Raw genomic sequence first — 57,671 nt, forward strand, 5'->3', positions numbered from 1 at the left:
TAGCCCAATCACTGCGTCTTTCGGGCTGTACCCAGCGGCGAACGCATTAATGCTGGGCTCTTGGTCCAGTAAGTAAACTGGCGGCACGGGCATATTGGCTGCGATAGCCATTTCCTCTACCACGTTTAAAACTTTACGCTCTAGTGGCTCGTTACTGTCTGCGGACAGTAAGCGCCCACCTAAACTTTCAGCAACTACACGGCCGCCGGGGCGAAGTACAGCCCACTTATACAAAACAGCAAGGCTTATACTGGAAAGTACAACGCCGCAAGCGGCTACAATGATGTCCCAGTGCCATACAAAGTCGGTGGTTGCCTGACTGTTATACGGTGAAGAAGTGCTTGCGCCAATCCCCCCCATAAAACCCGCAACCACCAGCCCCGTAAGACCGACCAAGGTAACTACCGCTAACCCAAATAGTACGATGAGCAGGCGGGTATTGCGTCTTGCTATGTCTTGGTGTTCAAAAAAGTTCATAGCTTAAAACTTTACTTGGGGAGCCTGCTGAATTTGCTCACGATCTTCGAATTCTAGCAATGAAGCGTTTGTGCCATGACCAAACATTCCGGCGAATACCACAGTAGGGAACGACTGGCGATACGTATTATATTGCATCACAGAGTCGTTAAATGACTGCCGCGCAAATGCAACTTTGTTCTCTGTACTGGTTAACTCTTCGCTCAGTTGCATCATGTTCTGGTTAGCTTTCAAGTCTGGGTAGGCTTCCATAACCACATTCAAGCGCCCAAGTGCACTGCCAAGTGCACCTTCAGCTCCGGCTAATTGTGCCATAGCACCGGAGTTGCCCGGATTGTCGTTTGCGTTCTTCAGTGCTGAAGCGGCTTGATTACGCGCATTGGTAACCGCCTCTAGGGTTTCGCGCTCATGGCTTAAATACGCTTTAGCGGTTTCTACAAGATTGGGTATAAGGTCGTAGCGACGCTTCAGTTGCACGTCGATTTGCGCAAACGCATTTTGGAACCTGTTTTTTAAGGTTACCAGCTGGTTGTATATGCGAATGACAACAAAAATAAGTACAACAATGATGACAGCAACGATAATAGCGGTAATGTTCATAGCAAGTCCTTGTGAAGTGTTTTACTTAAGGTAACTTTTTATTTGTAGCAATGGGGTTAGCTTAGCGTACAAAAACCGTTCAACCTAGTGATTCTGCGTGTTTAAATTGGTGTTTATTGCTTATTTCTTGTAATTTATGGGGCACCTTTTAGTTAGCCTTCGGTAACAACATGTCGACAGTGAGCGGAAATCTTTTTGTGGTAGCGGCCCCAAGTGGAGCAGGCAAGTCGAGTTTAATCAATGCCTTGCTTAAACGCCATAACGACGGGTCGATGCAAGTGTCTGTGAGTACTACAACTCGAAAACCTCGGCCGGGCGAGGAAAACGGGGTGCATTACCATTTTGTAAGTGAAGAAACCTTTCTCGAACAAGTGGCCGCTGGCGAGTTTTATGAATGGGCGAAGGTGTTTGATCATTACTATGGAACCTCCAAAATAGTCATTGAAAAAACCTTAAAGAGCGGCGTAGACGTTTTTCTCGACATCGACTGGCAAGGTACTCGGCAAGTAAAAGCGGCTTACCCTGGGGTGCATACTATTTTCATTTTACCGCCGTCGAATGCTGAATTGGAGCGCCGCTTAAGAGCTCGTGGGCAAGACAGTGACGAGGTTATTGCTAAGCGAATGGCGAAAGCGCAAGCGGAAATGTCGCATTATGCTGAATTTAGCTACTTAATTGTAAATGAGAATTTTGACGACTCCGTGCAAAATTTTGAGCATATTGTATTGAGCCAGCGTATGCGTCGTTCAAAGCAGCAAATAAGATATCGCGAAATATTACAAGATCTCTTGGCGGAATAGGCAGTTTCCAGTACAATAATTACCCTTTTCTAGTACCAAATTACCGAAGCGGAGTTCATACATGGCACGGGTAACAGTTGAAGATGCAGTAAACAAAATTGGAAACCGGTTCGATCTGGTATTGGTTGCTGCTCGCCGCGCACGTCAAATCGCCAATTACGGCAAAGCGCCATTGGTAGACACCACAAACGAAAAAGCCACGGTTATTGCTTTACGTGAAATTGAAGCCGGATTGATAGACGCAGCGCGCTTAGACCAAGAAGACCAAGCTGCTCGTTATGCGCAAGACGAAGCCGAAGTAGCAGCAATGACAGCTATTCAGCAAAGCGACGGCCCAGAAGTAACGCAGTAATAGTTACTGGCGGTAGATAGTTTAAAAGAACGCGAGCTTTGAGCTCGCGTTCTTGTTTGTGATCCTTGCGCTCAAGGAGCATGCTGTAAACTATTGGCAAAATAACGTCTAGGCCTTATGCTGTAAGTAGTAGCGAGAATAAAGGTAGAGTAGTACGTGTATTTATATGAAGGGTTAAGAAAGCAAGTTGAAGCCTATTTGCCAGCAGAGCAAGCGAGCAGGGTTGAGCGAGCATTCCACGTGGCTTTCGACGCTCATGCGCCACAGAAGCGAGCGAGTGGAGAACCTTATATAACCCACCCTGTGGCAGTTACTACTATGCTTGCGGAAATGCGGCTTGATCACGAAACGCTCATGGCAGCGCTGTTACACGACGTAATTGAAGACACGCCACTCACCCGCGAAGATCTTGCCGAAGAATTCGGTGCTACGGTGGCGGAGCTGGTTGAAGGGGTTTCGAAGCTCGACAAGCTTCAGTTCAATAGTAAAGAAGAAGCCCAGATCGAGAATTATCGCAAAATGATTATGGCGATGGTGCAAGATATTCGCGTTATTCTCATTAAGCTCGCCGACCGTACGCATAACATGCGTACGATTGAACATCTGCGCCCCGATAAGCGCCGCAGAATTGCCCGCGAAACCTTAGAAATTTACGCACCGCTCGCCCATCGCTTGGGTATTCACGATATTAAAGTAGAGCTCGAAACACTTGGTTTTTGGGGATTGTACCCTTGGCGTGCGCGCTTGCTTGAAAGTGAAGTGAAAAAAGCGCGGGGTAATCGTAAAGCGGTACTGGAGCGCACTCACCACGAGATCATGAGTCGGTTAGGTGAACTTGGCATTGAAGCTAGAGTGCAAGGGCGAGAAAAACATCTTTATAGTATTTATAAAAAAATGCTTAACAAAGAGCTTCGCTTTAGCCAAGTGATGGATATTTTTGCCTTTCGTATTGTGGTGGACTCGGTTGACACCTGCTACCGGGTGTTAGGCGCGGTGCATAACCTTTACAAGCCAATCGAAACGCGTTTTAAAGACTATGTGGCGATTCCTAAAACGAATGGGTATCAGTCGCTCCACACCTCGCTAAAAGGCCCGCATGGCATTCCGGTAGAAATACAAATACGCACCGAAGAAATGGATGTAATGGCCGATCGTGGTGTAGCGGCGCACTGGCTGTATAAAGATGCTGATGATGTAGGTACCACTACCGCACAAGCAAGAGCGCACAAGTGGATGCAAAGTTTGCTGGAGCTGCAACAAAGTGCGGGCAGCTCGTTTGAATTTATTGAGAATGTAAAATCTGAGCTGTTCCCTGATGAAATATACCTATTCACGCCAGACGGGCGCATTATAGAGTTGCCGCAAGGTGCAACGGCTGTTGATTTTGCCTACGCGGTACATACCGACATCGGCAACACCTGCATCGGTGCTCGGGTGAATCATAAGGCGTATTCGCTGAGTAAACCTTTGGAAACGGGGCAAACCGTAGAAATTCGCACGGCGCCTGGGTCGCGACCGAATATTGCATGGCTGAACTTTGTCGTGACGGGTAAGGCACGGCTAAAAATACGTCAGTTTTTGAAAAATCAGCAGTCGAACGAAGCCTTGTTGTTAGGGGAACGCTTGCTGCGGGCTGCACTGGGGTCGTTCCGCTACGACGACATTGCCGAACACGAGTTTGAGCGTGTGGCCAAAGAAATGAAACAAGCCGGACGCGACGATTTATTGAAAGATATTGGCTTAGGCAATTTAATGAGTGTTGCGGTAGCACGACGCTTAGTGGGCGACCATCAACGTTTGCGGTCAGCCTCAGACGAGGACGATGAGCGCGGCCGAAGCCTCGCGATTAAAGGTGCAGATGGCTTACTGCTGAGCTTCGCCAAATGCTGTAGGCCTATTCCAGGCGACGATATTATTGCGCATGTGAGCCCTGGCAAAGGCTTGGTGATTCATCGTCGGGAATGCAAAAACGTGCGCGGGCATGAAGAGGAACCGGGCCGTTATTTTCCTGTTCAGTGGGACAACAAACCAGAAGCACAGTTTGTGTCGGAAGTTCGAGTGGAAATTGTTAATCATCAAGGGGCACTGGCGCGATTAACCTCGGTGATTGCAGAAACCGGCTGCAACATTCAAGGCTTGAAAACCGAAGAAATCGACTCCTCGATTTATTATATCGATGTGGCGATTACCATTAACAATCGTAAGCACTTGGCCGATGTGATGCGCCGTATTCGTAAAATGCAGCATGTACAACGTGTGTCACGGCTGCGAAAATAAAAAGGAAAATCATTCATGTCGAAAGTAATTATTGCCACGGAGCGCGCGCCTGCGGCTATTGGAACCTATTCGCAAGCAGTGAAAGTAGGCACTACAGTTTATTTGTCGGGCCAAATTCCGTTAGTACCCAGTACCATGGAAATGGTGAGTGAAAACTTTCGTGAGCAAGCGGAGCAAGTATTTGAGAATTTAACCGCTGTATGCGAGGCGGCTGGTGGCGAATTGCAAGACATGGTGAAAGTGAATATTTTTTTGACTGATTTGGGTCAATTTGCCGTGGTAAACGAGGTCATGGCAAAGCACTTTAAAACGCCTTACCCTGCTCGCGCAGCAATTCAAGTGAGTGCCTTACCGAAGGGTGCGCAAATTGAAATCGACGGCGTGATGGAGCTGCCGTCGACCAATTAATTCTGCCGCTAGGTTATGCAGTTGCGTCGCTGGTTTGTACTTTTTGAATGGGTTTAAAAATATAGATACTAGCAACTGCAACACCTGCCAGAATAAAGCAGTACCAAGTATTTAAACTGACCGCTAACGGCGAGATGCCAAAGCTTGCGCCTAATAATAAGGCTTGCGCTCCATATGGCAGTACGCCTTGCACCACACAGGCAAAGATGTCGAGGTAACTCGCACTTTGTCGAGGCGCTAGGTTTCCTTCGTCGGCCAAACGCTTACTCACCTCTCCCGAAATGAGAATAGTGACCGTGTTGTTAGCAACAGCAAGGTTAGTGACCGCGGTAAGCCCTGAAATACCCAACGCAGCGGCTCGGTCTTTACGCGAACTTAAGCGTTGCGCGAGTGCCTCTACGTTGTTACTTAAAAATGCCAATCCGCCTTGTTGCCGTATCAGCGCAGACAGGCCACCAATAAGCAACGACAAGAGGAAAATTTCCTGCATGCTCGTGAAGCCTTGGTAAATGTCTTGGCTTAAGGTTACCCAAGCATAATCGGTGGCAACCATGCCGAAGGCGGCCGCAAGGATAATGCCAAGCGTGAGCACAACAAACACGTTGAGCCCAGAAACGGCTAACACAATAATGGCGAAGTAGGGAATAGCAAGCCACAGGGTTGCTTGGGGTGCATTAATTTCGGCACTGCCTGAACTATGAAAACTAAACGCAATAATTGAAAGCACGGCAGCGGGTACGGCAATACGTAAATTGGTGCGAAACTTGTCTTTCATTGAGCAACCTTGAGTTTTAGTTGCCGCAATGGTGGTGTCAGAAATAAACGACAAGTTGTCGCCAAACATTGCTCCACTAACGAGTACGCCTGCCATCACCGCCGGATTAATTCCCGCTGCTTGGCTTAACCCTAAAGCAACGGGGCCGAGTGCTGCAAGGGTGCCCATAGACGTACCCATGGCTGTAGACACCACTGCGGCAATAAGAAATATACCCGGTAAAATAAAGCTGGCAGGAATAATACTCAGCCCGAGCGCGACCATCGCGTCGACGCCACCCGTTGCAGCTGCAACTGTTGAGAACGCGCCAGCCAGCAAATAGATCAAACACATGGTAACAATATTTGGGTGCCCAACACCTTCCACAAAGGTATTAATGCGCTGATTCAGTGTTTCTTTACTGAGTACAACTGCCAGAACAATAGCCGGCAAAATAGCAACAGGCGCAGCAAGTTGGTAAAACGCCATGTCGACACCACTCAGGTGAAAGTAAATTCCGGTACCGAGAAAGAGCCCGAGAAAAACGAAAAGTGGCAATAGTGCAATGGCGTTCGGTCGAACGCCGGTGGGTAGTGTACTCATAATGATCTCTTTTTGTTTTGGACGTCTGGAAGCATAAACGTCTTTTGCCGGAAAATGCAACCCTTCAATTGCATTTCCTATCGGTATGGTACAAGTAGTAGACTCTGTACAGCGCATTAGATCAACCCAAGAGGAATGGTATGAGTCCAGAAGACTTGCATTTACAGTTACGTAACTTACGCGAAGACGATTATTCACAGTTAAAAGCATTAATGGACAAAGTGTACGACGACATTGGTGGTGCCTGGGAAGAGCACACCATTCGTAAGTTGGTACGCGAATTCCCTGAAGGGCAAATTTGCCTTGAAGACAATGGCGTGGTGGTTGGTGTTGCACTCACGGTTCGGGTTATTTATGACCGTTTTAGTAACCCGCACCAATACGACGACCTGCTCGGCAAGCGCGACACTATTTTAAACGAAGACGAGGGCGACGCCCTGTATGGGCTCGATGTTTTAATTCACCCAGACTACCGGGGTTATCGGCTCGGCCGGCGCCTGTATGATGCACGCAAGGAATTGTGTATTCAGCTTAATTTGAAAGCTATTCTAGCCGGTGGCCGGATTGTTAACTATCACCGTTATGCCGACGAGTTAAGCGCCAGCCAATACTTGGAGAAAGTACGGCGGCGGGAAATATATGACCCCATTTTAACGTTTCAGCTTGCCAACGACTTTACTGTGCGGCGGCTGCTTTACAAGTATTTACCGGAAGATAAAAAGTCGAAAGGTTACGCCACATTATTGGAGTGGAGTAATTTTCTTTATGAGCCTGCCGACAGTGTAATAAAAGCCCGCTCGCGTAATGTACGAATTGGCGCGGTACAGTGGCAAATGCGAGCCGTAGAGTCGGTGGAAGAACTGCTGAAACAAGTAGAATATTTTGTGGACGCGTTGTCGAGCTATAAAAGTGACTTTGCGCTCTTTCCCGAGTTTTTTAATGCGCCGCTAATGGGTTTAACCGATCAAAGCCGACAAATGGAAGCCATTCGTTTCTTAGCTGGGTTTACTGAGCGGTTCCGCCGTGAACTGTCGCAAATGGCGGTGAGTTACAACATCAATATTATTACCGGGTCTATGCCGGTGCTGGAAGACGACGTGATTTATAACGTTTCTTATTTGTGCCGCCGCGATGGCTCTGTAGAAGAGCAGCGTAAGCTTCATATTACGCCGCATGAGAAGCGAGATTGGGTTATTGAGGGTGGCGATAAAGTTGAAGTATTCCAAACCGACGCCGGACGCGTGGGAATTTTAATTTGTTACGACGTTGAGTTTCCTGAGCTGGGCAGGCTTATGGCAGAAGAAGGGCTAGAGATTTTGTTTGTGCCATTCTGGACCGACACAAGAAATGCTTATCTTCGTGTTCGCCATTGTGCACAAGCTCGTGCCATTGAGAACGAGTGCTATGTGGTTATTTGCGGCAGCGTAGGGAATTTGCCAGAAGTAGAGAGCCTCGACGTGCAATATGCGCAATCAAGCGTGTTTTCTCCGTCGGATTTTGCGTTCCCACACGACGCGGTAATGTCGGAAACAACGCCGAATACTGAAATGCTGATGTTTTCCGACCTTAACTTAGACGAACTCCGTTATTTGCACCATGAAGGCTCGGTTACCAACCTCAAAGATCGTCGCATTGATCTCTACAGCGTGCTGCGTAAATGGCGTTAGTAGAGTGCTCGGTGTGGGCTACTGTTTCCAGTGGCCCACACTGAGCAGAAGTGCGGCAATTGCTAAGTAGAAACTGAGCAGCGGTGCGAAATAAATAGGTAAAAGAGGCATAAACGAGGTGTTTTGCAGCACATGAAAACCACCGAGGTTGAGCACTGCCAACCCTAAAGCGAGCCACACTGCAGCTGACCGCGAGCAGCGTGCCGACGCAGAGAGAAACCAAAGTGCGAGCCAGAACCCAATGGCAACGACAGCGGCAATAGGGTGCCACCAGAGTTCGCTATGATTCAGTGGCGCAGAGGCAGCCATAAGTTGAGCCTGCCAGTAGGCCTCGTGGTTAATCAAACTATAAACCTGCCAGGAATTTAGAGTTGCAAGCGTTGCGGTGCCCGAACCACTACTTAACTCGATACTGAGCCAGGTTAACAAGCCATGGCAAAAGAGAAGAACAACCAAGGCAAGTAGACCTGCGATACAAATAGATGCTTGCCATTGGCGCTGCGTATAAAAAAGTCCTCTCTTCATTGCGAGTATAGGCTCCTGTTAGTGTGCACGGCTTACCTGCAGCAGTTGTTGGCAATAATTACTCGCCGTTATAAAACATTGGCCGATGTCGAGTTCGGTAAGATACATTTTCCGCGAAAGTGCGTCGAGGCGAGGCCAGTCGGCATGCTCATACGCCTCTACAATACGCAATAGCCGGCCGGTTCTGCCTGCCCTTTGCAAAATAGCTTGGTTAATTTCTTGGCTCATGGGGAGGCGTTCAAGAATTTCTTGCATGGGCGTACGCAGTAGTACGTCGAGCAAGGACAAAAGCCCCGCCATAAAGCAGGTATTGTTTACACTCTCACCCACGGTAAGGCGCTCTAGCTCTGCCATAAAATGAGCGCGCGTGAGTGACTTAATAATAAGTTCTTCGGGTTGGTCTTTGGCAACGTTGGCAAGGGCCACCAATGCCACGTATTTGCGCATTTCTTTGGCACCGGCAAAGGCCACCGCATGTTGTATGTCTTTAATTTCTCGCCCCTTATTAAAGGCGGCACTGTTCACAAATTTAAGTAGGCTATACGTTAACGACAGGTCGTTACGAATAATGTCGGCAATGTGTTTAAAGTTCATCTCGGGGTGATGGATAGCCGCCAATAACTCCATTAAGATAATTTGTTGCGGGGCTAAAACTTTGCGTTTTACAATTTCTGGGCGTTCAAAAAAATAGCCCTGGAAGTAATGGAAACCTAACGCACGACATTGTTGGTATTCACTCTCGGTCTCGACACGCTCGGCGAGCAAAGGAATGTTGTGGTCTTTAAAGGGTGTTAAACGTTCTGCGAGCGTAGCAATGGGCTGCTGCTGAATGTCGACTTTAATGAGCGAGATATGCGGCAACAGCTCTTCCCAGCGATGATCAAAGTCGTGGTCGTCGAGTGCAATGCGATACCCCAAAGCCGAGGCTTTTTGGCAGGCTTTTACCAAGTCTTTCGACACGTTTACGGTTTCTAGCACTTCAATCCACACGCTTTCTTTTTGCAAAAAACCAGGAAACTTATGCAGGAGCGTATTGGTGTGAAAATTAATAAAAGCGGTTTTGCCTAAACATACGGTGTTAATGTCGCCAATAAGGTGCTGCTGTAAAAGGAGCTTCGACGTTGCTTCGTCGGGGTGAATGTCGGGAAACTCGTTCTTTTCGCTGTTGCGAAAGAGAAGCTCATAGCCATACACATGCTTTTGTCGATCAAGAATGGGCTGGCGCGCAATGTACGAATAAGGCATGAAGCGAAGTGATCCGAGTACGAAAACAATAAGCACAATAACGCATGAACGACGTGTTCAGCAACTAGCCAGTCACAACAGGCCTCGCTATACTCAAATTTTCGCGAGCAAAAGGACAGCAAAGGCAATGAATGCGGAGCCCTTGGCGGCCATTCCCCTAACCACATTAAAAGGCGTGGGCCCCAAAGCGGCTCTAAAGCTTGAGAAGCTCGGCTTGCGAACGGTGCAAGACGTTCTTTTTCATTTGCCGTCTCGGTACCAAGATCGTACACAAGTAACGGCTATTGCGCGGCTGCGGGTTGGCGATTACGCCACCATTATTGCCGACTCTATTGACGCGCGTGTACAGTTTGGCCGCCGTCGCTCGCTGCTGGTAAAAGTAACCGATCGTTCGGGCTCACTCACTTTGCGATTCTTTCAATTTAGTGCGGCTCAGCAACAGCAAATGTCGGCGGGGCAGCGGCTACACATATACGGAGAAGTTCGGCCTGGGCCCACCGGGCCAGAAATGGTGCACCCAGAAGTGAAAGTTTTACTCAACGACGCGCCGCCTACATTACCCGAAACACTTACGCCAATTTACCCCACTACGGAGGGTGTGCACCAACTTACCTTGCGGAAGTTAGCAGAGCAAGCAATGAGCTATTTAAATGAAAAGAGCTTACCTGAGCTTCTGCCGGAAAGTTTGCGTGGTGGTATGCCGGCGCTTCATGTTGCGATTCGTACGCTGCATTTTCCCGATGTAAATACCGATATGCAGGCATTACTAAATGGCACCCACCCGGCACAGCAACGCTTAGCAATGGAGGAATTGTTAGCGCACCAACTCGGCATGCTGCACGCGCGCAGCCAAGCACAACAAGTGGTAGCGCCGGTTATTTATCCGAGCACAGCGCTAAAAGCGGCCCTTCTTACTGGCCTGCCGTTTACCCCTACCAATGCGCAACTACGGGTAGTGGGGGAAGTGGAAGCCGATTTACAACAACCTCTGCCGATGCTGCGCTTAGTGCAAGGCGACGTGGGTTCAGGCAAAACCTTAGTTGCCGCGTTAGCGGCGCTAGGTGCAATTGAAGCAGGGTATCAAGTGGCGTTGATGGCGCCTACAGAACTTTTGGCCGAGCAGCATGCGCGAAGCTTTTCCATGTGGTTAGAACCCTTGGGAATATCAGTGGGTTGGTTAACGGGGAAGCTAAAAGGCAAGGCGCGCCAGGAACGGCTACAACAGCTGGCAGAAGGGCAAATACAATTTATTGTAGGTACTCATGCGTTATTTCAAGAGCAGGTGCACTTTGCACGGTTGGCATTAGTTATTATCGATGAGCAGCATCGCTTTGGTGTGCACCAACGGCTGGCGCTCAGGGAAAAAGGTGAACAGCAAGGCTTGCATCCGCATCAACTGGTAATGACCGCAACCCCAATTCCGCGAACCTTGGCGATGACCGCTTATGCCGACCTCGCTACCTCGATTATTGACGAGCTTCCGCCTGGGCGCACGCCAATTACTACAGTTGCTATCCCTGACACGCGTCGTGGGCAGGTGATTGAGCGGGTGGAAGCGGCGGTGCGCGACGAAAATCGGCAAGTGTATTGGGTGTGTACACTTATTGAAGAGTCGGAGGTTTTACAGTGCCAAGCGGCAGAGGATACCGCCCAACAATTGCAGGCGGCGTTGCCTTCACTGCGGATTGGGTTGGTACATGGTCGCCAAAAAGCCGCGGAAAAAGAAACCGTGATGGGGCAATTTAAGGCGGCCGAACTCGACGTGCTGGTGGCAACTACAGTAATTGAAGTCGGTGTAGATGTGCCGAACGCCAGTTTAATGATTATTGAAAACCCAGAGCGACTCGGCTTGGCGCAACTGCACCAGCTGCGGGGGCGCGTGGGGCGGGGCTCGGTAGCTTCCCACTGTGTGCTGCTCTATAAAAGCCCACTGTCGCACCAAGCAAATGAGCGCTTGGCGGTATTACGCGAAAGTAACGACGGCTTCGTAATTGCGGAGCGCGATTTAGAGTTACGCGGCCCAGGTGAGTTATTAGGGGCGCGGCAAACGGGCCTTGTGCAAATGAAAGTTGCCGATTTAATGCGTGACGCGCATTTAATTCCGCATATACAAAACCTCGCACAAACCTTATTTGGTGCCTATCCAGAGCAAACGAACGCACTGATGAAACGGTGGTTGCCAGAAGGCGAACGCTACGCACAAGTTTAACGTGGCGAATGGTTGGGCAAATGCCCCGCATGCAGTAAACTAGGGCAAACTTTTGGGTTAAACGAGTTGTAGTCATGAAAAAGCAAGAAGACACCACCCACTTTGGATTTAAAACTGTTGATCGAAATGACAAAGCACGCATGGTGGCGGGCGTGTTTGACTCGGTTGCAGCCAAATACGACATTATGAACGACGTCATGTCGATGGGCATTCATCGCTTGTGGAAACGCCAAACAATAGACAGTAGTGGCGTGCGCAGTGGCCAGCGGGTATTAGACTTAGCCGGCGGTACAGGCGACTTAACGGCAAAGTTTTCGCGACTCGTTGGCCCACAAGGTGAGGTGGTGCTGGCGGACATTAACGCGTCAATGCTGGCGGTTGGGCGTACCAAGCTGCAAGACATGGGCGTGGTGGGCAATGTTTCTTATGTTCAAGCCGACGCCGAAAAACTACCTTTTCCCGACGACTATTTCGACTGCATAACCATTGCTTTTGGCTTGCGTAATGTTACCGACAAAGACGCGGCACTTCGTTCCATGGCGCGCGTGCTAAAACCGGGCGGGCGCTTACTGGTGTTGGAGTTTTCAAAGCCTGAAACAGAGTGGTTGAATAAAGCCTACGACCTTTATTCGTTTCATCTTTTGCCGCGTATGGGCGAATGGATTGCTCGCGACAAAGAAAGTTACCAGTATTTAGCTGAGTCCATTCGTATGCACCCGAACCAAGAGACCCTAAAACAAATGATGCTCGACGCTGGGTTCGCTCAGGTTGACTATCAAAATATGACGGGTGGAATTGTGGCATTGCATCGTGGATTCAAATTTTAAATGTTGAGTAATGCCGTTCGTGGCTCCTTGGAGCCGGTATTGAATTTAGCCTTAGCTGCCGACCCAAAAGCGCAAGAACGGTTGCGCGCGGTGAACGGTAAAATAGTGCGAATAACGCTTCACGAACTACCCGAAAGCCTTACGCTGGCGTTTCACGAGCGCGAAGTAAGCTTGCTTGGGCCAAACTATGAGGGGGTAGACGCCGCTGTTACCTTGTCTTTGTTTGACCTTGCCGAACTCACCGACGCCGCAACGGCAACTCATGCTATTCAGCACGGAAAAGTGGCACTTGTGGGCGACCCTATGCTGTTACAACGTGCTGCAGCGGTGTTTATGGAGCTGGACATTGACTGGCAAGAATTACTCGCGAGCTGGTTTGGCGACGTGCCCGGTTATGTTATGAGCGAGCAGCTAGCGCGCTTATTTAAACGCATAGAGCAACGTAAAATAACGAAAGCACGCGTGCAGGAAGTACTGATCGAAGAACTTGCTGTGCTGGCTTCTCCGGTTCAATGCCGCATGCTGAAAGAGCAAATAGCAGTGGAGCAACGCCGCCTTGACGCGCTCGAACAAAAGCTAACAACCCTTGGGAAGGCCGAGTGAGAATTCTACGCTTTTATAAAATCATGAGTATTTTGTTGCGCTATGGCGTAGACGAAATGATTCCTCGAGACAAACTACCTTGGTGGGCAAAAGTAGGGCGCCCCTGTTTGTTTTGGTTGCGAAACCAACATCCAGACCAGCCGATGGGTATGCGCCTGCGGCTGGCTTTAGAAGCGCTGGGCCCGGTATTTGTAAAGCTGGGGCAAATGCTCTCTACACGTCGTGACTTGTTTCCTCTGGATATGATTGTTGAGCTGTCAAAGTTGCAAGACGACGTGCCGCCCTTCCCAGGTGAGCAGGCGCAGCGTGTAATTGAAAAGGCGTTTGGCTTTCCTGTGGAGCAGGTGTTCTCGCATTTTTCGCAAACCCCTTTAGCGTCTGCGTCGATTGCTCAAGTACATGAAGCGACATTGAAAAAAACCGCCGACGGGGCGGAGCGGCAGGTGGTTGTGAAGGTCATCCGGCCAGACATTTTGCGCACTATTAATGCCGACATTGAGTTAATGCAGTCGGTGGCACAACTGGCGGCGAGGTTGCTCCCAGATGGTCGCAGGTTAAAGCCGGTAGAAGTCATTCGCGAATACCGAAAAACCTTGCTCGACGAACTAAATTTAGCGCGTGAGGCGGCCAATGCCATTCAACTTAGACGCAATTTCGCCGACTCCGACTTACTGTATATTCCAGAAGTGTGGAGTGACCTTACGCGTAACAACGTAATGGTTATGGAGCGCATTGAAGGTATTCCCATTAGCGATGTTGAACGGCTCGTGGCCGAGGGCATTCACTTGCAAGTTTTGGCTGAGCGTGGCGTGGAAGTGTTTTTTACCCAAGTATTTCGTGACAGTTTTTTCCATGCCGACATGCACCCAGGAAATATTTTCGTTGACCCAACTCGCAAAGACTCGCCGCGCTATATTGCGGTCGACTTTGGCATTGTGGGAACGTTGAATCGCGACGATAAACGTTATTTGGCAGAAAACTTTATTGCGTTTTTTAACCGCGACTACCGCCGAGTGGCTGAATTGCATATCGACTCGGGCTGGATTCCCGCGCATATTAACGTGGAAGAGTTTGAGTCGGCAATTCGTACGGTGTGCGAACCTATTTTTGAAAAGCCATTAGCGGAGATTTCATTCGGCCATGTTTTGGTGAACTTATTTAATACGGCTCGCCGATTTGAAATGGAAGTTCAGCCGCAACTGGTGTTGCTGCAAAAAACCTTACTCTATGTGGAAGGGTTGGGGCGTAATTTGTACCCAGAGCTGGATTTATGGAAAACGGCGAAGCCCTTTTTGGAACGCTGGATGCAAGAGCAAATGGGGTGGCGAGCGGTGTTGCGCAGTTTAAAAGAGCAGTCACCGCGCTGGGCAGAAAAGCTCCCGGAAATGCCCATGTTGCTTTACGACACGTTACAGGGCATGCGCCAGCAACAACGCAGCGGTGCAGAATGGCAGCGACAGCAACTGGAACTTGAGCACCGAGCGTCTCGTAGCCATTGGTGGACCACCTTAGCCGGTAGTTTAACCATTGTTGCGGGGGTGTTTGTGGGTTTCAATGTAGTGCTCCCGCAGTGGTTTACTGCTGTGTTGGTACTGAGTGCTGGATTAACCTGGTGGCAGGCTTGGCGGCAACGGCCAGGCCGCAAGCGACGGTAGAGCAGCGAATAGCCTCGCTCGAGTCGATAAATAATTAATTGCATAACGCGGAAGGTAATAAATGGGTATTAGTATTTGGCAATTATTGATTGTACTCCTCATAGTAGTGATTGTTTTTGGGAGTAAGCGCTTACGTAACGTAGGTAGCGATTTAGGCTCGGCATTTCGCGGGTTTAAAAAAGAAATGAACAGCGACAACGAAGAAAACAACGAGCAGCTTGAGCAGAAACGAGAGCAGTCCGACGCCGACTTTACCGAAACTGAACGCGAGCAGAAGAAAAAATAAATGTTCGATATCGGTTTTTGGGAGCTTTTAGTGATTGCTGTAATCGGGCTGTTTGTACTCGGTCCCGAACGCTTGCCGGGCGCTATTCGCTCGGTACAACGAGGCATGGCGCAACTTCGTGGTTTTGGTTCACGCATGCAGGCGGAGCTTAATCATGAGTTACGGGTGAAAGAGCTGCATGAAAATTTAAAGAAAATTGAAGAAGGGGGTGACATTGACAACTTAAGCCCTGAGCTTCGCCGAACACTTGAGGAACTGCAGCAGGCCGCCGCTCAGGTGAATAATCCCTATGCGAGCATGCCAAGAACCGCCGACGAACAGCCCAGCGGGCAATCGCCGGAAAACGACCCACCCCGGAAATCACAGCCGCGAGATTCAGAATGAGTGAAGAAAGCACGTCATTACTTGATCACTTAATTGAATTACGCAGCACGTTATTGCGTAGTGTCGCGGTGGTCGGCGTTCTATTTTTAAGCCTTATTTATTTTGCCCGCGACTTATATCATTGGTTAGCAACGCCTTTGTTAGCGAAGCTGCCTTCGGGCACCAGCATGATCGCGACCGACGTGGCCGCTCCTTTCTTTGCGCCTTTCAAACTAACCTTAGTAGTGTCGGTGATTGTTGCTATTCCCTTTCTGTTGCATCAGTTTTGGCGTTTTATTGCGCCGGGGTTATACCAGCATGAGCGCCGCTTAGTTGCCCCCTTATTGATCAGTAGCAGCTTACTGTTCTACGGCGGCATTGCATTTGCTTATTACGTGGTATTGCCACTGGCGTTTGGCTTTTTTACCAGCATGGCACCGGAAGGCATAACCATAGCCACCGACATTTCGAGCTATTTAAGCTTTGTTTTAAAAATATTTTTTGCTTTTGGTATTGCCTTTGAAATTCCCATTGCAGTGGTGGTGTTGTGTTGGTCTGGCACTGTAACGTCGGACCAGTTGCGAGCGGCAAGGCCCTATGTCATCGTAGGGGTGTTTATTTTGGGCATGCTGTTAACGCCTCCCGACGTGATTTCGCAAACCTTACTGGCAGTGCCCATGTGGTTACTTTACGAGTTCGGTATTGTACTCAGTCGTTTTTATGTGAAGCAGCCTTTAACCGCGCAACACAACGAGCAAGCGTCGAATTCCGCGAAGAATACAGAAAAATAAGAAGAGCCAAAGGCTTGTAGGAGTGAAGTAATGAAAAGATATGTAACGAGCGCCATGGTGTTACTAACAGTAGTAGCAGGGAGCGCACATGCAAGTTCCGAAGACGACCGCAAAGCCTATCGCGATTTAGCAAAAGAGTTACGCGTGTGTGAAGGCATTGACAACGCGCTAGAGCGCTTGGTGTGTTTTGACGAGATCGTAAATACCTTGCCACCTGCCGAGCGTTTGGTTGAAACGCCCGTAGCCGAAAGCGCTATTGCAGAGAATGAGGAGAGCGAAGCGTTTTTGTCGATAGAGGAAATGTGGCAAAACCGCCGTGGTATGTGGTTAATCAAGCTCGAAAATGGCGAGGTATGGCGACAAACAGAAGTGGCGACCGCGTTCCCTTTCAGCATGGAGCGTAACTATTACTTCCAGAAAGGTATGTTTAATGCTCACTTTTTACGGACACCAGGCTTAAACCGCCGCGTTCGTATGGTGCGAGACAACTAGTGAACTGGGTCGACTGCGGGCTCAATTTGCTAAGCAGTCAATTTACAGCACCTGAGCAGGTGTTGCGCGATGCCATGCCTGCAGTGAATCGATTCGTACTGATTAGTAGCAATTTAAACGAGTCGGCGCAGGGGATTGAAGCGTGCGAACGCTGGCCTGGTTGTATTGTTACTGTTGGGGTGCACCCGCACCAGGCTGATCATGTGCAAGACCAAGAGCTAACGCGCATTCGGGAGTGGGCTCAACACCCTCACGTGCGTGCCATTGGCGAATGCGGGCTCGACTACAACCGCAATTTTTCAGCGCCTGCGCGGCAGCGGCAAGTGTTTGCTCAGCAAGTGGCTTTAGCTGTGGAACTGCAGCTGCCACTTTATTTGCATGAACGCGACGCGCTGCAGGACCAGCTGGCGATTTTGAATGAACATGCGGGGCATTTGCCGCCGTTGTTTGTGCACTGTTTTACCCAAGGCATAGACGCACTGGAGGCTTATCAGGCGTTTGACGCCTATATTGGTGTAACAGGCTGGGTTTGCGATGAGCGGAGAGGAGCAGAATTGCAATCGGCCGTGCCATTCATTCATGCCGACCGCCTATTACTTGAAACAGACGCGCCTTATTTACTACCTCGTACACTAAAACCAAAACCTAAGTCGCGCGTGAATCGGCCGCAATATTTACCGCATATTGCTGAGCAGGTTGCTGCGTTACGCCAAACGTCGGTGGCTGCTTTAGCGGCGTCGACCACTGCAAATGCGAGTCGGCTGTTTGGGCACTGGCCAGCGGCTGTCGAGCAGGAGGCACAGGCATGAAAACCCTGGCGCTAAAGCTGTTGCTTGGTATTTTGGTATTGTTAGCAAACCCCGCTTGGGGCCAGCAGGGCGAGTCTGTGCCCATGAGCCATTACCTGATAGACAGCAGTGGCAGCCTGAGCATCAGCGAAGCGATGGCCATGCCCGACTACGGCTGGGAGCCGTTGCGCGAGGCGGCGTCTTTTGGTTACGACACGCGCACTTATTGGTTTAAGCAAACCTTGCCTGTGAGTACAGAAGCGCGGTTGCTCCATGTTGAGTATCCGCTACTTGACCACCTCGACATTTACTTTATTGACGCCAGCAGGCCTATCGCTCATTTTGCCTTAGGCGACCAGCGGCCTTTCGCAGCGCGCCCTATTCCCCATGAAGACTTTGTTGTGCCCATTCCACGAACGCAAGCTCCGGTGCAGGTGCTCATTCGGGTGCAAACGGAAAGCTCAGTGAGTTTACCAACGCGCATATGGCCGACCGATCAATTTCATTCGGCCCAAGGTCCACGGCAACTGGCATTTGGCATCTATTTTGGCGTGCTCCTTTGTATGGTGGTGTACAACCTGTTTGGCTACGGCATGACCCGCGAGCCAAGTTTCTTTAGTTACTCTATTTATGTTGTGTTCATCGGTTTAATGATGGCCGCCTTAAGCGGCGCCGGTTTTCGCTATTTTTGGCCAGAGAATCTGTGGATTCAAGACCGTGCAATTGTATTGTTTGGTAGTTTGAGCTTTGCTTTTGCATGTGTGTTTATTTCGCAGTTATTAAACATAAAGCAACACAGTGAGTTTTTGCACCGTGGGCTTTGGATAGCAGGCTCTGCGGCTATGTTAATTGCGGTAGGCAGTACTATTTTGCCTTACGCAACATCAATAAAGTTTCTCCTTGCCTTTGCAATTGTGGCCTGCATATTTATTTTAAGCCTTGCTTTTGCAATGTGGAAAAAAGGCTTGGTGTACGCCCGTGTGTTTACACTGGCATGGTTTGCATTTTTGTCGGCGGTAGTACTGAACTCACTCGCCTATTTAGGGGTAATAGACGGTCAATTTATTCAGCGTTACGCCATTATGGCGGGCTCGGGTTTAGAGGTGCTGCTGTTGTCTTGGGTGTTAACATTGCGCTATTCCGAAGAGCGCTCGCAAAAGTTAGCGGCACAAGACGAAGCGCTCCGCCAAGCGAAAGAAGCGCAAGACGCGCAACGGCAACTCAACGAACAATTGGAAGAACGGGTAGAAGAACGCACGTTCGAACTCGAAGTGGCGCTACGCGAACTACAAGAAGTGAATAACGCTTTAGAACGCAAAAACAGTGAAGACGGATTGACCGGCCTGTTTAACCGCCGCCATTTTGATCGCCAGCTTACCCTGGAATTTCGTCGCGCCTGGCGCAACCAAGAGCCATTGTCGTTGATTATGCTCGACATCGACTACTTTAAACCGGTGAATGATCAGTATGGGCACATGATCGGCGACCAAATTTTAGTGGCGCTGGCCAAGCGCCTCAAAGACACAGCACGGCGACCGGGCGACACCTTGTGCCGCTATGGCGGTGAGGAGTTTGCCCTTATTCTCGCCGGCAGCGATGAGCAAGACGCTTTCCAACTCGCTCAGCGCATTGGCGCGGCAGTTCGCGATACGGCCTTTCATACCGACGCCGGAGAGCTAACGATTACGGTGAGTATGGGCGTGTGCACAGCGAATGTAGGCATGTTCGAAGTGCCAGAACAGTTACTTAAGGCCGCGGACGATGCACTCTACGCAGCCAAAGAGCGGGGTCGCGACCAAACGGTAATTGCGCGCAATCAAGTATTGGCTTCAGAACTATCTATTTCTTCAACAGGAGAGGACCCAATTTCATGACGTATCCTTTTGCCGGATTCCCTTTTCGGCGCATGCGCCGCATGCGCAAAGACGCCTTTAGCCGCAGCCTTATGGCAGAACATCGGCTTACCGCGGCAGACTTAATTTATCCGGTTTTTGTATTGCCGGGCAATGGAATGCGCGAAGCGGTTCCCTCTATGCCGGGTGTTGAGCGTTTGTCGGTGGACTTATTGGTGGCACAAGCGAAGGAGGCTTACGCTCTTGGGATACCCATGCTGGCACTATTTCCGGTTACGCCTGCAGAAGTGAAGTCGTTAACCGCAGAAGAAGCTTGGAATCCGAATGGCTTAGCACAGCAAGCCGTTCGTGCACTCAAAGCCGAAGTGCCGGGCCTTGGCGTTATGACCGATGTTGCGCTCGACCCTTTTACCATTCATGGACAAGACGGCATTATAGACAACGCGGGCTATGTGCAAAATGATATTACGACCGAAGCCTTGGTGAAGCAGGCGCTGAGCCATGCTGAAGCGGGTGCCGACGTGATCGCACCGTCGGACATGATGGACGGCCGGATTGGCGCAATTCGCGAAGCACTTGAGCAGGCGGGTTTCCCACATGTGCGGATTATGGCGTACTCGGCGAAGTACGCTTCTAGCTATTATGGCCCGTTCCGAGACGCTGTTGGGTCGGCGGGTAATTTAAAGGGCGCCGACAAGAAAACTTACCAAATGGACCCGGCAAATAGCGACGAAGCGCTGCATGAAATAGCACTAGACCTTGAAGAAGGTGCCGACATGGTCATGGTTAAGCCGGGCATGCCTTATCTTGACGTTGTGCGCCGCTGCAAAGAAACCTTTAAGGTGCCCACCTTTGCCTACCAAGTGAGTGGCGAATATGCCATGCATCAAGCGGCTATTGCGAACGGTTGGCTCAATGAAAGCTGTATTGAAGAGTCGTTACTTTGTTTCAAACGCGCTGGCGCCGACGGCATACTCACTTATTATGCATTGTGGATGGCGCGGCGTTTGCGGAAAACGCTGCAGAGTGAAGCTACAGCCTAGGTTTCTTGCAGTATGAGGCCGCCAAAAGGCTGCTGAAACACCTGCTCTTCTTGTAGCAGGCTTGCCAAGTACGGGTTCTTTGCTGAGAAGTTAGCGGGTAGTTGCAGTACGAACTGTTGCGGGCTCAATTGTGTGAGTGAGCAGTCAGGAATTGCGTCGTCGCGACGGCGCTGGCAGCAGGTAATGGCAATGCGCAGTACCCGTGTAAGTGCAGCGAGTGCTGGGTCAGCCGGCAACTCTTCTGGGGCTTTATCGTCGTCGATAATGCCCCCAACCCCCTCAAGAACCTGTAATAGCGCCTCTCGCTCAGCAACCGAAAAGCCAGGCAGATTGGTGTTTTTTAGTAAGTAACGGCTGTGTTTTCCTGCTTGCTTATAACTCAAACTCAAGCCAATTTCATGCAAGTAGGCAACGGCTCTCGCTAAGTTTAACTGAGTTTCGTTGAAGGGTTGGAGTACCGTACTCAACTTTAAAAACAAGCGATGTACTCGTTCGGTTTGGCTGAGGTCTGCATGGTAGTGTTCAGCAAGGCTTTTTAAGGTTCGCAGCTGCACGTCTTCCTGTTGTAGCTTCGTGAGCATGCTGTAAATTAAACCTTCGCGCAAAGCGGCTTCCGTGGTTTCAATATGCGGCAGCTTGAGTGTGCGGAACAGTGCAATGAGAATGCATAATCCAGGAAGAAAAACGAGCGTTCGGTCAGGCTTCAAACCGACCATATTAATTTGCTCAAGGCGTTCAAATTGAGTCACTTCATGCAGTAAAGACTCGAGCCAAGCAAGCGTGAAGCGTTCGCTTCTGCCACGCGCCCTGGCTATTTCTTGTAGTGCTTTGAAGGTGCCCGACGCACCCAATACGCGTGCGTGTTCAGAAATAGGGAACTTCGCCACGCGGGGTTGGAGCAGCGCTTCGGCCGCTTTGATAGCCGCATGAGCAGACGTCTTTTGAATTCTACCGTTGGCAAAGAATGCGGTCATCCAGGTTACACAGCCCATGTCTATACTCACAACCTGCTCAGTCTGGAATCCTCGCCCGAGCGCAAGCTCGGTGCTGGCACCGCCTATGTCGCAGACCATGAGCTCTGCCTGGGTCATGGTTGTATGCGCAACACCTTGGTAAATGGTTTGCGCTTCCACTTCGCCACTGATGATCTGAATGGGGTGACCCAGTGTGGTTTGAATACGGGCTAAAAACGGGTCTGAAGGCGCGAGCTTGCGCAGCGCAGCTGTACCTACGGCGCGAATATTCTCAGGGGCTATGTCGGATACGCGGTCGGCAAAAATAGCCAAGCACGCCAATGCACGCTGTTGTGCGGCTTCATTTAAGGTATTGTTGGCTTGCAAACCTTCGGCTAGCCGAATTTTGCGTTTGATTTTGGAAACGATTTGAACAGAGCCAGCAACCACCCGCACAACAAGCATGTGGAAACTGTTGGAGCCGAGGTCAATCGCTGCGTAATATCGATTTGAACGCATCGGCTCCTACTCTTATATTAGCTGCGCTTAGAACGCTGACCGCCCGGTCGACGGTTGTAGTTCTTACCGCTTTGTAAGCGGCGTTTATGGGGAATATGTGGCTTCTTCACGTCATTTAAAAGCGCTTCGGCGTTGTACTTGGTTACCGGAATAGCGTGACCAATATAATCTTCAATAGCGGGAAGGTTATATACATACTCTTCGCAGGCCAAACTAATGGCTTTACCACTCGCACCCGCTCGGCCAGTGCGACCAATACGATGCACATAGTCTTCGCAGTCGTCGGGCAAGTCGTAGTTATAAACATGGCTCACCAATGGAATATGCAAACCGCGAGCGGCTACATCGGTGGCCACCAGAATATCAATTTTACCTTGGGTAAAGTCTTCTAAAATTTTCAACCGCTTACGCTGCGGTACGTCGCCAGTAAGCAAACCAACCCTGTGCTTGTCGGCCGCAAGCCAATGGTAAACTTCGCTACAGCCATGTTTAGTGTTACTAAATACAATGGCTTTGTCGGGCCAGTCTTCTTCAATTAGGGTAAGCAGCAGCTTAATTTTGTCTTGCTTCGACGGATACAGCAGCTCTTCTTCAATGCGTGCGCCGGTCATTTGTTCGGGTTCAATTTCCACTGCCGTGGGGTCGTTCATTTGTTCGTACGCAAGTTCTTTCACGCGGAACGACAAGGTAGCAGAAAAAAGTAAATTTAAGCGTTCGTTAGCTGCCGGCATTTTGCGCAGCATATAGCGCACGTCGTCGATGAAGCCGAGGTCGTACATGCGATCAGCTTCGTCGAGCACCACTACGTCTATATTGTCGAGTGCGTAAGCCCCTTGCTTAAAGTAGTCAATGAGGCGGCCACAAGTACCCACCAACACGTCGACCCCTTCTTGTAACTCCGCGCGCTGCGCTTCGTAACCTTCGCCGCCATAGACCACTGCCAACTTTAAGTTACAGCTTTTTGCCAGCGCAATAGCGTCGTTTTGGATCTGAACGGCGAGTTCTCGCGTAGGAGCCATTACCAGCGCTCGAGGTTGTGAGGAATCTGCAACGCGTTTGGGCCGAGTCATGAGGTGGTTAAACAAGGCGACCAAAAATGCCATTGTTTTTCCGGTACCGGTTTGCGCTTGGCCCGCTACGTCTTTGCCTTGCAATGCAATAGGTAAGCTCATCGCCTGAATGGGCGTGCACTGGGTGTAGCCGAGATTATTTAAAGCATCTAGCACTGCTGGATGTAAACCGAGCTCGGCAAACTTGGTTTCTGTCAAATGTTTATCTGTCATAGCGCCAATGATATCAGGTTTAGGCTTGCATTAGGAACTGTAAATGCTTCAATATGCATAGGTGAATGTTTTATACTGTGCGTGCATATATTGCCACACACGCAACTAACCGGAGAAGTAAAATGAGTGACAAGATTGTTCAGCTGAGCGACGATAGCTTCGAAGCCGACGTAATTAACGCTGACCATCCCGTCTTAGTCGATTTTTGGGCTGAGTGGTGCGGGCCTTGCAAAATGATTGCGCCGATCCTCGACGAAGTAGCAACGGAATACGAAGGCAAGCTAACCGTGGGCAAGTTGAATGTTGATCACAACAACCAAACCCCACCGAAGTACAATATTCGTGGTATTCCTACACTATTGCTGTTCAAAAATGGTGAGGTTGTTGGCTCTAAAGTGGGAGCTATGTCTAAAACTCAACTGGCTGAGTTTATTAACGAGCACGTGTAAACGCTCGTTCAGGTTTTACAGGCACCATGTTTCTGCGCTTCACTGAAAAGGTGCCTGTAACCTTACTCTTAAGTTCAAAAAGTAAAACGCTAACAAAATGAATTGGCGAAAAACTGGACGCTTTCTCATTTTGGTGTTAATTTTATCTTCATTGCACTTCTCTGGCTTCTGCCGACTTTCCCTGAAGCCATCTGAACGACAGGATTTCCAATTTTTTTGAATGTTTTCTGAAGAGCTTCTGCACTTTTATGAGCCAAAAAAGATTCGAAATAGTTTTCTAAAAAATAGCGCCTCATAACTCTCGCTGCGTAGCACTTGCCAGCGTGTAGATGTGGGGTATTGAATACAAACTGAAATTTATCTCTTACACGAACCTACCTACCGCTTATGAATTTAACTGAATTAAAGAACAAACCCGTCAATGAACTGGTCGAACTTGCGGCCACTATGGGCCTTGAAAGTATGGCTCGCTTGCGCAAGCAAGACATTATTTTTGCAATATTAAAAGCACACGCGAAGAGTGGCGAAGATATCTTCGGAGATGGTGTGTTAGAAATCCTCCAAGACGGCTTTGGTTTTTTGCGGTCAGCCGACTCTTCTTATCTTGCTGGGCCAGACGACATTTACGTGTCACCAAGCCAAATTCGACGCTTCAACTTGCGCACCGGTGACACGGTCGCTGGCAAAATTAGGCCTCCTAAAGACGGCGAACGCTATTTTGCCTTACTAAAAATTCGCGAAGTGAACTTCGACAAGCCGGAAAACTCTCGTAATAAAATTCTTTTTGAAAACTTAACCCCCTTGCATGCGAATGAACGCTTGCGTATGGAGCGTGGTAACGGCTCAACAGAAGACATTACGGCGCGTATTTTGGATTTGGCGTCTCCCATTGGTAAAGGCCAACGGGGCCTGATTGTAGCGCCGCCGAAAGCGGGTAAAACTTTACTATTGCAGAATATTGCGCAGTCCATAGCGGCCAATCACCCGGACTGTGAGTTAATGGTATTACTTATTGACGAACGCCCCGAAGAAGTAACGGAAATGCAGCGTTTGGTAAAAGGTGAAGTAGTCGCTTCAACCTTCGATGAGCCAGCGAGCCGCCATGTACAAGTTGCTGAAATGGTGATCGATAAAGCCAAGCGGTTGGTTGAACACAAAAAAGACGTGGTCATTTTACTCGACTCGATTACCCGTTTGGCACGCGCCTATAACACTGTTATTCCAAGCTCTGGCAAAGTATTAACCGGTGGTGTAGACGCAAACGCATTGCACAAGCCGAAGCGCTTTTTTGGTGCCGCTCGTAATGTGGAAGAGGGCGGTAGTTTAACGATTATTGCAACGGCGTTAATCGACACCGGTTCTAAAATGGATGAGGTTATTTACGAGGAGTTTAAAGGCACAGGGAATATGGAGTTGCATTTAAACCGTAAGATTGCCGAAAAGCGGGTTTTCCCAGCGATCGACTTTAACCGCTCTGGCACCCGCCGCGAAGAATTGCTAACTACGCCAGATGAACTGCAAAAAATGTGGATCTTGCGTAAGATTGTGCACCCTATGGGTGAAATTGAAGCAATGGAGTTTCTCATCGACAAGTTGCAGATGACTAAAACCAACGAAGAATTTTTCGAGTCGATGAAACGCTCGAAATAGTTTCCGCAAATTATTATTCATAATAAACGGCCTATTCTGGGCCGTTTTCTTTTTTTCACGACTCTTGTGCGAGCATAAGATAGCTATACGCTATCTCACGTGGCCGTGATCCGCTTAAGTCGGTTTTGCGTTATAATGCGCGCATGTTGATAAATAGGACAGTGTATGAAATATCGCGATTTACGTGATTTTATAAGCTTGCTTGAAGCGCGTGGTGAATTAAAGCGAATTTCCCAAGAAATTGATCCGTATTTAGAAATGACCGAGATTGCAGACCGAACCTTAAAGGCGGGTGGGCCAGCGTTATTGTTTGAGAACCCGAAGGGGCACTCGGTTCCAGTTCTGGCAAACTTATTCGGTACCCCCGACCGCGTTGCGCTGGGCATGGGAGAGGAGAACGTAGGCGCATTGCGTGACGTGGGTAAGTTACTGGCGTATTTAAAAGAGCCAGAGCCGCCGGCGGGTATTCGCGACGCGTTTAGTAAACTACCCCTGTTGAAAAAAGTGCTTAGCATGGGGCCGAAGGTATTAAAAAAGGCGCCTTGCCAAGAAGTGATTATTGACGAGGCGGACGTTGACCTTCGGAATATTCCTATTCAAACGTGCTGGCCGGGAGATGTCGGCCCATTACTGACGTGGGGTCTTACCGTTACCAAAGGGCCACATAAAAAACGTCAAAATTTAGGAATTTATCGGCAGCAAGTGCTAGCAAAGAACAAGCTCATTATGCGCTGGCTAAGCCATCGTGGTGGCGCGCTCGATTTTCGCGAGTTCTGTAAAGCAAATCCTGGCAAAAACTATCCGATTGCAGTAGCTTTAGGGGCGGATCCCGCAACAATTCTGGGCGCGGTAACGCCTGTTCCCGACACCCTTTCTGAGTATGCATTTGCGGGATTACTACGAGACAGTAAAACCGAAGTGGTGAAGTGTATAACCAGCGACCTGCAAGTTCCAGCGCATGCTGAGTTTGTGCTTGAAGGTTATATAGACCCGAATGAGTCGGCGCCGGAAGGGCCATTTGGTGATCACACTGGGTATTATAACGAGGTAGACACCTTTCCAGTTTTCACGGTAACCAAAATTACCCATAGGAAAAACCCTATTTATCACAGCACCTATACGGGCCGCCCGCCAGATGAACCTGCAGTGCTTGGTGTAGCATTGAACGAAGTGTTTGTGCCCATTTTACAAAAGCAATTTCCTGAAATTGTGGACTTTTATTTACCCCCGGAAGGTTGCTCTTACCGCATGGCTGTAGTGACCATTAAAAAATCGTATCCCGGCCATGCCAAGCGCGTGATGCTAGGGGTTTGGTCGTTCTTGCGGCAGTTTATGTACACTAAATTTGTAATTGTGTGTGACGACGACATTAATGCGCGCGACTGGAAAGATGTGATTTGGGCTATGACCACGCGTATGGACCCAGCACGCGACACGACTTTTATTGAAAATACGCCGATAGATTATTTGGACTTTGCCTCCCCTGTTTCTGGCTTAGGTTCTAAAATGGGCCTTGATGCAACTAATAAATGGCCGGGCGAAACCGACAGAGAATGGGGCGAGCCTATTGTAATGACCGATGCAGTGAAGCAACGGGTTGATGAACTCTGGGACGAACTAGGGATAATGAATGACTAAAACCACGCTTAATTGCCATGTTCAGCAAATTGAACCGCTCACTCCTTTTGTTTATCGGGTTTTGTTACGGCCAGAGAAAGCTCTGGCGTTTATCCCTGGCCAGTATGTTTGTGTGGTTATGAACAACGGTGACTTACGTCCTTTTTCTATTGCTTCAACACCTGAGGCGCCAGAATTAGAGCTACACATTGGCGCCACACCCGAAAACCCCTACGCTTGGGAAGTGCTGCAAAAGCTTAAGGCAAATACAACTATTGAAATTAGCACACCGCAAGGTACGGCAGGCTTAACCGACAGTGAGCGCGATATATTGGTGATTGCCGGTGGTACAGGGTTTTCTTACGCATGGTCAATTATAAGGTCGCATTTGAATTCAGCGTCGAGCCGAAAGGTAACCCTGTTTTGGGGAGCAAAGACCTTAGGCGACCTATACTGGCATACGCAATTAAGCGAACTCGCGACAAAAGACGAGCGTTTCCAATACCAACCTGTGGTAGAGCAAGCGCCTGAAAATTGGCAGGGTCACCAAGGATTGGTGCATAAAGTTGCGTTAGCGGAAACAGCCGATTTAACGCAGCATGACGTTTATATTGCCGGTCGTTTTGAAATGGTGCGAGTGGCACGCGACGACTTCTTTGCCAACAAACTTCCTGAAACACAACTGTTTGGTGACGCGTTAAGTTATATTTAACAATGTAGAACTGGCGGAGAGATTTCGTTATACTCCGCCGCAACACAAATACTGTGTAATTACCAAAGGGGTGCCGAAAGGCTGAGACGCGTAAGCGAACTCTTTGTACCTGATCCGGTTAATACTGGCGTAGGGATTGGTAAGCAATATGACCAATACGGCATTTAACCGGGTCTCATCTTTTAGTTGTTGTTTAAAAGAAGAGATCCTTATGAAAAGCAAATTATTTTTAGTTGTCCTTCCTCTTGTGTGTGCTCACACATACACCCATGCTAGCTCCGTAAATGAAAACAATACCGACTCGGACAGTGAACCGATGGAGCGTATTGTAGTGCGTGGCGACTTTCGTGCTCGTGGTATCGAAACGCTTCCTGCAAGTGTGTCGGTGCTCAGCGAAAATGATATTCAACAACGTAATGCTGAGCATCTTGAGCATATTCTTGCGATGGCGGCTAATGTAAATTTGTCGTCGGGCGCGTCGCGGGCCAATTTTATTCAAATTCGTGGCGTGGGCGAGCGCAGCCAGTTTGTTGATCCGATAAACCCTTCCGTAGGCCTTGTACTCGACGGCATTAACTACAGTGCGCTTGGTGCTGCGGCAACGTTGTTCGACATTGGTCAAGTCGAGGTGTTTCGCGGACCGCAAAGTACGCGGTTTGGTGCCGATGGTATGGCGGGAGTCGTGTATTTAACAAGTACCCCGCTAAGCGACTTTACCGACGGTGTGGTGGAAATAGACTGGGCGAATTACAACAGCTACGGCGCCGGTTTTACAATGACGCAGAGGTTCAGCGACCAAGTTGCGGTGCGCGGGAGTTTGTACCGTTATGAAAGCGACGGCTTTATTGAAAATACTTTCCTGAACCGAAGCGACACTAATCGGCAAGACGAGTTGAGCTTACGGTTAAACGGACGTTGGCTTCTGAGCCCCGCTTGGCAGGCCGACTTCACTTACCATAGATTCGACATTAATAATGGCTATGATGCATTTTCTCTCGACTTGAATCGCACCACACTTGCCGATACGCCCGGCGAAGACGCCCTCGACAGCCATGCGGGCCGAGTGTTATTTACCTACAGTGGTCATTCCGCCTATACCATGGAGCTGTCGGCCTCTGTACTGAATGCCGACTCAGTGTATAGCTTCGACGAAGACTGGGCCTTTGAGGGCATTCGGCCCGGCTGGGAATATAATTCATTCGACGAGTATGTTCGCGACAGGAGCCAAACAGAGATTGAAGCTCGCTTTTTGTCTAATCAGCCCATTCAATTGTTTGGAATAGAGTCGAGTTGGTTGGCAGGTGTTTACCATCAACGTAGAGAGCAACAACTCACAAGAAACTATACCTATCTAAGCATGCCTTTTGGCAGCCGTTACGAAACAGAGAATCAGGCCGTTTATGCCGAGCTTGGAATGTCACTTACCTCACGTTTGCGCGGTAATTTGGGTGTGCGTTTTGAGCAATACAGTAATGACTATATTGACTCCAGGGGCATTGAGGCGACGCCACAAAAGTCGAACTGGGGTGGCCGTATGAGCCTAGAGTATGCGATGTCAGAGCAAGGTTCTGCTTTCGTAAACTGGGCGCGCGGTTTTAAAGCGGGCGGTGTAAACGGCGAAGCATTGGGGCGAATGGAAGACGAGAACCTAGATGAGTTCAGAGACTTTTTGGAACAGCGAGCGGTATTTTCGCCTGAGTTTTTGAGTGCATTCGAAGTTGGCTACCGGCATTACAGCGCGCAACATAGCTTAGCCTTCGAAATTGTTGGTTTTTATAGTTGGCGCGACGACATGCAAGTGAATGCTTATGTGGAGCGTGAAGCTACATTTGTTACTTACCTCGACAATGCTTCCTCTGGCACAAACTATGGCGTGGAGTCTAGGTTCGACTATACCCCGTCGGATCAACTTCGCGTTTTTATGAGCTTTGGTTTACTGCGCACCGAGTATCGAGACTTAATGTTACAAGATGGAACCAATTTAACTGGACGTGAGCAGGCTCATGCCCCTCAATATCAGGCGTTTGCTGGCTTTGAGTGGATGTTTAGCTCGGCACTACAGTTTCGTGCCGAAGTTGATGCGCGCGACGCCTTTTATTATTCAAATAGCCATGACGAGCGCAGCGAACCCTACCAACTGGTTCATTTACGGTTGAACTACGAATGGCGAGACTGGCAATTCAGTGTATTTGCCCGAAACGTATTCGACCAAGACTATACCACTCGAGGTTTTTACTTCGGTAATGACCCGCGTGACGACTATGCCGCTAAAAACTATGTTCAATATGGTGAGCCTCGTAGACTTGGTGTAAGTGCTCGCTATCGCTTTTGATTCTTTTAAAAGGTGTATTTATGGAATTGTCTGCAGAGTTAAGTTTGTATCCTTTGGTCAATGAAAGCTACAAGGCTGTGATTAAGGAGTTTATTGAGAAACTGCAAGCCGACCCAAGAATTGAGGTACACTCAAATACCATGAGCACACAGGTGTTTGGTAGCTTTGAGAACGTTATGGCGGTGCTTACGCAAGAACTCGAAATACTGTATCGCGCGGTACCTCAACAGGTATTGGTGTGCAAATTCATTAATACCGATTTAAGGCCATAGCATGTTGAATTGGAGTACTTTATTGAACGCAGAAGCTGCAGCCGTAGTATTGGCGTTGGCTTATGTACTCTTGGCTATTCGGCAGAGCTTCTGGTGTTGGCCGGCCGCCGCATTAAGTGCTGCAATTTATACCATGCTGTTTTTAGAGGGGCGACTCTACATGGAGTCGCTCTTACAGTTGTTTTATGTCGCTATGGCCGGTTATGGTTTATGGCAATGGAAGTTCGCGGGTACTCACGGTGCGTCGTTAGCGGTGTCGACAAGGCCTTGGCGTTGGCATATTGTCGCTGTGGCTTTAGTCGTAGTAGTGTCGCTCGCCGTGAGTTGGCTCATGCTCAGGTATACCAATGCCGAGGAGGTTTGGCTCGACACCTTAACTACAGTTGCGAGTTTGCTCACAACTTGGATGGTCGCCCGTAAAATAGTAGAGAACTGGTTGTACTGGATTGTAATCGATGCCTTTTATGTCTACCTTTTCGCGACAAAAGGGTTTACCCTCACGGCCATATTGTATGCACTTTATTTAGCTATGGCTGCATATGGCTTTTATACATGGCGTAAGTCGTTCGTTGCGAGCCGTTCGGCTTGAACGACAAACCCGCATTTATGAAAATAAGGTATTTAGGTTGACCTAATGACAGATTTCCCACAGTGGTGTTTAGCAAAGTTACCCGAACAAGGGCCGTGGCAAATCGAGCCTATGGGCGAGCAGTTGTCGAACAGAACGTGGCAAATAAGTAATGGGCAACAGCGGTATTTTGTTAAACAGTATTTTCATGATCTAGAGTTTGGTAGAGACAGCCATGGCATGATGGCTATAGAGCGTTTTTTTGCTGATCTCGATATGGCGCCAAAACTTATATTTGTGTCGTTGTTAGACGGCCTCGTTGTTTATGAGTTTTTGGCATCAAACCTTATAGACAATGTTCCTAAGGTCGAGCTTCGAATTCGTGTATTAGCAAGAGCGTTAGCAGGAGTTCATCACCAGAAACCGAATATAAATACGCCAAGTTTGCGAACGCGTTTGCACGCTTATTGCGACACACTTGAGGTACAGAAGCCGAAAGACGCGCAGCGTATGCGTGAAGACTTAATGAGTTATGAAGGGCTACTAAAAAAAGTAGAGCAAGGGCCGACCGTGTTCTGCCACCATGACCTTAGCATGAACCATGTTTTTTTAACGCCACACTTAAAAATTATAGATTGGGAATATGCGGGGTATAACCACCCCGGCGTTGACTTAGCTATGTGCGTGGCCATTAACGATTTATATGAAGAAGAAATTGACTGGTTCTTCGAAGAGTACAACCAACATGCTCCGTTTCCCCTCAAGCGTGAAGACTTACCAGACTGGTTGCGGCTCGTCGCTTTTGTGAACTACTTGTGGTTCAAAGTACAAGCGCTACTGGAGCCGGCCGAGGCCTAGAGAGAATATCAGCTTTATCCAAAACCACTTCCTTTTTTAACTGTTTTCATCTGCAGACGGGTGCTCACAACTGCCGCTATAATGCGTTAGGCCAAGGGGTCGCGAAAACAGTGGCGCAAGGGCAATCCTGTGCCACGGTCACCGCTTAAAAAGCCGGTGTGCTTATCCTAGCAAGCTGAGCACTTGTTGATTCTGTGCATTAGCTTGGCCTTGCATTGATATACTGGCGTTTTGCAGAATTTGGTTCTGGATATTGTTGGCAGTCGCCATTGCGTAATCCAGATCCTCCATTCGAGAGCGTGACTCCTGCATATTTATGCCTGTAGTCATTAGATTTTCTGCGGCCGAGCGAAAAGCATTTTCTTGGGCCCCGAAAGTAGCGCGTTGTTCGGTAACCTGCTCTTGTACCGCGTCGAGCTCGTCGAGTAAGTTACCCCGAGCTTCTGGGTCGGTTAAGTCAATATTATCGAGCCCTGATAAGGTTTCACGCATGTCGCGTAATTCAACACTAATATTGTCGCCGCCTTGGCTGCCAACCATGAAATCTCGTGACTCATTATTCGTAAGCAACGATTGGCCACCAAACTCGGTCCGTTCCATAGTTTGGTAAATATTGTCTCGGAGTGCTTCAATTTCACCTTGCAATGCGCCGCGGTCTGCGTCGGACAATGCGCCATTGCCGGCCTGAATAGTGAGCTCACGCATACGAGTTAAGTCGTCGTTTACGTTCTCTAAGCCGCCTTCGGCAACCGCGAGCATAGACATACCGTCGTACGCATTACCTAACGAGCGTTGGTAAGCTTCGCTTTCTGCGGTTAAACGCTCAATAATTTGCATTGCTGCGGCGTCGTCAGAAGCGCGTTCAACACGCTTGCCGGAAGCAAGCTGACGCATTTGATCATTTTGCCGCTCTTGAATTTGTTGCAGCAAACTTTGAGTGTTACCCGTGTTTTCTATACGCATGTTTGCCTCCCCTACAGAGTTTTATGCTTACCTTTAGTATAGTGCAAAACAAACCTATTGAACACTTTTTCAGCGCTTGTAGGTAGCTTATTGATTCCGCAGAAAAACTAGTCTGCAAGTAGGCTGGCGGCAAACTGAGGCGGAATATTCGCTTGCGCTGTAATGCTTGCCTGCCCATTCGCTGCGATGTCGTTGGCCACCACTCGAGTGGCTTCTGCAATATTTAAGGCGGTATTTTGTGTTGCACTTGCCTGTGCTTGAGAGTAGTAACTGAATTCAGTCGTGTCGGCGTCGTCGTTACTCGCGCCCGCAGTGCTGTTGCCTGTTGTTGCGAAAGGCGAACTGCTTTCATCGCTGTTATTACGCTGAAACTCAGAACTTTGCCGTTCTTCAAAAGCGGCTAAGCGCGCGTCCATGTTTTGCATCATGTCGAACTGAAGTGCGGCATAGCGTTCTTGCGCAAACTCTAGTCCTGGACTAGCAATCGTAGTGGTTGTGTCGCTGGTATCGCCGACATCGGGCACGTTACCGCGCGGTGTTACCACCGGAAAGTCGCCACTCCACATGTCATAGGTACTAATTTGCATACAAAACCTTGGCGTTACCCTTGCAAGCTCCACGAAGAAGACCAGTATAAAAAAAGTACATAATTTACGCAATCTATTTAGAAAAGGTTCTCATTGGCTCAAGATATGCTTCAATAAACACATCCAACACACTAAACAGAGGTCACTGTGGCAGACAAAAAGCGATGGAGTGAGCGCATTTACGGCGTTTTGGCAGAAGACGAAGACGCCCGAGTATGTAAAGACATTCCCGACGAAGCCTGCAATGAACAGCCGAAGGCGTTCCTAGCCATGCTCGTTGCGTTGAGCCTAACAAAGCTTGGCGACGCCTTGGTGTCGGCTCGCTTGGTGCTACCCTGGATGTTGTCTGCTACCGGTGCCCCTGCATTTTTTATTAGCTTACTGGTACCACTGCGCGAGTCACTGTCGTTGCTCCCTCAGCTTTTTATCGCTCAACGTTTACGAGAACAACCTATTCGTAAATGGTTTTGGGTTGCGGGCAGTATTGGTCAGGCCTTATCTTTGTTGGCAATGGCGCTGGGTTTGGGAGTATTGAGTGGCGCCAGCTTTGCTTGGTGGGTGGTGGCTTGGTTGTGTGTGTTCAGCGTGTCGCGGGGAGTGTGCTCGGTTACCGACAAAGACGTAGTGGGCAAAACTGTGTCGAAGTCGCGCCGTGGGCGATTAACGGGCATTGCTTCAAGCGTATCTGGCGCGATAACCCTTGGTGTAGCGTTGGTCATTCTTTTTACCCCTGCGTTCAGTGAAGGCGAAAGCCAAATGTTTGTTTTTTACGCCTTGCTGCTTGGAGCTGGGCTGCTCTGGTTGTTCGCGGCTGTCAGCTATGCACAAGTGCCGGAAATTAAAGGGGCAACGGAGGGGGGCGGGAATGCCATTCGCACGGCGTTGAAGTCGATTAAATTAGTGATTGAAGAACCACAATTTGGCCATTTCGTGGTGACTCGCGCTTTTCTGGTCGCCTCTGCGTTTGCAATTCCTTACATTGTGGTGCTTATTCAACAGCAAAGCGACGGTGAACTCACAAGCCTTGGCGGCATGATGTTAGCCAGCGGATTGGCAGGTATGCTCGCCGGTAACTTTTGGGGGCGTTGGTCTGATCGTGCAAGCCACCATGTTATGGCTGCGGCAGCGGTGGTAGCAGCTGTGGTAATGGCGGTTACGCTGCTGATGCATGCAGCACAAGCAAGCTGGCTGAGCTTACCATGGGTGGGTGGTTTGCTGATTTTTTCGGCGGCAGTGGCGCACCACGGCGCACGGGTAGGGCGAAAAACCTATTTAATTGACATGGCAAACCAAACCAATAGAGCCCAATATACGGCTGTGAGTAACACGCTGATTGGTATTTTACTGCTCGCAGGAGGGTTATTGGGCTTTGTCGACCAGTGGTTCGGCACCGATGTGGTGCTGATGGTGTTAATCGCCCTCAGCCTTATCGCAGCTTGGCAGGCGGTACGCCTACCAAGCGTGAGCGATGAGGAAACTTAACTAGCCTTCCATGCGCCCGTCGCGAATGTGTTTTTCGCCGCGGGCCTTGGCCAGTTGAATTTGTTTTTCGCGCTCGGCAAAGCGGGCTTTCTGTTCGCTGCTGGTTTTTGCGTAACAATGCGGACAACTTACCCCTTTTTGGTAGTAGTCAGAGGCCATTTCCGCTTCGGTAATGGGCATTCTGCACGCGTAGCATTGGTCATATGAGCCTTGCTCGAGACCATGCTTGACCGTTACGCGTTGATCAAACACAAAACATTCCCCTTGCCACAAGCTTTCTTCTTTTGGTACTTCTTCCAAGTACTTCAAAATACCACCGTGTAAATGATAAACCTCGTCGAAACCAAGGCCTTTCAAATACGCCGTAGATTTTTCGCAGCGAATGCCGCCGGTACAAAACATCGCTACCTTCTTGTGTTTGTTTTTATCAAGATGCTGCTCAACATACTCAGGGAAGTCGCGAAAGGTGACGGTTTTTGGGTCAACCGCGCCGGCAAAGGTGCCAACGGCAACTTCATAGTCGTTACGGGTGTCTATGAGCAGCACTTCGGGGTCTTGAATAAGGTTATTCCAGTCTTTTGGCGCTACGTAGGTGCCGACAATATTTTTTGGATCAACCCAGTCGACCCCAAGGGTAACGATTTCTTTCTTGAGCTTTACTTTGGTGCGATAGAAAGCTTGCTCGTCACTAGGCGACTCTTTGTGTTCAAGGTCGGCGAATCGTGGGTCTGCTTTTAAATGGCCCAATACCGCGTCGACACCGGCACGCGTGCCACATATCGTTCCATTAATGCCTTCACGTGCTAACAACAAGGTACCTTTTACCTCGTGTTGAGCCATGATGTTGTAAAGCGGTTGGCGGAGATCAGTATAGTTGTCGAGCTCCACAAATTTGTAGAGCGCGGCGCAGATGTAATTCATAGTGGTTTCCTTCAGCAGCCTGGAACGTAAATCCAGTGCGTAAAAAATGGCCGCATATTCTAACCGATATCAATTACACCAACAAGGCAGCCGCGCTTTACTTCATTCGCGGAGTTACTCATTAGCCAAGGTAGGCGGTGAGCATCCAAGAGGTTTTTTCTTGCTCGCTAATGTAGTCGCTCATCAACGACGCGGTACCTTCGTCATGAATAGCACCTGCTTCTTCTAAAATGTCGCGTTGTTGCTGGATCAGCACTTTATAGCCTTCAAGCAGTGCTTTCACACATTCGCGGCCGTCGGTTACGTTCGTGGCTTCTTGAATGGCGCTACCGTTTAAATAATGGCTATAGGAATGCTCTGGGCGCTGACCTAAAGTAAGAATACGTTCAGCAATTTCGTCAACTTTAAGCAGTAAGTCGTTGTACGTTTCTTCGAATTTAACATGCAGTTCGAAAAAACGCTCGCCGCGCACGTTCCAGTGAAAACCACGTACGTTCATGTAGAGCACCTGATAGTTTGCCAACAGGGTGTTGAGCTTTTTACCGAGCTGTTCGGCGCCACTTTGGTCGAGTCCAATAACATTAAGCTGTTTCATGAATAACTCCTTGCCTGACTATTGCCAGCCTTGTCGTGTTTTGCGTAAAACGCATCGTGCATTCAATATATCAGACTTTGTTAATGTTTGTGTTGATTCATATCAATCACCCTAATCGAACAATTGCATTAGGGTGATTGCCAAATTAAAGTTTACGAGTGTCTACTTCAATAATAACTGGGTCGTGATCAGAGCTTCGAAACGGCGTAGGCGCATACCAATTCTGCTGCTGTTCCGGCGTTTTGAAGCGCGTACCGTACTCGAGCGCAACGGGCTCGTCGGCGTTAATGTTCCAAAAGTCGATGCCGGTAACCGCTTCTAACATGGTACGGTGCGCCAAGATATGATCGAGGCTGCCGCGTTCGCCGCGAAATACGTAAGTGTAGCCTTCTGGTGCCATGCGATTCGCAATATTGATGTAGCCGTGCTGGCGTAGCTCTACCATGGGGTCTTCCATGGCATAGCTGTTAAAATCGCCGAGTAGGATCATATTGCGATGCTCAACGCCGGTTGGAAATTCCCGTAGCCAGCGAGCTAACGCAGTTGCTGTGTCGGTGCGTAAAGGGCTCCAACAACCTTGGCCATCACCTCTGTTGCTGTTCGGGTTAGACTGCTCACTCGGGCAGCTGCCTTTGCTTTTAAAGTGGTTCGCAACCACGGTAAATTCACCCCCGGTGGCGCGGCTGCGAAAGCTTTGCGCCAGTGGCGGGCGGCTGCCACGATCAAAAGGCGCGTTCTCAGTAAATGCAGTACGGCCTATTTCTTCAAGCCGATCGGCTCGGTAGATAATGGCTTGAGTAATGGCATCGCCGCCAATTCGCGAAGCGCTAGGGCGAACGAAAGCATAACGTGCATTTAAACCAGCGGCATTTGCGGCCGCTTGCAAGCCTTGGGTTAAATCCACAATAGCGCTGTTGCTACCAAAACCATCGTTCTCAAGCTCCATCAACGCAAAAACATCGGCGTTCATGCCCACCATAGCTGCAATAATACGAGCCCGTTGGCGCTCAAATTCCTCAGGCGTACGGGCTCCACGTGGCGTTGGGAATCCTCCTCCCTGACCGTCGCCATTGAAGTAATTCAATACGTTAAAGGCCGCTACGCGAATGTCGCCTCGGCCGGGCAGGTTCACCCCTTCAGGCCGTGGGTTGCTGGCGATAATGTTAGGCGTTCGAACCGGGTGAATATGGTAGGCATCATCTACGCGTACTAAAATGCCTTCAATATTATTTACTGTGTCACCCGAGCGAACGGTATTATTAACGCTTAGCTCGGGCGCTGGGTAGGGCACCGAACTTGGATTTTCAACCTCTGAGCCGTCGTCTAAAACGATGCGGCGGAGAAAATTGTGAGCGCTGTGGTCGCGTGCGCTAATGCCTGGCAACGTAATTTGCGTAGGTACCCAGAGCACTTCAGTGGCGAGGTCGAGGGTGCCAAAACGACTGAGTTGGTAATGGCCAACGACGGTCATGGAATGGGTAATGCGCACCCTTTGGTGCAGTAAATTGTCGTACTGTGCCACATAGTCGATAGGCAGTTCGAGTGGTACCACGGTGTAATTTTGGTTGCGACTACATACCGTAAGTTCGCTTACTGAATGAATGGCAGTACCCCCGCCGTATTCGCCACGCATACCCTCAATGCGCACTCGATCACCGGCTTGCACCGGCGTGCCGAAGTTTTCGTCACGCACAAAAAGAGCAGGCCGCGGCACGGTCATCGTTGTGCCAGGAGACTGCACAAAAAAGCCGTTCAGGCGGTCTTCGCCTTGAAAGCTGGCACTGACTACGCCTTCAATAATTACTTGTTCATCGAGGTATTGTTGCACTCGGTCAATAGGGGTTGCGTCGGCGCCACAACGTTGGGCAATGGGAATGCTGGTGGGATCTATGGGGGCGGTTGCGCAACCCACAACGAGCCAAAGTAGGGCAAAAACGCTAGTCATTCGAAGTGTGTATTTCATCAGTAAACCTGCCATTAACGTGCGGCGATTATGGAATTGTTGGCTTCAGTATTCACCAAACTCTATTGCGAACTATAATACAAAACGCGTTCGCTTTTAAAAAAGATTGCGCGCATTTTTGCGTTGTTCACGCTTATCGAGTTGGTTCTGGGGCTGTGTTTGTCGGTATGGCTGCGTGTGTAGCTTGAATACGCTCGTCTGGGTAGCACCCCAATATTTTTATAAAGCGTGTAGTGGCTTTGAGCTCACGCTCAGCACCGCGCCACTGTTCCGTGTCGCTGTTAATGAGCACGTCTACATAAAAAAGTTCTTCCCATGGGTTGCCCGGCATGGGCCGCGACTCGAGTTTTGCCATGTTGATATTGTGGTTACGCAGCACGAGTAGAGCGTCTACCAACGAACCGGGTTGATTGTGCGTTGCCATAATAAGGCTGGTTTTCGCAGGCAACTGGTTCGGTACGCGAATAGGGTCGCGGCTAACTATAATAAAGCGTGTATGGTTCTCTTTTTGATTCGCCATACCGTCGGCCAATGCAACCAAGTCGTAGAGTGCGCCGCCGCTTTGTGGCCCTATGGCGGCACTGTGCGGGTTTTGATCTTCGGCAACGTGGCGCATGGCATGGGCCGAAGAGGCGCAGGGCTCAAGACGCAGCTGCGGCAATTTAGCTAAAAATTGTGAACACTGCGTAAGCGCCTGCGGGTGGCCATACACCACTTGGAGTGCGTCAAGTGCGGTGCCGGGTTTCACTAATAAGTGGTGGTCGACGGGTAAGTACGACTCGCCAATAATATGCAAGTGGGTGTGCCGTAATAAGTCATACACGTCATTAATAGAGCCCGACGAGGTATTTTCGATTGGCAACACCCCTAAGCTAGCGCGACCGTCTTCTACGGTGGCGATTACGTCGTTAAAGGTGTCGCAGGAAAAGCCCTGTAACGTGCAATTGCGCCGGTGCGCGTAGCTTTGTGCGGTTAAATGGGAGTAAGAGCCCGGCATGCCAAGGTGAGCAATGGCTAATTGGCCTTGCGAGTTGCCTTGCTGCAGCCACGCGTGTTGCGTTAATACGGAGTCTTCAATAATAATGTGGTAAAGCCGCGTTAAATAGGCGGGGTCGAGCCCCAAAGCCTGCCCTTGCGCCATGAGTTTAAGCAAGAGCTCAGCTTCGCGGCCGGTGTCGCGCACATGGCCTTGGCGTTCGGCTTTGTCTTTTGCCACATCGAGCGCTAATTCACGGCGGCGTGCCAAACAGTGCAGGAGTTCGGCGTCGAGAGCTTCTATTTGTTGGCGCAAATTATGTAGAGTCATGGTTAAAAAATTACGTGAGGCCGTGGGTAGAGAATGCCTCGGGAACGCGTCAAAGTGCAAGAGCGATTCGGGCTTTTCTTAGGGATCGTGAATTTACAGTTTATAAATGCGGCTGAATTGGCGATAATGGCGCGCAATTGTGCCGGAGTCATTGTCGTTTAAAAGGGTTCTTGTGGGTCATAAAACAACCATTATTGCTATTGCTGGTCCGTCAGCTTCTGGAAAAAGCTTATTCGCGTCAACGGTCTACCAAGAGCTGGTGGCAGAGCTTGGAGGTGAGCGCATTTCGGTATTGTCGGAAGACGCTTATTATCGTGATCAAAGCCACTTAGCCTTCGAACAGCGAGTGCTGACCAACTATGACCACCCCAGCGCTTTTGAACACGAGCTACTCGAGCAGCATTTAAAGGAGCTGCGTGCCGGCCACAGCATTGAAATGCCGCAATACAGTTACCGCGACCATACGCGGGTAAAAGAAACCATTCAGGTAACGCCTGCACGGGTTATTTTGGTGGAAGGTATTTTATTGTTGAATGACCCTGCACTGCGGGAGCAGTTCGACATTTCGGTATTTATGGACACGCCGCTCGACATTTGTTTATTGCGCAGAATAAACCGTGATATTGAAGAGCGCGGCCGTAGTTTAAGCTCTATTACCGAGCAGTACGAAAATTATGTACGCCCAGCGTTCTTTAATTTTATCGCGCCATCGAAGCATTTCGCAGATTTAGTGGTAACCCGTGGTGGCCAAAACGAAATTGCTATCGATATTATAAAAACAAAAATACGGCAGTTACTTGCAGAATAATTAAAACTTAGGGAACGCTTATGATAGGCCTACTCGGCATGCTGTTTTTACTCAGCGTTGCATATATTTTTTCAACGGCGCGTTCGCGCATTAAATGGCGTACTGTGGTGGGTGCATTTGCACTGCAAGTCGGCTTAGGCGCATTTGTTTTGTATGTGCCGTTTGGGCAAGACGTGCTGTTGTCTATGTCGAACGGCGTTGCCAATGTTATTGGCTACGCCGACGCCGGATTTGCGTTCTTGTTTGGCGACATCGGTGCGTATTCACAAGGCTTTATTTTCGCCATTCATGTACTTGGCGTTATTATTTTCTTCTCAGCGCTTATTTCTATTCTGTACCATATTGGCGTGATGGCGTGGATTATCAAGTTAATTGGTGGCGGGCTGCAGAAGCTGCTGGGTACGAGTCGCCCTGAGTCGATGTCGGCCGCCGCGAATATTTTTGTTGGCCAAACAGAAGCGCCTCTGGTGGTTCGCCCCTATATTCCAACCATGACACGCTCAGAGTTATTTGCCGTGATGGTGGGGGGCTTAGGCTCCGTTTCCGGTTCGGTACTGGCTGGGTACGCAGGCATTGGTGTTGAGCTGAAATACTTAATTGCTGCTTGTTTTATGGCCGCCCCCGGTGCGTTACTCATGGCAAAAATTATAATGCCGGAAACCGAAGAACCGCAGAATGAGCTCACCCATGTACCCACAGAAGAGCGTCGCGCCAATGTAATTGACGCAGCCGCGTCTGGCGCGTCGAGCGGTTTGCAACTGGCCATGAACGTGGGCGCAATGTTGCTAGCTTTCGTGGCCCTTATTGCACTGTTTAATGGCATTTTGGGCTGGTTTGGCGGTTGGTTTGGCCAGCCCGAACTGACCTTGCAACAAATTTTTGGCTTTGTGTTCCAGCCGTTAGCGTGGTTGCTGGGTGTGCCGTGGAGTGACGCCTCGCTGGCGGGTAGCTTTATCGGCCAAAAATTAGCCATAAATGAATTCGTTGCTTATTTGGACTTCGTGAATTACAAGGACCAAATGAGCGCCCAGGCTCAGGTTATTGTCACCTTTATGCTCTGTGGTTTTGCAAATATTTCGTCAATTGCGATTTTGCTCGGCGGGCTCGGTGGCATGGCCCCCAGTCGCCGTAAAGAAATTGCGCAATTAGGTGTAAGAGCCCTATTGGCGGCGACTCTAGCGAATTTTATGAGTGCCTCCATTGCCGGTGTTTTCTTTACTTTAGCGAGCTAAAGGAAAACTTTCCTTACAGTTTCTGTACTAGACGCCCGCTTGAAAGTGAACCAAAATGCCCTGTAGAACGAACTCTACAGGGCATTCTTTTTTTATTGGAGTACAGCATGAAACGGTTGTTGCTACTGTGTGTAGCTTTTGTTTTCATTTTCACCCCAACGCTCAAGGCCGCTGAGCCTGAGAATCCCTACCGGCTCTTAGAAAGAATTGCAGAAAGGGTACTGGAGCGTATTGGTAACGAGCGCAGTAAAATAGAGGCGGAGCCGAATTATTTACGTACCATCATGGCCGACGAGCTGCTGCCACATTCGGATTACGAATTTGCAGCCCGTATGGTTATGGGGCGGAATTGGCAGCGCTTAAGCGAAGCACAGCAGAACGCATTTGTAGAAGCATTTCGCGACTACTTAGTAACCACGTATGCGCGGGTCTTTACCCAATACGACGAAACCAAGCACAAGCTCGAGTTTGGCCGCGAAGAAGATTATGCGAACGAGCGCCGTGTGGTGGTTCGGGGGCAGCTCATTGAAGAAGGCGGGCGTCCGCCGGTGCGGCTCGATTTCCATTTGCAACGTCGTACACCTACGTCGCCTTGGCTGGCTTTCGACTTGGTTGCTGAAGGCGTGAGCTTGCTTAATGCCCAGCAGTCTGAAATGCAGGCGTCGCTCCGCCAGCGCGGTATCGACGGTACCATTGAATTGTTGCGGGAGCGGGCAAGTGTGGAGATCAACTTGAATGAAGATATCGACCTCGATAACTTCCAAGACTAACGACCGAACCACATTGCAACTTCAAGACCAAACATGTAACGCAACTTGCGTTGCTGTTCCAATTCCTCGCGGGGCCAGTGTTGCCCCGCCCACACTTCTAAAAACAACCATTCGCGAAACCATTCACGGCGGTGAATAATACGGTAACCGTAGTCACGCACGGGAACCTTTGCGCTGGTTTGCCCTTGAATGAAAACTTCGCCGGCAATAGCACGTTCCTCGCCATAGAGGTGAAAGAGTGCAGCCGAATTATGCCAACGCACGCCGTCTGTACGTTCGGCTAAAGTAAGGTCTACACTGATGCGCGCCAGCCATGCCTCGCGCATACTGGCTTCCCAGTCGAGGCGTTCGTTCACGCCAAAACCGTCGGAGTCGCGCCAAAACAAGGTGCTGCGCACCCGTAACTGTGAGTAGTCATTGAGTTTTCGCTGCCACAAATAGCGGCCTTGGGCATATAAGTCGGCTTTAAGCCCTTTGCGTATACCCGCACTGAAATAGAGCCGGTTGGTTTCCCCTAACTTAGGGTCAAAGCCTAAGCCAAGAATCCATTCCTCGTCGTCGGCGTACGACTGTAAAACGGACTGTTCAAAAGTGGATTGATCATTGTCGAGCACGTCGTCGAAGTTCCCGCGGCCAATAATGGCAGAGAAGCGCTCTTCGGCTTGCGGTAAACGAAATTGGGCACGAAATCGAGATTTTACTTCCCAACCGTCGTAAGCACTCCAGCTCGGCCCAATCGACAAGCGGCCTTGCGAGTCGTAGTTGTCGTCGAAGGAACGGTCGGAACCAAAAAATTGGTCAAACCAACGTGCGGTATTGTCGACGGTATTTTCTACACCGTCTTGGAAATTGTCGATCCACGCAACATTAAGCTCCGGAAGCTCCTCTGTTTCGGTCTGCTTTTCGGGAGGATCAGCATAGGCCTTCTCGGCTGGCGCTATAAGCAAACAGGCGAGAAGCAGTTGAACTCCCAAGCTGCGGTAATCATAAAACCTCAAATGTAAAACTCCGTTGTGCGCTCTCTAACCTACTTTACCTTCCTAGGCGATTAACATTCGACGCGAACTGAATAATGTGACGTAAAGAATGCGTAAATGCCAGTTTTAATCGAATGAGGGTGTAGGAACTATGATATGCCCGCTGGACCCGAGAAAGCAGCAAACTATATTTGCAGCCTCTCGTGCTGCATGCGATCATAGCGCTTTCATTTTTTGAGCCATGGATTTTGTAGTATGAGCACAAGACATTTTGACTATTTAAGTATTGGCGCCGGTAGTGGCGGTATTGCCTCGGCAAATCGAGCAGCGATACGTGGTGCGAAAGCCGCCGTTATTGAAGCAAAAGCCGTGGGTGGTACCTGTGTAAACGTAGGTTGTGTTCCTAAAAAGGTTATGTGGTACGGCGCGCATATTGCTGAAGCGGTGAAATATGCTGAGGCATACGGTTTTGAGTTAGCGCAAAATGCATTTAGCTGGAATACCTTGGTGAAAAACCGAGAAGCTTATATTGAGCGCATTCACGGCAGTTATCATCGTGGCTTTCAAGGTAATGGCGTGGAATATATCGAGGGCTTTGCGTCGTTTGTAGGGCCCAATGAGGTGGAAGTAAACGGCGAACGAATTACTGCCGACCACATTACCATTGCGGTGGGTGGCCGGCCGACAATTCCAAACGTACCGGGCGCAGAATACGGTATTGATTCGGATGGTTTCTTTGCACTCACAGAGCAACCTAAAAAAGCAGTTGTTGTTGGAGCCGGCTATATTGCGTTGGAAATTGCCGGCGTACTGCATGCATTGGGTACAGAAGCACACTTACTGGTTCGCCAAGATCGGCCATTGCGTTATTTCGACCGCGACATTATAGACGCGCTGCTGGAACGTTTGAAACAAGACGGCCCAGCGTTGCATACCTTCTCGGAAGTGAAATCTGTGGAGAAAGGTAACGATGGTTTGCTTACCATCACCACCATGAACGACGAAGTGATAGAACAGGTCGACTGCTTAATTTGGGCAATAGGAAGAGAGCCGACAACGGACAAAATTAACTTGCCTGCGGCTGGTGTAGAAGCAGACGAGCAAGGCTATATTCGCACCGACAAGTATCAAAATACCAATGTAAAAGGTATTTATGCAGTGGGCGATATCACTGGCGAGGCGCAGCTTACACCGGTAGCGATAAAAGCAGGCCGATTGTTAGCAGAGCGGTTATTCAACAAGGATATGCCCGACGCCCATATGGATTACAGCTTGATTCCAACGGTAGTATTTAGCCACCCGCCGATCGGCACCATCGGGTTAACGGAACATGAAGCGATTGCCAAGTATGGTGAAACAGAAGTAAAAGTGTACCGCTCTAGTTTTGCCGCTATGTACAATGCCATAACGCCTCATCGGGCGCTAAGCTCGTTCAAACTCGTGTGTGTGGGAACCGACGAAAAGGTGGTTGGCTTGCACGGCATTGGCGAAGGTATGGACGAAATTTTACAAGGCTTCGCGGTGGCGATGAAAATGGGCGCAACCAAAGCCGACTTCGACAGCACTGTGGCGCTTCATCCTACCTCTGCTGAGGAGTTCGTTACGCTCAGATAATTGCGTAACAACGCCACGAATACTCGTTCTCCGCTTATCCGCTCTTGCGCCCGCTGGTCATATTTTTGTGTCAGCGGGCGTTTTTGGTTTTACACTGCAAAGCACAAATTGCTTAGGCAGTGAACAAAAGGGGAACACAATGAAGACTATGAATCAGTATTTACGCACCATTGTTGGCACGTCACTTATACTCGCGTTTACCAGCACAGCGGTGTTTGCAGCGTCGCCGGAAGGCGTGTGGCGGGGCAAGCTTGAAGTTCAAAATGGTATATTTTTAACCATTGGTTACACCATAGAGAACGGCGTGTTAACGCTCGACAGCCCAAATCAAGGTATGTTTGCCAAGGCGCCAACCTCGTTTACCTTGAGCGATAACGAGTTAGAATTTACCGACGCGCAATTGTCAGCGAGTTTTAAAGGTGAGTTCGAAGGTGACACGCTAACGGGAACTTTTACCCAAGGTAAAGCGTATTCGCTTACGTTGCACCGGCTCGACAGCGAAGACCTTGAGCGCATGGCATTTGAAGGCCGTTATGCCGGAGAAATGCTAGTGAATCGGCGCACTCAACTGCCTTTGCAGGTGAATGTGGCCGTTCTTCACGACGGTTATTACGCCACGCTAGACAGCCCCGCGCAGCAAAGTTACGGCATTCCGTTAACCGACTTTAGCATTGATGCAACGCAGATGAGCTTTAGCAGCCCAATGATTAGTGCAAGTTACAGCGGGACGTACGCGGAAGGAGGCTACCACGGTGACTTCCTGCAAGGTCAGAAACGTTCGCTTACGCTCAGCAAGGTTGCTCAGGGAGAGGAGCCAGCTGCTGCCCCAAAGTAACATTGGGTGAGCATGGCGGCGCCGTTGCTCTGATCACCCAAGCAGGTTCGGAATCTCGCTTCTTTGGCCAGCATAACGAACACACGCGTTACGAAATTGGCTCGGTAACAAAAACCATGGTGGCCTATTTACTTGCTGAAGCCATGGTCAATGAACAGTTAGTGGCTACCACACCGGTGCATACACTTTGGCCCGAAGCACCGCAAGGGGTGCCGGTAATGTCGCTTGTTACCCATACCAGCGGCATACCACGGTTACCGGAAAACCTGTTTGACGGTGCCGACATGTATAACCCCTACGCTCATTACGATAGCGCACGTATGAATCAAGCATTGGCGAGCTTAACGTTGCAAGCGCCGGTTTATGAGTATTCGAACTTTGCCTTTGGGTTACTCGGTGAGCTATTGGCAAGGCAGGCAGAAACAGATTTTGCTGCACTTATGGCTGAGCGCGTGTTTGCGCCCGCAGGCATGGCGAACAGTTATGTGGCAATGGCTAGCCACAAGGTGCACGAACAGTTAGCCGAGGGCCATGATCTATTAGGTGAAAGCACTCCCGCTTGGCGTTTTCAGGCGCTTGCAGGCGCTGGAGCTGTGGTGGCAACGCTAAGCGACATGGTGAATTATGTGCGCTTTATGCAGCAGGGGTTAGCCGAGAATCACCCCGTAGTAGCGCAAGTACTGCAATCGCAAGACGCTTTAGGTGACTGCTGTGAGCAGGCGATGGGCTGGATTATTGCAAAAGATCCAAATGGCAAACCATACGCGTGGCATAACGGCCAAACCGCAGGGTTTGCAAGTTTTGTTGGTTTTTATTTAGACGGTTCGCGGGCTGTAGTGCTGTTAAATAACCAGTCAGTTAGTGTAAACGAACCCGCTTTAGCACTACTCACTGGCGAAAAGCAACTGAGCGAGCTGCCCTAGGCGGCTCTCTGCTTTAAGGAACCTTATGCACTCTCGTTATTATCCGCTGTATCAACTGGTAGGCTGGTTGTTGCTCTATAGCAGCCTAATGCTGAGTTTACGCACAGCCTTTGGTTTTACGCCGCTGGAATATATTTTCGGTGGTGTTTTGGTGGCAAGCGCAGGGATTTTTTCTCATGGCATGCGTTGTGGTTACCGAAAATGGAACAAAGACCAAGCGGTGGTATGGCAGTTTCTCTACTTTTTGTTAGCAGCCCTGGTGGGGGGCGCCTTTGCCGCATGCATGCTGTTTGCTTTGGTTTTGAGCTTTGCTTATATGGGTATTATAGACCCCATTGCTACCGGGCAAACACAAGAGGTTTTTCACGCGGTGTTTTGGGCCAATGGGACTAACATGGCATTGGCCCTTATGCTGTGGAGTGGAATTTACCTTACCTTGGTAAAAGCGCGCCAGCTTCGGCTCGCGAAAGAGGCGTTGGCGAGCAGCCAGTTGCAAGTACTCGAACAGCAGTTAAGTCCTCATTTTTTGTTTAATATGATCAATAATATTCGCGCCTTAATACTTGAAGACCCGCATCGTGCGCGAGAAAGCCTCGCTCGCCTTGCGGATATGTTGCGCTATAGCCTGCAACCTGCCGAAGGTGCACAAGTAACTGTTGCTCACGAGCTCAATATCGTGTCTGAATACATTGAGTTGTGTAAAATTCAATTTGAAGAGCGGCTGCAATTTGAAAGTGAGGCGCCTGAACATTTAAAGCAAGCGCTTATTCCACGCATGGTGTTGCAGTTGTGTGTAGAGAATGCGATTAAGCATGGTATATCTCAATGTCGCGAAGGCGGCAGCATAAGCGTTCGCCTGCGAGAAGTTGAAGGGTTTCTGTTATACATTCGGGTAGAAAACCCAGCTCCCACAGCGCAGCCCGATGCTCCTTCTTCTGGCAAAAACGAAAAAGTGGGCCTTAAGAATATTCGTGACCGGCTTGCGCTACTGTATAAAGATAAGGCGCATAAACACGACAAGGCGCTGGTGAATGTAATGCTTACTCGGCACAAGTACACTGCTGAGTACGACACTGTGGTAACTGAAATTACTTTACCGCTTGTGTTTCTCGACGACTAAAACGAGCAGGGAGTAACCATGCGAATCGCTATTGTTGACGACAGCCGATTGGCGCGGCTCGAATTAACCGAGCAGCTCAATGAATGCTCGAATTGTACGCTAGTAGGCGAGGCTGCAAATGTGAAAGAGGCGGTTTCCTTACTTAATTCAACCCCAGTAGACGTGGTATTACTCGACATTGACTTACCCGACGGCAGTGGGTTCGATGTGCTTGAGCAAGTAAGCCACCCGCCACAGGTTATTTTTGTAACGGCGTTTAACGACTATGCAGTGAAGTCGTTTGAATACAATGCACTCGACTATTTATTAAAGCCAGTGCGGCAAGAGCGACTGCAAACAGCGCTACAAAAAGTAAGTGCAGCACAACCGAAGCTGGCTACAGAGCAGCGGATTTTTATTAAAGACAGAGAGCGCTGTTTCTTTATTCGGGTTGAAGACATTTATGCCTTCGAAGCCATGGGGAATTACACCCGTGTACACCTTGCGCAAGAGACACCGGCTGTTTATCGGCCCATTAGCCAAGTGATGGAGCGCTTGGACGAACAGCGTTTCTTTCGTGCGAGCCGAAGCTGGATTATTAACACGCACTTTATTGACAGTTTAGAGCCCACTTTAAGTGGCGGTTTTTCTGTGAACTTAGCAAATGGACTAAAAGTAGATATTTCCAAGCGCCAAGCTACAGAGTTTCGCCGCAGTTGGTCGCTGTAGGAAGGGAGTGCAAACCGTTGAAACTGAATCGTTACCAACACGCCTTGCACCTGCATGTAAACCGTGACCGAGTTCGAAATTTAAATGCCTTTGTGTTGGCTGAGGCTTTCCAAGCGGAGGGATTGGTGCCTATTTGGTACCGTTTTTTTGGATTCAAGATTCCTTGTACCACTCCCCACATAGATTTTCGCGGTGCCCACTTAGTTTCGGGAAACCGAGACGTTGCGGAGTTTCTCGGCAACAAATGGCTGTTTAAGCAACGATTAAAGCAGCAACAAATTGGTGTAGCAGAGGGTAAAGCCTTTACGGCAAGTCGTGTTGAGCAAGCCTATAGCTATTTTTCTCAATTAGAGGGTGACTGTGTCATTAAGCCTGCTTGGGGCAACCAAGGGAAGGGCGTTACTGTTGGGATACATCCCGCTGATACCGAGCACGGCGAATTTTTGCGGGCTTTTGAGCACGCGCATGCTCATGGTCACGGAAAAAATTTAGTCATTATCGAACGGAAGTTCACCGGCGACCAAGAAGCCCGATTTCTCGTGGTCGGTGGCGAGACCATAAGTTCATTTCGTAGAACCGCCCCTACAGTTTTGGGCGATGGTGTGTCCACAATTTCAGAGTTGATTGCAGAAAAAAACGGCATAAAAGCAGAGAACCCGAATGAATGTCGTTTACCCATTCAACTCGACGCTCATCGTTTAAAGGTGCTGAAACGTCAGGGGTTTAACGACGAGTCTGTGCCATTGGAGAATCAGTGGGTACGTATTGATTATAAGGGCAGTATTAGCGCTGGTGGCGATACGATCGAGTGCACTAAAGAGGTTCATCTCAGCTATTTCGAGATTGCTGCAAAGGTTGCGCAATTAGCAAGTCCAGTAGTGGTAGTTGGAGTGGATATTATGGCAAATGACTTCACACAACAGGCAACGGCGGAGAACTACTGTGTATTAGAAGCCAATAGCGGACCTGCTATTACCGGGCATATTTATCCTTCGTTTGGCGAGCCTGCCGATGTCATCAATCCGATTCTGGACTACTGCTTCGCCCATTATGAAGTGAATTATGATGATCAGACTATCTACGAAGTAGTGCCGGAAATTGTTACCCTGAACACTCAAGTTCGATATTCGGCTATGCAGTATGTGCTCAACCTCGCAACGCAAGCTCAGGGGTTTGGGGTTGAGGTTGATACTTCTGGCAATACGCCAAAAATTCGTGGGCCTTACAGTAGGCTGTGTTCAATTAGCCGGCTTTTTGCAAAACAATACCACCCGAGTGAAACGGCGCTGTTGTTCACGCAAGAGGAAGCATAAACAACAGCACGTTTAGCCACGGTTAGGCTTAAAAAATTGCGTTGTGATACACCCGCTGCACGTCGTCACAGTCGTCAAGCATGTCGAGGAATTTTTCCATCATAGGAATGTCGTCTGGGCTAATTTCTACCGAGGTTTGTGGCACAAATTGAATTTCGTCCACGTCGAACTCAATACCCTCGAAAGCATTTTGCAGGGCTGTTTTGGTGCTGAAATATTCTGTATGCGGCGCGAAAACCGTTACTTTCCCATCTTCACATTCTACGTCGGTAACGTCTACGTCGGCTTCCATTAAGGCTTCGAGCACCGTGTCTTCGTCGTTACCAGCGAAGCTGAAAATAGCGCAGTGATCAAACATGTGGCCGACGGTGCCCGGCGCGCCAATTTTGCTTTTCGTTTTGGTAAAACAATTACGCACTTCGGTAATGGTGCGGTTGGCATTGTCGGTTAAGCATTCCACAATCACCATGCAGTTACCAGGGCCAAAGCCTTCGTAGCGGGCGGGTTCATAATTTTCGCCGCCCACGCCATTGGCCTTGTCGAGCGCGTTTTGAATCACGTGTGCAGGCACTTGGTCTTTGCGTGCACGATCAATAAGGCTACGCAGGCTTAAGTTGGCGTCTGGGTCTGCACCACCAGATTTTGCCACCACATAAAGTTCACGACCATATTTACTGTAGACCTTGCTTTTTGCTGCGGCTGTTTTTGCAATTGAATCTTTGCGGTTCTGGAAGGCACGACCCATAACTGATGTCCTAAACGATAAAAAACGAGGCGGAATTTTACCTTGCTCGCTGCCATATTTCGAGCTTTTTAACTACAGGATAACAAGCGCGACAGACATAGAAGTGGTTTGTATGAACACAAGCGAGACAACGTACAGGGTTTTTTTTGAGCGCCGATTTGTTGTTTAGTTTATTGATTTTTAATAATTAATAGTAAAAAGCAAGTCAAAAGGACTACCTCTTACGCTGTAGGGTTTTATTTCCTTTGGTTTGATCGAGATCAAGCTACGTTTTCTCGAAATCTCTAAAGTGCTCTCCTTGCACTCTCTCATATCAACATAAATCAAACAATTTGCTTTTTGTGAAGGACGCATTCTTGTGAGACGAAATTTACCTGTAACCGATACAGAAGAAGTGTTTCCCGCGACCGCTAATATTCTGTCTACAACAGACACCAAAGGGCGAATAACTTATGCCAATGCCGACTTTATAAAGGTAAGTGGGTTTAAGCATGAAGAGTTGATTGGTAACAATCACAATATGGTGCGCCATCCAGACATGCCGCCGCAAGTGTTCAAAATGTTTTGGGCTCGCATTCAAAGTCAGAAAAGCTGGATGGGTGTGGTAAAAAATCGTTGTAAGAATGGCAATTACTATTGGGTAGACGCCTACGTTACGCCAGTAAAAGAAAACGGAGTTGTAACTGAGTATCAGTCGATTCGCCGCAAGCCGATGGCCGACACGGTTCGTCGAGCAAAGAAGGCTTATGCTCGTATTCAGGCCGGTAAACCACTGCGCAAAGCACGTTTGCAAATTCCATTCACCCTAAAGCTAATGCTGTCGGCACTGTTGCCAACGCCGTTAGTGACCTTGTTGCTTTACTTTGTTAACCCGTCATTACTTGGTGCGGGCATTGCCGTAGGCATGGCAATGACGGCGGCATTTCAGTGGCGGATAGCGCAGCCTTGGCACGAATTAGTCGCCGATGCAGAGCGCATTAACCCAGACCCTGTAGCCTGCTATGTGTATACCGGTCGTAACGACGAATTTGGCAAAGTGAGGCTGGCGCTACGAACACTCGAAGCCGATACGGCCGGTTTGATAGGCCGTGTTGCCGATTCTGCGGACGCATTGGGCCATAGCGCAACACGTTTAAGTGTAGCAATAACACAGTCGCGAGAAGGCACCCACCAGCAGTTTGAAAGTACCCAGAAAGTAGCTGCGGCGGTAAGCCAGATGCGCGCTGCTATGGTAGAGGTATTGAATTCAGCGCGCAGCAATGAACACAACGTGGCGCAGGGGAATGAATTGGTAGGGGAAGGGGAGCGCGTTGCAGTTCAAAGTACCGAGGCCATGACGGTGTTAACACAAGCCATTGAGCGCGCGGCACAAAAGGTGTCGGAAGTTGCGCTGTACAGTGAAAGTATTCAAAAAATTCTTGATGTTATACGCGCAATCGCCGACCAAACCAACTTGCTCGCTTTAAATGCAGCGGTAGAGGCTGCTCGCGCCGGCGAAGACGGGCGCGGTTTTGCGGTTGTAGCAGACGAAGTGCGCGCTTTGGCAGCGCGCACACAAACCGCAGTGAAAGACATTCGTAGTGTAACCGAGGCTTTGCTTACAGACGTGTCGTCGGCAGAGGAAGAAATGAAGCAAGGCCGTGCCCATGCGAAAAGCACGATGGAACATACCGAAGCCACACTGAAGGTATTAAGCGACGTGTTGCACGCTATGCAGGGCATTCGCGATGGCAATACCACCATAGCCGCGTCTATTGATCAGCAGCAACAAGCCATAGAGGAAATACGAATGAGTATGGAAAATGTGCGTAGTATGTCTGAGCAGAACCTCGATGGCGTGAATATGAGTGAACAAGCGAGCACCGATTTACTCCGCGTTACCGAGCATTTAAGTGGCCTAACTCAACAATTCTGGGACGACCGTAGCCGCGATTCAACCTAGCCGCTTCAGTAGCGGTGGTGATAATCGACATCACTGCTATACCACGAATGAGTTTGTTTAATTTCTGATCGGGATGCTTCATTTATCGTTCATAATTTGTTACAAATAGCACATCTTACTGCTGCTACTGGACGCCAATGCCGAAGTTCTTCGCACACTTGCCCACTGTTTTAGTGTTGCTTGCTTTATTTTGTTTTGGTACGGCCCACGCAGAGCATGAGCCTGAGCGCGCGTTTGCACATGAAGACGCTGTTATAGAAGCAGCGCTCGATAACTATTTAATCGACTTCCCCGAAAGCTATGAAGAAGCGATTGCGGTGCTTGAAGCGATACTGCGGACTCAGTCTGCTGACACCCCAGTGATGAGCCGCGTTCGAACACTCACTTATTATGGTATAGACCTTTGGTATGCCGATAGGGCAGAAGAGGGTTGGCAGGTATTGAGCGACGCCCTCGCTATAGCCGAGGAAAGTGGCGTAACCGACGCTATTGCCGAAGCTCGTGCTGGCATCGTGTCGTTACACTTTGACGAGTGGAACGTGCAAGAAGCCCTCGTTGAATTAGAGAAGCTAGAACGCATTGCCAATGGTATTCAGTCGCCACGTATTCAGTACTTTGTGCATAACTTGGCGGGTCGTGTGCTGCAAAGTGTGTCAGACCATGAAGGCGCGCTGGGGCACTTTTTGATTGCTGCGGAAGCAGTGCGAAAAACCCAACCGGAATTACAAGCGGGCCGCCGACAACTTTTAAATGGTGCCATTGCCTATCTACAGTCGGAACTGCGTAATTACGAAACGTCATTGGAGTACGCCGATATTGCCATTGAGTTGTCTATTCAAGAGGGCTTCTATTATGACTTGGGCGACTTGTACTTATTAAAAGGCTTTTTGCACGGCGAACTTGAACAAATAGATGAAGGCATACAGGCCCATGAAGAGGCCATTAAGTGGGCGCGAGAAAATGAACAGCATGAAGTGGTGTTGCTGAGTTTAAACAATATAGGCTCCACGTATATTCAACTGAAAGACTACGAGAAGGCGCGTGAAATACTGAATGAGGCGTTAACGGAAGCCATAGCACGGGAAAGTGTTGTTACCGAACAACTGTTGCGGTTTAACTTGGCTTACGTCGAGGTATTTAGCGGCAGTTACGACCGCGGCATTGAAGCGTTAGAAGCGGCCACAGAGCGCTTGCGGGCTGATTACACAGACCCTCAGTATGCTGATTTATTGGGTTACGTTGCCGAAGCATACATTGAAGCAGAGTTATGGCAAAAAGCAGTGGTAGCCCTTACCGAGCAGCGTGCTCTAAACGAGAAAATAGCACAGAGCCAGCGTGAGGAAGCGCTCAATGAGCTGCAAACGCGCTATCAAGCAAATGAGCAGGCCGTGCAAATAGAATTGCTGGAGCAAGCCAATGAACTACAAAACCAAGTGATTGAAAATTCCGCACTGCAACAACGTATTTATGTTCTTTTTGCTGTGGTGGTGGTGCTGGGAAGTATTTTATTACTCATCTTATTGCGCCTAGCTTATAAAAATAATTTGCGCTTGAAAGACGTGAACAGAAAATTAAAGCACCAAAGTTCACACGACCCACTTACAGAAGTATTGAATCGTCGCTCTTTCCAAGACGCAATGCGAACGCGTGAACAGCAATATGAGCAAGTTCAACAGCAACAATACCCAGACGCCATTTTATTGCTCGATATCGACTTTTTTAAGCAAATTAATGACCAGCATGGCCATGCGGCAGGCGACTTGGTGTTAGTTGAGCTGGCAAAAAGGCTGAAGCGTATATCACGCACAAGCGATATGGTAATTCGCTGGGGTGGCGAAGAATTTCTTATTTATTTGAAAGAGATGAACCCGGACAACTTGGCACAATACACCGAACGGGTGTTAGAAGTTATTGCTGAGCGGCCAGTGAAAGTGGCCGATAGTGAGCTGCAGGTGAGTGCGACGGCAGGCTTTATTTCGCTTCCTTTCGACTCCGTAAGTGAACAAGAATTAGACTGGGAACGTTGTTTACAAATAGCCGATATGGCCCTTTACCTTGGCAAGGTTCACGGCCGCAACCAAGGGCTGGGTGTTATGGGCCTTAATGTACCGTTTGAAGAAGCACAACAAGCTTTAGCGAAAGACTTGGCGGGTGCAATTGAACGAGGTTGGGTCCGCACCGTACAAGTGCGCGGACCCGAACTTAACGACTAGACTATTGCGAGTCGGTTACTGGCAAATGTTGCCAAAAGAAGAGCGCTTTGAGGGTTCGGAAGTGCTCTACAGTTCCTTCCCCTTCACTAATGCTATGCGAACGATTTGGGTAGGCCATGAAGGTAAATTGTTTTTGATGGCGAATCAGCTCATTTTGCAAACGCTCTGAGCCCTGATAATGCACATTGTCGTCGCCGGTGCCGTGAATTAGCAATAACTGGCCTTGCAAATTATGCGCATGAGTGACGGCAGAGGTTTCTTCATAGCTATCTGCGTCTTCTGGTAACAGCCCCGAATAACGCTCTTGGTAAATTGTGTCGTAAAGGCGCAGATCAGGCACTGGCGCAGAAGCAATACCGACATGGAATAATTCGGGGTAACGGAATAGCGCATTTAATGTTTGTGAGCCGCCGCCGCTGTGCCCCCAAATACCCACCCGATCACTGTCAATCCAATCCCAACGTTCGGCCAGTTCCGTGAGCGCGTCGGCTTGGTCACGTACGGTAACAATACCTAGTTGTTTATATATCGAGTGCCGCCAAGCTTGCCCACGCGGTGAGCGTGTTCCACGGTTGTCGACGGAAACGACAACATAACCGAGCTGAGTCATGTATTCGTGCCACAACCACAAGTGGCCCAACCAACGGTCTGCGACTGTTTGTCCCCATGGTTCTCCGTACACGAACATAATGAGTGGATACTTTTTGTTTGGGTCAAAGTTGCCTGGGCGCATCACGTATCCGTCGAGTTCTAGGCCGTCGCGTGCGGTGACTTGGAAAAACTCGGCATTATGCGTTACTTTTTCGGCTATGCGCGATTTCAATTCTGTGTTCAACTCTAGGGTTTGAATCACTTCGTGGTTGGGTAATGAAACCATACGGGTTTCTGGCGGAACACCAAAGCGTGAAAAGGTATGAATGGCGTAATTGCCGTCTTTCGCAATTTGATAACTATGGCTACCGTTCCAGTCGGTAGGGGTTAACCGTTCGGGCGCACTCGTGCCGCTCAGGTCGACGCGGAACAAATAGCGTTGTAACGGAGATTCAGGCGACGCAATAAAATATGCATAACCTTCGCCCTGCGCGTTAGCGACAATTTCGAGAAGTTCAATAACGTCATAGTCGCCCTCGGTGAGCGCAATTAGGCGCTCACTGCTTTCGGCAGCGTCGGCGTTGTAGCGATAAAGATGACGAAAGCCGCTGCGCTCGCTTTGCCAAGTGAAGCTTTGACCATTGCGGAAAAAGCGCACGTTATCGACTTGCTCAACCCACGCATTGCTTTGTTCGGTAAGTAAGCGCTGAGCGTTTCCGGTTTCCCGATCAGCCAACATAAAGTGCATGGTATTTTGGGCGCGGTTCATGTGTTGCAGCATCAGTTTGTCGCTATTGCCTGCCCATTCCATACGCACAATGTAATGTTGGCGTGGGTCGCCCTCAAGTTTTACCCATGTGGTTTCGGCACCCTCGGTTACCGGTAAAACGCCGACCCGTAAGGCCGAGTTGGTTTCGCCAACTTTCGGATAAGGGAACGAGGTGGTGGTGGGATAGAGTTCACTGGTGTTGTCGATCATGGTGAAGCGCTTCACGCCGCTGGTGTCTACTTGCCAATAGGCAATGAACTCACCATTGGGTGACCAGCGGAAACCGTCACGAAGGCCAAATTCCTCTTCGTTCACCCAGTCGAAAGTACCGTTGATAAGGTTCTCGCCACCGTCGTGGGTTAACTGGGTAATGGAGTTGTTTGTGAGTGACTCCACATAAATATTATTTTGCATGACATAAGCAACACGTTCACCACTGGGGTCAAATTTAGCGAACTGCAAAGTCGACTCTGGGGCGAATGCGCCGAGTTGCGTAAGCTGGTTGGTGGTGCGGTCTAACACCCAGTAGTCGCCCAAAGTGTGGGTGCGCCAAGAGCGCACCGTGTTGGTAAAAATAAGTACTTTATTACCGTTATCAGACCACTGGTAATCAGCAATTGTGAGCGCTGAGTCTTGCCCCTCGGGCGTAAGCTGCGCGGCGCTGACCAATACGGTACGCGCTTGCGTTTGCGGGTGATAACGCACAATGTCGCGGCCGCCTTGTGTGTTCGACTCCAGTGTGGTGTAACCGGAGCCGTCGGCCAGCCAGCGGGTGGCCGGTAACGACGCGGTTGCAAAGTAGCGGTCCGTATACAGGTCGGTTAACGTAAAGGTAGTGTCGCTGGGAAGGGCATTCGTGTTGCGTGAATGGGCTGCCGGCGGAGCTGTAGTTTGGCAAGCGCTTAACACGAGGCCGCTTACGAGCGCCATTGTGGCAATGTAGCGAGCTTTCATAGCACGTTCCTTAGTTTGAATTATGGTTTTCGTTCTCTAAAGGTGGCTCGATTCTAACAGCCTTTTCGCAGTGCTTGAATTCTTTGTCGTGCGACCTTATGTAAGCAGGTATAAATAAGTAATCAATCAAGAGAGCCTTATGAGTCATTCAGAGCAGAACCCCTTACTTCAGCCTTTTCAGCGTCCGCCCTTTTTGTCGATAAAACCGGAGCATGTGAAGCCGGCAGTTGAGCACGCCATTAGCGACTGCCGCAGAGCTGTAGAACAAGCTGCGAAGGCCATTGCTGAGGGAAAACACGCCGATTGGAATACAGTGGTTGCACCGCTTGAAGAGGCTGACGATCAGCTCAATAAAATTTGGTCGCCGGTGTCGCATTTAAATGCCGTGGTAAGCTCCGACGCATTGCGTGAAGCGCACGACGGTTGTTTACCCTTGCTGTCGGAATATGGAACTTACGTTGGGCAACATGAAGGCTTATACCGGGCTTACTTGGCGTTACAAGAGAGCG

Annotated in this window: 53 protein-coding genes and 1 riboswitch (2 of these 54 cut by a window edge); of the genes, 37 read left to right on the plus strand and 16 right to left on the minus strand. The window is 49.4% G+C overall.

Annotation, left to right across the window (positions count from 1 at the left end; all coding sequences use genetic code 11):
- A protein-coding gene (locus tag DQW12_RS10245; RefSeq protein ID WP_113907772.1) for a M48 family metallopeptidase crosses the window boundary here: on the minus strand, nt 1-477 show its beginning. 1,374 nt of this gene lie to the left of the window's left edge; only the first 477 of its 1,851 coding nucleotides appear in the window; its start codon is at nt 475-477; its stop codon lies off the left edge, out of view.
- Between the two features lie 3 nt (nt 478-480).
- Nucleotides 481-1,077, minus strand: coding sequence for a LemA family protein (locus DQW12_RS10250; RefSeq protein WP_113907773.1), 597 nt, complete (start codon nt 1,075-1,077; stop codon nt 481-483).
- A gap of 170 nt (nt 1,078-1,247) precedes the next feature.
- Here DQW12_RS10250 and gmk point away from each other — a divergent pair, with 170 nt between their 5' ends.
- The 4 genes from gmk to ridA all read left to right on the plus strand — a co-directional run bounded on the left by gmk (nt 1,248) and on the right by ridA (nt 4,914).
- Nucleotides 1,248-1,877, plus strand: a complete 630-nt coding sequence (gene gmk / locus DQW12_RS10255; RefSeq protein ID WP_113907774.1) for a guanylate kinase — start codon at nt 1,248-1,250, stop codon at nt 1,875-1,877.
- A 61-nt stretch (nt 1,878-1,938) separates the two neighbouring features.
- Nucleotides 1,939-2,229, plus strand: coding sequence for a DNA-directed RNA polymerase subunit omega (gene rpoZ, locus DQW12_RS10260; protein WP_113907775.1), 291 nt, complete (start codon nt 1,939-1,941; stop codon nt 2,227-2,229).
- A 156-nt stretch (nt 2,230-2,385) separates the two neighbouring features.
- Nucleotides 2,386-4,506, plus strand: a complete 2,121-nt coding sequence (gene spoT / locus DQW12_RS10265) for a bifunctional GTP diphosphokinase/guanosine-3',5'-bis pyrophosphate 3'-pyrophosphohydrolase (RefSeq protein WP_113907776.1) — start codon at nt 2,386-2,388, stop codon at nt 4,504-4,506.
- Nucleotides 4,507-4,521: 15 nt separating this feature from the next.
- On the plus strand, nt 4,522-4,914 hold the full coding sequence (gene ridA / locus DQW12_RS10270; protein WP_113907777.1) for a RidA family protein: 393 nt from the start codon (nt 4,522-4,524) through the stop codon (nt 4,912-4,914).
- 13 nt (nt 4,915-4,927) lie between these two features.
- Here the strand turns inward: ridA and DQW12_RS10275 are convergent, their stop codons facing one another.
- The gene (locus DQW12_RS10275) at nt 4,928-6,271 is read right to left on the minus strand and encodes a Na+/H+ antiporter NhaC family protein (RefSeq protein ID WP_113907778.1); all 1,344 of its coding nucleotides are present in this window, start codon (nt 6,269-6,271) and stop codon (nt 4,928-4,930) included.
- Nucleotides 6,272-6,411: 140 nt separating this feature from the next.
- Here DQW12_RS10275 and DQW12_RS10280 point away from each other — a divergent pair, with 140 nt between their 5' ends.
- On the plus strand, nt 6,412-7,938 hold the full coding sequence (locus DQW12_RS10280) for a carbon-nitrogen hydrolase family protein (protein ID WP_113907779.1): 1,527 nt from the start codon (nt 6,412-6,414) through the stop codon (nt 7,936-7,938).
- Between the two features lie 18 nt (nt 7,939-7,956).
- On the opposite strand, the gene DQW12_RS10285 is transcribed toward DQW12_RS10280, so the two are convergent.
- The gene (locus DQW12_RS10285) at nt 7,957-8,463 is read right to left on the minus strand and encodes a hypothetical protein (protein WP_113907780.1); all 507 of its coding nucleotides are present in this window, start codon (nt 8,461-8,463) and stop codon (nt 7,957-7,959) included.
- Between the two features lie 18 nt (nt 8,464-8,481).
- Entirely contained in the window at nt 8,482-9,708 is a 1,227-nt protein-coding gene (locus DQW12_RS10290; protein ID WP_113907781.1) for an EAL and HDOD domain-containing protein, read from the minus strand.
- Between DQW12_RS10290 and recG the strand changes: the two genes are divergently transcribed.
- The 11 genes from recG (at nt 9,707) to hemB (ending at nt 20,618) form a co-directional block, all read left to right on the plus strand.
- A complete protein-coding gene (gene recG, locus DQW12_RS10295) occupies nt 9,707-11,917 on the plus strand; it encodes an ATP-dependent DNA helicase RecG (protein WP_113907782.1) in 2,211 nt (736 codons plus the stop codon). The two genes, DQW12_RS10290 and recG, sit on opposite strands and share 2 nt — an antisense overlap.
- Nucleotides 11,918-11,991: 74 nt before the next feature.
- Nucleotides 11,992-12,744 carry a bifunctional demethylmenaquinone methyltransferase/2-methoxy-6-polyprenyl-1,4-benzoquinol methylase UbiE gene (gene ubiE, locus DQW12_RS10300; RefSeq protein WP_113907783.1) on the plus strand — a complete coding sequence of 251 codons (753 nt, stop codon included), beginning with the start codon at nt 11,992-11,994 and terminating at the stop codon, nt 12,742-12,744.
- Complete coding sequence (locus tag DQW12_RS10305; RefSeq protein WP_113907784.1) at nt 12,745-13,347, plus strand: ubiquinone biosynthesis accessory factor UbiJ; 603 nt, start codon at nt 12,745-12,747, stop codon at nt 13,345-13,347.
- Nucleotides 13,344-15,002 carry a ubiquinone biosynthesis regulatory protein kinase UbiB gene (gene ubiB / locus DQW12_RS10310; RefSeq protein ID WP_113907785.1) on the plus strand — a complete coding sequence of 553 codons (1,659 nt, stop codon included), beginning with the start codon at nt 13,344-13,346 and terminating at the stop codon, nt 15,000-15,002. The genes DQW12_RS10305 and ubiB overlap by 4 nt, the downstream gene beginning before the upstream one ends.
- Nucleotides 15,003-15,063: 61 nt before the next feature.
- Complete coding sequence (gene tatA / locus DQW12_RS10315; protein WP_113907786.1) at nt 15,064-15,288, plus strand: Sec-independent protein translocase subunit TatA; 225 nt, start codon at nt 15,064-15,066, stop codon at nt 15,286-15,288.
- On the plus strand, nt 15,289-15,672 hold the full coding sequence (tatB, locus tag DQW12_RS10320; RefSeq protein WP_113907787.1) for a Sec-independent protein translocase protein TatB: 384 nt from the start codon (nt 15,289-15,291) through the stop codon (nt 15,670-15,672).
- On the plus strand, nt 15,669-16,442 hold the full coding sequence (gene tatC / locus DQW12_RS10325) for a twin-arginine translocase subunit TatC (protein WP_113907788.1): 774 nt from the start codon (nt 15,669-15,671) through the stop codon (nt 16,440-16,442). The genes tatB and tatC overlap by 4 nt, the downstream gene beginning before the upstream one ends.
- A gap of 30 nt (nt 16,443-16,472) precedes the next feature.
- Complete coding sequence (locus tag DQW12_RS10330) at nt 16,473-16,934, plus strand: hypothetical protein (RefSeq protein WP_113907789.1); 462 nt, start codon at nt 16,473-16,475, stop codon at nt 16,932-16,934.
- The gene (locus tag DQW12_RS10335) at nt 16,934-17,743 is read left to right on the plus strand and encodes a TatD family hydrolase (protein ID WP_113907790.1); all 810 of its coding nucleotides are present in this window, start codon (nt 16,934-16,936) and stop codon (nt 17,741-17,743) included. The genes DQW12_RS10330 and DQW12_RS10335 overlap by 1 nt, the downstream gene beginning before the upstream one ends.
- Nucleotides 17,740-19,596, plus strand: a complete 1,857-nt coding sequence (locus tag DQW12_RS10340; RefSeq protein ID WP_113907791.1) for a sensor domain-containing diguanylate cyclase — start codon at nt 17,740-17,742, stop codon at nt 19,594-19,596. The genes DQW12_RS10335 and DQW12_RS10340 overlap by 4 nt, the downstream gene beginning before the upstream one ends.
- Nucleotides 19,593-20,618: a porphobilinogen synthase gene (gene hemB / locus DQW12_RS10345; RefSeq protein ID WP_113907792.1), complete on the plus strand. Its 1,026-nt coding sequence runs from the start codon at nt 19,593-19,595 to the stop codon at nt 20,616-20,618. The genes DQW12_RS10340 and hemB overlap by 4 nt, the downstream gene beginning before the upstream one ends.
- Here the strand turns inward: hemB and DQW12_RS10350 are convergent.
- Nucleotides 20,615-22,090, minus strand: coding sequence for a Ppx/GppA phosphatase family protein (locus DQW12_RS10350; RefSeq protein WP_113907793.1), 1,476 nt, complete (start codon nt 22,088-22,090; stop codon nt 20,615-20,617). The two genes, hemB and DQW12_RS10350, sit on opposite strands and share 4 nt — an antisense overlap.
- A 17-nt stretch (nt 22,091-22,107) precedes the next feature.
- Complete coding sequence (gene rhlB / locus DQW12_RS10355) at nt 22,108-23,373, minus strand: ATP-dependent RNA helicase RhlB (protein WP_113907794.1); 1,266 nt, start codon at nt 23,371-23,373, stop codon at nt 22,108-22,110.
- Nucleotides 23,374-23,495: 122 nt separating this feature from the next.
- On the opposite strand from rhlB, the gene trxA reads away from it, so the two are divergent.
- The 8 genes from trxA (at nt 23,496) to DQW12_RS10395 (ending at nt 31,831) form a co-directional block, all read left to right on the plus strand.
- Nucleotides 23,496-23,822, plus strand: coding sequence for a thioredoxin TrxA (trxA, locus tag DQW12_RS10360; protein WP_113907874.1), 327 nt, complete (start codon nt 23,496-23,498; stop codon nt 23,820-23,822).
- 387 nt (nt 23,823-24,209) lie between these two features.
- Entirely contained in the window at nt 24,210-25,472 is a 1,263-nt protein-coding gene (rho, locus tag DQW12_RS10365; RefSeq protein ID WP_113907795.1) for a transcription termination factor Rho, read from the plus strand.
- Between the two features lie 165 nt (nt 25,473-25,637).
- The gene (gene ubiD, locus DQW12_RS10370; protein ID WP_113907796.1) at nt 25,638-27,110 is read left to right on the plus strand and encodes a 4-hydroxy-3-polyprenylbenzoate decarboxylase; all 1,473 of its coding nucleotides are present in this window, start codon (nt 25,638-25,640) and stop codon (nt 27,108-27,110) included.
- Nucleotides 27,103-27,801 (plus strand): NAD(P)H-flavin reductase, encoded by a 699-nt coding sequence (gene fre, locus DQW12_RS10375; protein WP_113907797.1) that lies wholly within the window; start codon nt 27,103-27,105, stop codon nt 27,799-27,801. Before ubiD ends, fre begins: the two co-directional genes overlap by 8 nt.
- Nucleotides 27,802-27,857: 56 nt before the next feature.
- Nucleotides 27,858-27,954: riboswitch (TPP riboswitch) on the plus strand.
- A gap of 58 nt (nt 27,955-28,012) precedes the next feature.
- Nucleotides 28,013-30,133, plus strand: a complete 2,121-nt coding sequence (locus tag DQW12_RS10380) for a TonB-dependent receptor (protein WP_198683949.1) — start codon at nt 28,013-28,015, stop codon at nt 30,131-30,133.
- Nucleotides 30,134-30,153: 20 nt separating this feature from the next.
- Nucleotides 30,154-30,405: a YkoF family thiamine/hydroxymethylpyrimidine-binding protein gene (locus DQW12_RS10385; protein WP_113907799.1), complete on the plus strand. Its 252-nt coding sequence runs from the start codon at nt 30,154-30,156 to the stop codon at nt 30,403-30,405.
- A 1-nt stretch (nt 30,406) separates the two neighbouring features.
- The gene (gene pnuC / locus DQW12_RS10390; protein WP_113907800.1) at nt 30,407-30,994 is read left to right on the plus strand and encodes a nicotinamide riboside transporter PnuC; all 588 of its coding nucleotides are present in this window, start codon (nt 30,407-30,409) and stop codon (nt 30,992-30,994) included.
- A 45-nt stretch (nt 30,995-31,039) separates the two neighbouring features.
- Nucleotides 31,040-31,831: a phosphotransferase gene (locus DQW12_RS10395; protein ID WP_113907801.1), complete on the plus strand. Its 792-nt coding sequence runs from the start codon at nt 31,040-31,042 to the stop codon at nt 31,829-31,831.
- 162 nt (nt 31,832-31,993) lie between these two features.
- Here DQW12_RS10395 and DQW12_RS10400 read toward each other — a convergent pair whose 3' ends face one another.
- Nucleotides 31,994-32,794, minus strand: coding sequence for a flagellin (locus DQW12_RS10400; RefSeq protein WP_113907802.1), 801 nt, complete (start codon nt 32,792-32,794; stop codon nt 31,994-31,996).
- 107 nt (nt 32,795-32,901) lie between these two features.
- Nucleotides 32,902-33,381 carry a hypothetical protein gene (locus tag DQW12_RS10405; protein ID WP_113907803.1) on the minus strand — a complete coding sequence of 160 codons (480 nt, stop codon included), beginning with the start codon at nt 33,379-33,381 and terminating at the stop codon, nt 32,902-32,904.
- 147 nt (nt 33,382-33,528) lie between these two features.
- On the opposite strand from DQW12_RS10405, the gene DQW12_RS10410 reads away from it, so the two are divergent.
- Nucleotides 33,529-34,863 carry an MFS transporter gene (locus DQW12_RS10410; RefSeq protein WP_113907804.1) on the plus strand — a complete coding sequence of 445 codons (1,335 nt, stop codon included), beginning with the start codon at nt 33,529-33,531 and terminating at the stop codon, nt 34,861-34,863.
- Here the strand turns inward: DQW12_RS10410 and trhO are convergent, their stop codons facing one another.
- The 4 genes from trhO to DQW12_RS10430 all read right to left on the minus strand — a co-directional run bounded on the left by trhO (nt 34,864) and on the right by DQW12_RS10430 (nt 39,648).
- The gene (gene trhO, locus DQW12_RS10415; RefSeq protein ID WP_113907805.1) at nt 34,864-35,784 is read right to left on the minus strand and encodes an oxygen-dependent tRNA uridine(34) hydroxylase TrhO; all 921 of its coding nucleotides are present in this window, start codon (nt 35,782-35,784) and stop codon (nt 34,864-34,866) included.
- A gap of 121 nt (nt 35,785-35,905) precedes the next feature.
- Nucleotides 35,906-36,379, minus strand: coding sequence for a Dps family protein (locus DQW12_RS10420; RefSeq protein ID WP_113907806.1), 474 nt, complete (start codon nt 36,377-36,379; stop codon nt 35,906-35,908).
- Between the two features lie 145 nt (nt 36,380-36,524).
- Nucleotides 36,525-38,342: an ExeM/NucH family extracellular endonuclease gene (locus tag DQW12_RS10425; protein WP_157957905.1), complete on the minus strand. Its 1,818-nt coding sequence runs from the start codon at nt 38,340-38,342 to the stop codon at nt 36,525-36,527.
- Nucleotides 38,343-38,475: 133 nt separating this feature from the next.
- Nucleotides 38,476-39,648, minus strand: a complete 1,173-nt coding sequence (locus DQW12_RS10430; RefSeq protein ID WP_113907808.1) for a chorismate mutase — start codon at nt 39,646-39,648, stop codon at nt 38,476-38,478.
- 172 nt (nt 39,649-39,820) lie between these two features.
- Here DQW12_RS10430 and udk point away from each other — a divergent pair, with 172 nt between their 5' ends.
- The 3 genes from udk (at nt 39,821) to DQW12_RS10445 (ending at nt 42,458) form a co-directional block, all read left to right on the plus strand.
- On the plus strand, nt 39,821-40,456 hold the full coding sequence (gene udk / locus DQW12_RS10435) for a uridine kinase (RefSeq protein ID WP_113907809.1): 636 nt from the start codon (nt 39,821-39,823) through the stop codon (nt 40,454-40,456).
- A 20-nt stretch (nt 40,457-40,476) separates the two neighbouring features.
- Nucleotides 40,477-41,688 (plus strand): NupC/NupG family nucleoside CNT transporter, encoded by a 1,212-nt coding sequence (locus tag DQW12_RS10440; RefSeq protein ID WP_113907810.1) that lies wholly within the window; start codon nt 40,477-40,479, stop codon nt 41,686-41,688.
- Between the two features lie 107 nt (nt 41,689-41,795).
- Complete coding sequence (locus DQW12_RS10445) at nt 41,796-42,458, plus strand: MlaC/ttg2D family ABC transporter substrate-binding protein (protein ID WP_113907811.1); 663 nt, start codon at nt 41,796-41,798, stop codon at nt 42,456-42,458.
- On the opposite strand, the gene DQW12_RS10450 is transcribed toward DQW12_RS10445, so the two are convergent.
- On the minus strand, nt 42,455-43,456 hold the full coding sequence (locus DQW12_RS10450; RefSeq protein WP_113907812.1) for a hypothetical protein: 1,002 nt from the start codon (nt 43,454-43,456) through the stop codon (nt 42,455-42,457). The genes DQW12_RS10445 and DQW12_RS10450 overlap by 4 nt on opposite strands.
- A gap of 234 nt (nt 43,457-43,690) precedes the next feature.
- Here DQW12_RS10450 and gorA point away from each other — a divergent pair, with 234 nt between their 5' ends.
- From gorA to DQW12_RS10480, 6 genes are all read left to right on the plus strand, one after another.
- Nucleotides 43,691-45,049 (plus strand): glutathione-disulfide reductase, encoded by a 1,359-nt coding sequence (gene gorA, locus DQW12_RS10455; protein ID WP_113907813.1) that lies wholly within the window; start codon nt 43,691-43,693, stop codon nt 45,047-45,049.
- 139 nt (nt 45,050-45,188) lie between these two features.
- Complete coding sequence (locus DQW12_RS10460) at nt 45,189-45,884, plus strand: hypothetical protein (RefSeq protein ID WP_113907814.1); 696 nt, start codon at nt 45,189-45,191, stop codon at nt 45,882-45,884.
- 2 nt (nt 45,885-45,886) lie between these two features.
- Entirely contained in the window at nt 45,887-46,807 is a 921-nt protein-coding gene (locus DQW12_RS10465) for a serine hydrolase domain-containing protein (protein WP_113907815.1), read from the plus strand.
- A gap of 25 nt (nt 46,808-46,832) precedes the next feature.
- Complete coding sequence (locus DQW12_RS10470; RefSeq protein WP_113907816.1) at nt 46,833-47,927, plus strand: sensor histidine kinase; 1,095 nt, start codon at nt 46,833-46,835, stop codon at nt 47,925-47,927.
- A gap of 18 nt (nt 47,928-47,945) precedes the next feature.
- A complete protein-coding gene (locus DQW12_RS10475; RefSeq protein ID WP_113907817.1) occupies nt 47,946-48,635 on the plus strand; it encodes a LytR/AlgR family response regulator transcription factor in 690 nt (229 codons plus the stop codon).
- Nucleotides 48,636-48,652: 17 nt separating this feature from the next.
- Entirely contained in the window at nt 48,653-49,948 is a 1,296-nt protein-coding gene (locus DQW12_RS10480; protein WP_157957906.1) for a hypothetical protein, read from the plus strand.
- 28 nt (nt 49,949-49,976) lie between these two features.
- Here DQW12_RS10480 and DQW12_RS10485 read toward each other — a convergent pair whose 3' ends face one another.
- Entirely contained in the window at nt 49,977-50,693 is a 717-nt protein-coding gene (locus DQW12_RS10485) for a YebC/PmpR family DNA-binding transcriptional regulator (RefSeq protein WP_113907819.1), read from the minus strand.
- 358 nt (nt 50,694-51,051) lie between these two features.
- On the opposite strand from DQW12_RS10485, the gene DQW12_RS10490 reads away from it, so the two are divergent.
- Both DQW12_RS10490 and DQW12_RS10495 read left to right on the plus strand, forming a co-directional pair.
- Nucleotides 51,052-52,635 (plus strand): methyl-accepting chemotaxis protein, encoded by a 1,584-nt coding sequence (locus tag DQW12_RS10490; protein WP_113907820.1) that lies wholly within the window; start codon nt 51,052-51,054, stop codon nt 52,633-52,635.
- A gap of 137 nt (nt 52,636-52,772) precedes the next feature.
- Nucleotides 52,773-54,848 carry a tetratricopeptide repeat-containing diguanylate cyclase gene (locus tag DQW12_RS10495; protein ID WP_113907821.1) on the plus strand — a complete coding sequence of 692 codons (2,076 nt, stop codon included), beginning with the start codon at nt 52,773-52,775 and terminating at the stop codon, nt 54,846-54,848.
- A 1-nt stretch (nt 54,849) separates the two neighbouring features.
- Here the strand turns inward: DQW12_RS10495 and DQW12_RS10500 are convergent, their stop codons facing one another.
- A complete protein-coding gene (locus DQW12_RS10500; protein ID WP_113907822.1) occupies nt 54,850-57,162 on the minus strand; it encodes a S9 family peptidase in 2,313 nt (770 codons plus the stop codon).
- Nucleotides 57,163-57,301: 139 nt separating this feature from the next.
- On the opposite strand from DQW12_RS10500, the gene prlC reads away from it, so the two are divergent.
- On the plus strand, nt 57,302-57,671 hold the beginning of the coding sequence (prlC, locus tag DQW12_RS10505; protein WP_113907823.1) for an oligopeptidase A. 1,697 nt of this gene lie beyond the right edge of the window; 370 of the gene's 2,067 nt are visible here — the first part of the coding sequence; the start codon lies at nt 57,302-57,304; its stop codon lies off the right edge, out of view.

This window comes from Aliidiomarina celeris, from assembly GCF_003316875.1.
In the GTDB taxonomy this organism is placed as follows: Bacteria; Pseudomonadota; Gammaproteobacteria; order Enterobacterales; family Alteromonadaceae; genus Aliidiomarina; species Aliidiomarina celeris.

Bases quoted from the DNA above. Each gene is read 5' to 3' on its own strand.
- DQW12_RS10250 (WP_113907773.1), bottom strand. From the start codon at position 1,077: ATGAACATTACCGCTATTATCGTTGCTGTCATCATTGTTGTACTTATT.
- gmk (WP_113907774.1), top strand. From the start codon at position 1,248: ATGTCGACAGTGAGCGGAAATCTTTTTGTGGTAGCGGCCCCAAGTGGA.
- rpoZ (WP_113907775.1), top strand. From the start codon at position 1,939: ATGGCACGGGTAACAGTTGAAGATGCAGTAAACAAAATTGGAAACCGG.
- ridA (WP_113907777.1), top strand. From the start codon at position 4,522: ATGTCGAAAGTAATTATTGCCACGGAGCGCGCGCCTGCGGCTATTGGA.
- DQW12_RS10275 (WP_113907778.1), bottom strand. From the start codon at position 6,271: ATGAGTACACTACCCACCGGCGTTCGACCGAACGCCATTGCACTATTG.
- DQW12_RS10280 (WP_113907779.1), top strand. From the start codon at position 6,412: ATGAGTCCAGAAGACTTGCATTTACAGTTACGTAACTTACGCGAAGAC.
- DQW12_RS10285 (WP_113907780.1), bottom strand. From the start codon at position 8,463: ATGAAGAGAGGACTTTTTTATACGCAGCGCCAATGGCAAGCATCTATT.
- recG (WP_113907782.1), top strand. From the start codon at position 9,707: ATGAAGCGAAGTGATCCGAGTACGAAAACAATAAGCACAATAACGCAT.
- DQW12_RS10290 (WP_113907781.1), bottom strand. From the start codon at position 9,708: ATGCCTTATTCGTACATTGCGCGCCAGCCCATTCTTGATCGACAAAAG.
- ubiE (WP_113907783.1), top strand. From the start codon at position 11,992: ATGAAAAAGCAAGAAGACACCACCCACTTTGGATTTAAAACTGTTGAT.
- DQW12_RS10305 (WP_113907784.1), top strand. From the start codon at position 12,745: ATGTTGAGTAATGCCGTTCGTGGCTCCTTGGAGCCGGTATTGAATTTA.
- tatA (WP_113907786.1), top strand. From the start codon at position 15,064: ATGGGTATTAGTATTTGGCAATTATTGATTGTACTCCTCATAGTAGTG.
- tatB (WP_113907787.1), top strand. From the start codon at position 15,289: ATGTTCGATATCGGTTTTTGGGAGCTTTTAGTGATTGCTGTAATCGGG.
- tatC (WP_113907788.1), top strand. From the start codon at position 15,669: ATGAGTGAAGAAAGCACGTCATTACTTGATCACTTAATTGAATTACGC.
- DQW12_RS10330 (WP_113907789.1), top strand. From the start codon at position 16,473: ATGAAAAGATATGTAACGAGCGCCATGGTGTTACTAACAGTAGTAGCA.
- DQW12_RS10340 (WP_113907791.1), top strand. From the start codon at position 17,740: ATGAAAACCCTGGCGCTAAAGCTGTTGCTTGGTATTTTGGTATTGTTA.
- hemB (WP_113907792.1), top strand. From the start codon at position 19,593: ATGACGTATCCTTTTGCCGGATTCCCTTTTCGGCGCATGCGCCGCATG.
- DQW12_RS10350 (WP_113907793.1), bottom strand. From the start codon at position 22,090: ATGCGTTCAAATCGATATTACGCAGCGATTGACCTCGGCTCCAACAGT.
- rhlB (WP_113907794.1), bottom strand. From the start codon at position 23,373: ATGACAGATAAACATTTGACAGAAACCAAGTTTGCCGAGCTCGGTTTA.
- trxA (WP_113907874.1), top strand. From the start codon at position 23,496: ATGAGTGACAAGATTGTTCAGCTGAGCGACGATAGCTTCGAAGCCGAC.
- rho (WP_113907795.1), top strand. From the start codon at position 24,210: ATGAATTTAACTGAATTAAAGAACAAACCCGTCAATGAACTGGTCGAA.
- ubiD (WP_113907796.1), top strand. From the start codon at position 25,638: ATGAAATATCGCGATTTACGTGATTTTATAAGCTTGCTTGAAGCGCGT.
- fre (WP_113907797.1), top strand. From the start codon at position 27,103: ATGACTAAAACCACGCTTAATTGCCATGTTCAGCAAATTGAACCGCTC.
- DQW12_RS10380 (WP_198683949.1), top strand. From the start codon at position 28,013: ATGAAAAGCAAATTATTTTTAGTTGTCCTTCCTCTTGTGTGTGCTCAC.
- DQW12_RS10385 (WP_113907799.1), top strand. From the start codon at position 30,154: ATGGAATTGTCTGCAGAGTTAAGTTTGTATCCTTTGGTCAATGAAAGC.
- pnuC (WP_113907800.1), top strand. From the start codon at position 30,407: ATGTTGAATTGGAGTACTTTATTGAACGCAGAAGCTGCAGCCGTAGTA.
- DQW12_RS10395 (WP_113907801.1), top strand. From the start codon at position 31,040: ATGACAGATTTCCCACAGTGGTGTTTAGCAAAGTTACCCGAACAAGGG.
- DQW12_RS10400 (WP_113907802.1), bottom strand. From the start codon at position 32,794: ATGCGTATAGAAAACACGGGTAACACTCAAAGTTTGCTGCAACAAATT.
- DQW12_RS10405 (WP_113907803.1), bottom strand. From the start codon at position 33,381: ATGCAAATTAGTACCTATGACATGTGGAGTGGCGACTTTCCGGTGGTA.
- trhO (WP_113907805.1), bottom strand. From the start codon at position 35,784: ATGAATTACATCTGCGCCGCGCTCTACAAATTTGTGGAGCTCGACAAC.
- DQW12_RS10420 (WP_113907806.1), bottom strand. From the start codon at position 36,379: ATGAAACAGCTTAATGTTATTGGACTCGACCAAAGTGGCGCCGAACAG.
- DQW12_RS10425 (WP_157957905.1), bottom strand. From the start codon at position 38,342: ATGAAATACACACTTCGAATGACTAGCGTTTTTGCCCTACTTTGGCTC.
- DQW12_RS10430 (WP_113907808.1), bottom strand. From the start codon at position 39,648: ATGACTCTACATAATTTGCGCCAACAAATAGAAGCTCTCGACGCCGAA.
- DQW12_RS10440 (WP_113907810.1), top strand. From the start codon at position 40,477: ATGATAGGCCTACTCGGCATGCTGTTTTTACTCAGCGTTGCATATATT.
- DQW12_RS10445 (WP_113907811.1), top strand. From the start codon at position 41,796: ATGAAACGGTTGTTGCTACTGTGTGTAGCTTTTGTTTTCATTTTCACC.
- gorA (WP_113907813.1), top strand. From the start codon at position 43,691: ATGAGCACAAGACATTTTGACTATTTAAGTATTGGCGCCGGTAGTGGC.
- DQW12_RS10460 (WP_113907814.1), top strand. From the start codon at position 45,189: ATGAAGACTATGAATCAGTATTTACGCACCATTGTTGGCACGTCACTT.
- DQW12_RS10470 (WP_113907816.1), top strand. From the start codon at position 46,833: ATGCACTCTCGTTATTATCCGCTGTATCAACTGGTAGGCTGGTTGTTG.
- DQW12_RS10475 (WP_113907817.1), top strand. From the start codon at position 47,946: ATGCGAATCGCTATTGTTGACGACAGCCGATTGGCGCGGCTCGAATTA.
- DQW12_RS10485 (WP_113907819.1), bottom strand. From the start codon at position 50,693: ATGGGTCGTGCCTTCCAGAACCGCAAAGATTCAATTGCAAAAACAGCC.
- DQW12_RS10495 (WP_113907821.1), top strand. From the start codon at position 52,773: ATGCCGAAGTTCTTCGCACACTTGCCCACTGTTTTAGTGTTGCTTGCT.
- DQW12_RS10500 (WP_113907822.1), bottom strand. From the start codon at position 57,162: ATGAAAGCTCGCTACATTGCCACAATGGCGCTCGTAAGCGGCCTCGTG.